At 67.6% G+C, this 56582-nt stretch carries 52 protein-coding genes, 1 tRNA gene and 1 pseudogene (2 of these 54 cut by a window edge); 31 read left to right on the top strand and 23 right to left on the bottom strand.

Translation table 11 applies throughout. The features are described 5' to 3' along the window. From glmM to ACT3CF_RS01845, 5 genes are all read left to right on the top strand, one after another. A protein-coding gene (glmM, locus tag ACT3CF_RS01865; protein WP_478420035.1) for a phosphoglucosamine mutase crosses the window boundary here: on the top strand, positions 1–462 show its end. Its footprint begins 879 nt before the window's first position; the window shows 462 of its 1341 coding nt (coding positions 880–1341); the start codon falls outside the window, past its left edge; its stop codon occupies positions 460–462. A gap of 75 nt (positions 463–537) precedes the next feature. Continuing rightward, the gene (locus ACT3CF_RS01860; protein ID WP_478420034.1) at positions 538–762 is read left to right on the top strand and encodes a DUF1272 domain-containing protein; all 225 of its coding nucleotides are present in this window, start codon (positions 538–540) and stop codon (positions 760–762) included. A 5-nt stretch (positions 763–767) separates the two neighbouring features. Next, positions 768–1964: a bifunctional hydroxymethylpyrimidine kinase/phosphomethylpyrimidine kinase gene (gene thiD / locus ACT3CF_RS01855; protein WP_478420033.1), complete on the top strand. Its 1197-nt coding sequence runs from the start codon at positions 768–770 to the stop codon at positions 1962–1964. A 35-nt stretch (positions 1965–1999) separates the two neighbouring features. Beyond that, the gene (locus ACT3CF_RS01850) at positions 2000–2629 is read left to right on the top strand and encodes a ribonuclease HII (protein ID WP_478420032.1); all 630 of its coding nucleotides are present in this window, start codon (positions 2000–2002) and stop codon (positions 2627–2629) included. A gap of 336 nt (positions 2630–2965) precedes the next feature. After that, positions 2966–4105: a DNA methyltransferase gene (locus ACT3CF_RS01845; protein WP_478420031.1), complete on the top strand. Its 1140-nt coding sequence runs from the start codon at positions 2966–2968 to the stop codon at positions 4103–4105. Positions 4106–4376: 271 nt separating this feature from the next. On the opposite strand, the gene ACT3CF_RS01840 is transcribed toward ACT3CF_RS01845, so the two are convergent. Beyond that, complete coding sequence (locus ACT3CF_RS01840) at positions 4377–6014, bottom strand: DUF6119 family protein (RefSeq protein ID WP_478420030.1); 1638 nt, start codon at positions 6012–6014, stop codon at positions 4377–4379. Positions 6015–6304: 290 nt separating this feature from the next. Here ACT3CF_RS01840 and folP point away from each other — a divergent pair, with 290 nt between their 5' ends. Next, positions 6305–7390: a dihydropteroate synthase gene (gene folP, locus ACT3CF_RS01835; protein ID WP_478420029.1), complete on the top strand. Its 1086-nt coding sequence runs from the start codon at positions 6305–6307 to the stop codon at positions 7388–7390. A gap of 90 nt (positions 7391–7480) precedes the next feature. Here folP and ACT3CF_RS01830 read toward each other — a convergent pair whose 3' ends face one another. Then, the gene (locus ACT3CF_RS01830) at positions 7481–8908 is read right to left on the bottom strand and encodes a sigma-54-dependent transcriptional regulator (RefSeq protein ID WP_478420028.1); all 1428 of its coding nucleotides are present in this window, start codon (positions 8906–8908) and stop codon (positions 7481–7483) included. Positions 8909–9073: 165 nt separating this feature from the next. On the opposite strand from ACT3CF_RS01830, the gene ACT3CF_RS01825 reads away from it, so the two are divergent. The 7 genes from ACT3CF_RS01825 (at position 9074) to ACT3CF_RS01795 (ending at position 13972) form a co-directional block, all read left to right on the top strand. Beyond that, complete coding sequence (locus ACT3CF_RS01825) at positions 9074–9211, top strand: aa3-type cytochrome c oxidase subunit IV (protein WP_478420027.1); 138 nt, start codon at positions 9074–9076, stop codon at positions 9209–9211. Between the two features lies 1 nt (position 9212). Further along, the gene (locus ACT3CF_RS01820) at positions 9213–10340 is read left to right on the top strand and encodes an NAD(P) transhydrogenase subunit alpha (protein WP_478420026.1); all 1128 of its coding nucleotides are present in this window, start codon (positions 9213–9215) and stop codon (positions 10338–10340) included. After that, positions 10337–10915, top strand: a complete 579-nt coding sequence (locus ACT3CF_RS01815; RefSeq protein ID WP_478420025.1) for a nucleoside 2-deoxyribosyltransferase — start codon at positions 10337–10339, stop codon at positions 10913–10915. Before ACT3CF_RS01820 ends, ACT3CF_RS01815 begins: the two co-directional genes overlap by 4 nt. Positions 10916–10941: 26 nt before the next feature. Beyond that, a complete protein-coding gene (locus tag ACT3CF_RS01810) occupies positions 10942–11223 on the top strand; it encodes an NAD(P) transhydrogenase subunit alpha part 2 (protein ID WP_478420024.1) in 282 nt (93 codons plus the stop codon). 1 nt (position 11224) lies between these two features. Continuing rightward, the gene (locus ACT3CF_RS01805) at positions 11225–12664 is read left to right on the top strand and encodes an NAD(P)(+) transhydrogenase (Re/Si-specific) subunit beta (protein ID WP_478420023.1); all 1440 of its coding nucleotides are present in this window, start codon (positions 11225–11227) and stop codon (positions 12662–12664) included. 179 nt (positions 12665–12843) lie between these two features. Continuing rightward, positions 12844–13809, top strand: coding sequence for a winged helix DNA-binding protein (locus tag ACT3CF_RS01800; RefSeq protein ID WP_478420022.1), 966 nt, complete (start codon positions 12844–12846; stop codon positions 13807–13809). A gap of 87 nt (positions 13810–13896) precedes the next feature. Next, positions 13897–13972: transfer RNA gene (locus ACT3CF_RS01795), tRNA-Val, on the top strand. 131 nt (positions 13973–14103) lie between these two features. Here the strand turns inward: ACT3CF_RS01795 and ACT3CF_RS01790 are convergent. Together ACT3CF_RS01790 and ACT3CF_RS01785 are read right to left on the bottom strand one after the other, a co-directional pair. Further along, complete coding sequence (locus tag ACT3CF_RS01790; protein ID WP_478420021.1) at positions 14104–14478, bottom strand: hypothetical protein; 375 nt, start codon at positions 14476–14478, stop codon at positions 14104–14106. A gap of 109 nt (positions 14479–14587) precedes the next feature. Then, positions 14588–15151 carry a helix-turn-helix domain-containing protein gene (locus tag ACT3CF_RS01785; protein ID WP_478420020.1) on the bottom strand — a complete coding sequence of 188 codons (564 nt, stop codon included), beginning with the start codon at positions 15149–15151 and terminating at the stop codon, positions 14588–14590. Between the two features lie 187 nt (positions 15152–15338). On the opposite strand from ACT3CF_RS01785, the gene ACT3CF_RS01780 reads away from it, so the two are divergent. Further along, positions 15339–15740 (top strand): DUF6456 domain-containing protein, encoded by a 402-nt coding sequence (locus ACT3CF_RS01780; protein WP_478420019.1) that lies wholly within the window; start codon positions 15339–15341, stop codon positions 15738–15740. Here ACT3CF_RS01780 and ACT3CF_RS01775 read toward each other — a convergent pair. Beyond that, the gene (locus ACT3CF_RS01775) at positions 15698–17893 is read right to left on the bottom strand and encodes a DUF2339 domain-containing protein (RefSeq protein WP_478420018.1); all 2196 of its coding nucleotides are present in this window, start codon (positions 17891–17893) and stop codon (positions 15698–15700) included. The two genes, ACT3CF_RS01780 and ACT3CF_RS01775, sit on opposite strands and share 43 nt — an antisense overlap. A gap of 443 nt (positions 17894–18336) precedes the next feature. Between ACT3CF_RS01775 and ACT3CF_RS01770 the strand changes: the two genes are divergently transcribed. Then, positions 18337–19008 carry a glutathione S-transferase family protein gene (locus ACT3CF_RS01770; protein WP_478420017.1) on the top strand — a complete coding sequence of 224 codons (672 nt, stop codon included), beginning with the start codon at positions 18337–18339 and terminating at the stop codon, positions 19006–19008. 71 nt (positions 19009–19079) lie between these two features. On the opposite strand, the gene gorA is transcribed toward ACT3CF_RS01770, so the two are convergent. Further along, a complete protein-coding gene (gene gorA / locus ACT3CF_RS01765; protein ID WP_478420016.1) occupies positions 19080–20429 on the bottom strand; it encodes a glutathione-disulfide reductase in 1350 nt (449 codons plus the stop codon). A gap of 153 nt (positions 20430–20582) precedes the next feature. Next, positions 20583–22076 (bottom strand): glucose-6-phosphate isomerase, encoded by a 1494-nt coding sequence (gene pgi / locus ACT3CF_RS01760; RefSeq protein WP_478420014.1) that lies wholly within the window; start codon positions 22074–22076, stop codon positions 20583–20585. Positions 22077–22180: 104 nt separating this feature from the next. On the opposite strand from pgi, the gene lepB reads away from it, so the two are divergent. The 3 genes from lepB (at position 22181) to era (ending at position 24731) form a co-directional block, all read left to right on the top strand. Then, positions 22181–23029, top strand: coding sequence for a signal peptidase I (gene lepB / locus ACT3CF_RS01755; protein WP_478420013.1), 849 nt, complete (start codon positions 22181–22183; stop codon positions 23027–23029). Next, the gene (gene rnc, locus ACT3CF_RS01750; protein ID WP_478421311.1) at positions 23026–23697 is read left to right on the top strand and encodes a ribonuclease III; all 672 of its coding nucleotides are present in this window, start codon (positions 23026–23028) and stop codon (positions 23695–23697) included. Before lepB ends, rnc begins: the two co-directional genes overlap by 4 nt. A 116-nt stretch (positions 23698–23813) precedes the next feature. Further along, positions 23814–24731, top strand: a complete 918-nt coding sequence (era, locus tag ACT3CF_RS01745) for a GTPase Era (RefSeq protein ID WP_478420012.1) — start codon at positions 23814–23816, stop codon at positions 24729–24731. Positions 24732–24760: 29 nt separating this feature from the next. Here era and ACT3CF_RS01740 read toward each other — a convergent pair whose 3' ends face one another. From ACT3CF_RS01740 to ACT3CF_RS01725, 4 genes and pseudogenes are all read right to left on the bottom strand, one after another. After that, positions 24761–25852, bottom strand: coding sequence for a cytochrome-c peroxidase (locus tag ACT3CF_RS01740; protein WP_478420011.1), 1092 nt, complete (start codon positions 25850–25852; stop codon positions 24761–24763). An 11-nt stretch (positions 25853–25863) separates the two neighbouring features. Next, the gene (locus ACT3CF_RS01735) at positions 25864–28434 is read right to left on the bottom strand and encodes a TonB-dependent receptor plug domain-containing protein (protein ID WP_478420010.1); all 2571 of its coding nucleotides are present in this window, start codon (positions 28432–28434) and stop codon (positions 25864–25866) included. 157 nt (positions 28435–28591) lie between these two features. After that, positions 28592–28852 (bottom strand): hypothetical protein, encoded by a 261-nt coding sequence (locus ACT3CF_RS01730; protein ID WP_478420008.1) that lies wholly within the window; start codon positions 28850–28852, stop codon positions 28592–28594. Between the two features lie 74 nt (positions 28853–28926). Beyond that, positions 28927–29535 (bottom strand): annotated as a pseudogene (locus tag ACT3CF_RS01725) (NAD(P)-dependent oxidoreductase). Positions 29536–29589: 54 nt separating this feature from the next. On the opposite strand from ACT3CF_RS01725, the gene ACT3CF_RS01720 reads away from it, so the two are divergent. Next, positions 29590–30021: a winged helix-turn-helix transcriptional regulator gene (locus ACT3CF_RS01720; RefSeq protein ID WP_478420007.1), complete on the top strand. Its 432-nt coding sequence runs from the start codon at positions 29590–29592 to the stop codon at positions 30019–30021. Between the two features lie 27 nt (positions 30022–30048). Here ACT3CF_RS01720 and ACT3CF_RS01715 read toward each other — a convergent pair whose 3' ends face one another. After that, complete coding sequence (locus tag ACT3CF_RS01715; RefSeq protein WP_478420006.1) at positions 30049–31053, bottom strand: fumarylacetoacetate hydrolase family protein; 1005 nt, start codon at positions 31051–31053, stop codon at positions 30049–30051. 85 nt (positions 31054–31138) lie between these two features. Between ACT3CF_RS01715 and ACT3CF_RS01710 the strand changes: the two genes are divergently transcribed. Then, complete coding sequence (locus ACT3CF_RS01710) at positions 31139–34114, top strand: PAS domain S-box protein (protein WP_478420005.1); 2976 nt, start codon at positions 31139–31141, stop codon at positions 34112–34114. A 187-nt stretch (positions 34115–34301) separates the two neighbouring features. Next, the gene (locus tag ACT3CF_RS01705; protein ID WP_478420003.1) at positions 34302–35591 is read left to right on the top strand and encodes an adenylosuccinate synthase; all 1290 of its coding nucleotides are present in this window, start codon (positions 34302–34304) and stop codon (positions 35589–35591) included. Positions 35592–35676: 85 nt separating this feature from the next. On the opposite strand, the gene ACT3CF_RS01700 is transcribed toward ACT3CF_RS01705, so the two are convergent. The 8 genes from ACT3CF_RS01700 to ku form a co-directional block, all read right to left on the bottom strand. Next, positions 35677–36051 (bottom strand): hypothetical protein, encoded by a 375-nt coding sequence (locus ACT3CF_RS01700; RefSeq protein ID WP_478420002.1) that lies wholly within the window; start codon positions 36049–36051, stop codon positions 35677–35679. A 243-nt stretch (positions 36052–36294) separates the two neighbouring features. Further along, positions 36295–37362, bottom strand: coding sequence for a chorismate synthase (aroC, locus tag ACT3CF_RS01695; RefSeq protein ID WP_478420001.1), 1068 nt, complete (start codon positions 37360–37362; stop codon positions 36295–36297). Further along, positions 37359–37886 (bottom strand): GNAT family N-acetyltransferase, encoded by a 528-nt coding sequence (locus ACT3CF_RS01690; protein WP_478420000.1) that lies wholly within the window; start codon positions 37884–37886, stop codon positions 37359–37361. Before ACT3CF_RS01690 ends, aroC begins: the two co-directional genes overlap by 4 nt. Next, the gene (fabI, locus tag ACT3CF_RS01685) at positions 37883–38686 is read right to left on the bottom strand and encodes an enoyl-ACP reductase FabI (protein WP_478419999.1); all 804 of its coding nucleotides are present in this window, start codon (positions 38684–38686) and stop codon (positions 37883–37885) included. Before fabI ends, ACT3CF_RS01690 begins: the two co-directional genes overlap by 4 nt. Next, complete coding sequence (locus ACT3CF_RS01680) at positions 38683–39567, bottom strand: YihY/virulence factor BrkB family protein (protein WP_478419997.1); 885 nt, start codon at positions 39565–39567, stop codon at positions 38683–38685. The genes fabI and ACT3CF_RS01680 overlap by 4 nt, the downstream gene beginning before the upstream one ends. Positions 39568–39630: 63 nt before the next feature. After that, a complete protein-coding gene (locus ACT3CF_RS01675) occupies positions 39631–40587 on the bottom strand; it encodes a DnaJ C-terminal domain-containing protein (protein ID WP_478419995.1) in 957 nt (318 codons plus the stop codon). A gap of 183 nt (positions 40588–40770) precedes the next feature. After that, positions 40771–43260, bottom strand: coding sequence for a DNA ligase D (gene ligD / locus ACT3CF_RS01670; RefSeq protein WP_478419994.1), 2490 nt, complete (start codon positions 43258–43260; stop codon positions 40771–40773). Then, positions 43253–44119 carry a non-homologous end joining protein Ku gene (gene ku, locus ACT3CF_RS01665; RefSeq protein WP_478419993.1) on the bottom strand — a complete coding sequence of 289 codons (867 nt, stop codon included), beginning with the start codon at positions 44117–44119 and terminating at the stop codon, positions 43253–43255. The genes ligD and ku overlap by 8 nt, the downstream gene beginning before the upstream one ends. Before the next feature lie 93 nt (positions 44120–44212). Between ku and pdxH the strand changes: the two genes are divergently transcribed. The 3 genes from pdxH to ACT3CF_RS01650 are packed head-to-tail and all read left to right on the top strand — an operon-like array spanning position 44213 to position 46499. Continuing rightward, positions 44213–44791 (top strand): pyridoxamine 5'-phosphate oxidase, encoded by a 579-nt coding sequence (gene pdxH, locus ACT3CF_RS01660; protein ID WP_478419992.1) that lies wholly within the window; start codon positions 44213–44215, stop codon positions 44789–44791. Next, complete coding sequence (locus ACT3CF_RS01655) at positions 44788–45705, top strand: cation diffusion facilitator family transporter (protein ID WP_478419991.1); 918 nt, start codon at positions 44788–44790, stop codon at positions 45703–45705. The genes pdxH and ACT3CF_RS01655 overlap by 4 nt, the downstream gene beginning before the upstream one ends. Continuing rightward, complete coding sequence (locus ACT3CF_RS01650) at positions 45702–46499, top strand: PhzF family phenazine biosynthesis protein (RefSeq protein ID WP_478419990.1); 798 nt, start codon at positions 45702–45704, stop codon at positions 46497–46499. Before ACT3CF_RS01655 ends, ACT3CF_RS01650 begins: the two co-directional genes overlap by 4 nt. 46 nt (positions 46500–46545) lie before the next feature. Here the strand turns inward: ACT3CF_RS01650 and mnmA are convergent, their stop codons facing one another. Continuing rightward, positions 46546–47655 carry a tRNA 2-thiouridine(34) synthase MnmA gene (gene mnmA / locus ACT3CF_RS01645; protein ID WP_478419989.1) on the bottom strand — a complete coding sequence of 370 codons (1110 nt, stop codon included), beginning with the start codon at positions 47653–47655 and terminating at the stop codon, positions 46546–46548. 214 nt (positions 47656–47869) lie between these two features. Between mnmA and ACT3CF_RS01640 the strand changes: the two genes are divergently transcribed. The 3 genes from ACT3CF_RS01640 (at position 47870) to ACT3CF_RS01630 (ending at position 48986) form a co-directional block, all read left to right on the top strand. Continuing rightward, entirely contained in the window at positions 47870–48097 is a 228-nt protein-coding gene (locus ACT3CF_RS01640; RefSeq protein WP_478419987.1) for a hypothetical protein, read from the top strand. A gap of 106 nt (positions 48098–48203) precedes the next feature. Beyond that, a complete protein-coding gene (gene sciP, locus ACT3CF_RS01635; RefSeq protein WP_478419986.1) occupies positions 48204–48503 on the top strand; it encodes a CtrA inhibitor SciP in 300 nt (99 codons plus the stop codon). Between the two features lie 228 nt (positions 48504–48731). Continuing rightward, positions 48732–48986, top strand: a complete 255-nt coding sequence (locus ACT3CF_RS01630) for a GlsB/YeaQ/YmgE family stress response membrane protein (protein WP_478419985.1) — start codon at positions 48732–48734, stop codon at positions 48984–48986. Between the two features lie 90 nt (positions 48987–49076). On the opposite strand, the gene ACT3CF_RS01625 is transcribed toward ACT3CF_RS01630, so the two are convergent. Then, positions 49077–49811, bottom strand: coding sequence for an SIMPL domain-containing protein (locus ACT3CF_RS01625; protein WP_478419983.1), 735 nt, complete (start codon positions 49809–49811; stop codon positions 49077–49079). 282 nt (positions 49812–50093) lie between these two features. On the opposite strand from ACT3CF_RS01625, the gene ACT3CF_RS01620 reads away from it, so the two are divergent. From ACT3CF_RS01620 to ACT3CF_RS01610, 3 genes are all read left to right on the top strand, one after another. Next, positions 50094–51284, top strand: coding sequence for an efflux RND transporter periplasmic adaptor subunit (locus ACT3CF_RS01620; protein ID WP_478419982.1), 1191 nt, complete (start codon positions 50094–50096; stop codon positions 51282–51284). Between the two features lie 22 nt (positions 51285–51306). Then, entirely contained in the window at positions 51307–54459 is a 3153-nt protein-coding gene (locus ACT3CF_RS01615; RefSeq protein ID WP_478419981.1) for an efflux RND transporter permease subunit, read from the top strand. 88 nt (positions 54460–54547) lie between these two features. Continuing rightward, the gene (locus ACT3CF_RS01610; RefSeq protein ID WP_478421310.1) at positions 54548–55753 is read left to right on the top strand and encodes a DUF445 domain-containing protein; all 1206 of its coding nucleotides are present in this window, start codon (positions 54548–54550) and stop codon (positions 55751–55753) included. A gap of 43 nt (positions 55754–55796) precedes the next feature. Here ACT3CF_RS01610 and ACT3CF_RS01605 read toward each other — a convergent pair whose 3' ends face one another. Beyond that, positions 55797–56474, bottom strand: a complete 678-nt coding sequence (locus ACT3CF_RS01605; RefSeq protein WP_478419980.1) for an HAD family hydrolase — start codon at positions 56472–56474, stop codon at positions 55797–55799. Positions 56475–56556: 82 nt separating this feature from the next. Between ACT3CF_RS01605 and ACT3CF_RS01600 the strand changes: the two genes are divergently transcribed. Beyond that, on the top strand, positions 56557–56582 hold the 5' end (the start) of the coding sequence (locus tag ACT3CF_RS01600; RefSeq protein ID WP_478419979.1) for an ABC transporter permease. It continues 1084 nt past the right edge of the window; 26 of the gene's 1110 nt are visible here — the first part of the coding sequence; it begins with the start codon at positions 56557–56559; the stop codon falls past the right edge of the window.

Below are 56582 nucleotides of genomic sequence, written 5' to 3'. Positions count from 1 at the left end.
CATCTCGCGGCGCAGGGGCTCGGGCTCGTCCGCACCAAGGTCGGCGACCGCTATGTCCTCGAAAAGATGCGCGCCTCGGGCTACAATGTCGGCGGCGAACAGAGCGGGCACATCATCCTGTCGGACTATGCGACCACCGGCGACGGGCTCGTCGCCTCGCTTCAGGTGCTGGCGGAAATCGTCCGCGCGGGCGCACCCGCCAGCGAGGTGCTCCACCGTTTCGAACCGCTGCCGCAGTTGCTCAAGAATGTGCGCTTCAAGGGCGGCAAGCCGCTCGAGGACGATCGCGTCCGCGACGCCATCGCCGCGGCCGAGGCCGAACTCGGCGCGCACGGCCGCCTCGTCATCCGCGCCTCGGGCACCGAACCCGTGATCCGCGTCATGGCGGAGGGCGACGATCGCGGCCAGGTCGAGGCGATCGTCGATCGCGTGTGCGACGCGGTGCGCGCCGCCGCGGCCTGATCGCGCGGCTGGAACATTGGGACCGGACCCGGCGCGGCGCGACGCCGTCCGGGCGGCCCGGGTAGGGGAGTGACGATGCTCGAAATGCGGCCCGACTGCGAACGCTGCGGCACCGATCTGCCGGCCAATGTGCACGGCGCGTTCATCTGCTCGTTCGAATGTACCTTCTGCGCCGAATGCGCCGATGCGCTCGACGAACGCTGCCCCAATTGCGGCGGCGAGCTGATGGACCGCCCCACGCGCGTCGGCCAGGCGCTGCGCGATCATCCCGCCGCCACCGCCCGGCGCCATCAGGGGTAACGGCCATGACCGCACGCATCCTCATCATCGCCGGGTCCGATTCGGGCGGCGGCGCGGGCATCCAGGCCGATCTGCGCACCGTCACGATGCTCGGCGGCCATGCGATGACCGCGATCACCGCGATCACCGCGCAGAACACGCTCGGCGTCGATGCCGTCCATCCCGTCCCCACCGACATGGTGCTGGCCCAGATCGACGCGGTCGTGCGCGACATCGGCGTCGACGCGGTCAAGATCGGCATGATCGGCTCGGCGCGCACCGCCGCCGCGGTCGCCGAACGGCTCGCCGACCTGCCCGGCGTGCCGGTGGTGTTCGACCCGGTGATGGTCGCCTCCAGCGGCGCGGTGCTCGCCGACGAGGCGACGATCGCCGCGTTCGAACGGCTGATGGCGCGCGCCACCGTCGCCACGCCCAACCTGCCCGAGCTCGAGGCGCTCGTCCGCCGCCCGCTGATCGACGCCGCGGCCCAGCGCGCCGCCGCGCGCGCGCTCGCCGACGACCATGGCTGCGCGCTGCTGGTCAAGGGCGGCCACGTCCCCGGCCCCCAGGTCGTCGACCGGCTCTTTTCGGTCGATCCCGACGATCCGCCCGAAATCGAATGGAGCGATCCGCGCATCGACACGGTGCACAGCCACGGCACCGGCTGCTCGCTCGCCTCGGCGATCGCGTGCGGGCTCGCCGCCGAATGGGATCTGCCCGAAGCCGTCGGCCGCGCGCGCCGCTTCGTCCGCATCGCGATGCGCGAGGCGCCGGGGCTCGGCCGCGGCCACGGCCCGATGGGGCATCATTCGGTGCGGCTCGATCTCAACATGAGCTTCTTCGAACCGATGCTCAACCAGGTCACCGTCCCCGCCGACGATCTCGCCGCCAGCGAGCGCTTCTACCGCGTGCTCGGGCTGCGCCAGATCGTCCGCGCGCACCCGCGCTATGCCCGGTTCGAGGCCGAAGGCGGCGCCACCTTCTCGATCGAGGCGCGCGACGAGATGCCCGGCGGCCCCGTCACCTATTTCGAATGCGGCGATCTCGACGTCACCGTCGCCTATCTCCAGCAACAGGGCGTCCGCTTCGACCAGGAGCCGACCGACCGCAAATGGGGCTGGCGCGAGGCGCGGCTGCGCGATCCGGCGGGCAACGCGCTGTGCCTCTATCAGGCGGGCGAGATGCGCCGCTTCCCGCCGTGGCGGATCGACGCCGACGCATGACCGCCCCGCCCCGTCCCCGTCCCGGTTCGCGCCCGATGTCCGGCCTTCCCGATTTCAGCTTCGAACGCCGCCACGCCGGCCCCGTGGTGGGGGTCGACGAGGCCGGGCGCGGCCCGCTCGCCGGTCCCGTCGTCGCGGCGGCGGTGCGGCTCGATCCCGATTGCCTGCCCGACGGCATCAACGATTCAAAGGCGCTCACCGCCGCCCGCCGCGCCCGCCTCGCGGCCGAGCTGCTGCGCTGCGCCCGGGTCGGCATCGGCATCGCCACGGTCGAGGAGATCGATTCGCTCAACATCCTGTGGGCGTCGATGCTCGCGATGCGCCGCGCGGTCGACGCGCTCGGCTTCGCGCCGGCGATGGTGCTCGTCGACGGCAATCGCTGCCCCGACTGGCCGCACCCCAGCGAGGCGATCGTCGGCGGCGACGCGCGCTGCCTCTCCATCGCGGCGGCGTCGATCGTCGCCAAGCATCATCGCGACACGCTGATGATCGAATATGACGCGCGCTATCCCGGCTATGGCTGGGCGAGCAACAAGGGCTATGGCGCCCGCGCGCATCAGGAGGCGCTGCGCCGCCTCGGCCCCACCCCGCTCCACCGGCGCAGCTTCGCGCCCGTCGCGCAGGCGGAGCTCGATTTCGGCCCGGCGATCCGCGCCGCCGAATAGCGCGCGCCCCGGCGCCACCGCCCCACCCGAGCACCCCGCGCCCCGGCGCCGCCGCCCTCCGGCATTTTGCGCATCGCCGGGGGTGGCGCCGCCCCGGCCAATCGGTTAACGCCCGCTCCCCGCGCAAAACCGCCGGACTGAGTCTTTTTTGCAACACCACCAGCGCTTGAGCCTGTGGATAAGCTGTTGACTCAATATCTGGTTGCGCGCCGCGCCGTTCGGCCCGTTGCGGCCGCTTTGCGCCGGGACTCGCGGATTCCCGCGCAAAACCGGCGTCTTGACGGCGGACTCGCCACCCGACGAATAGGCTGTTCTTCAACAGGGAGTTCGGTCGCGATGGGGGTGTTGGAAAAGGTTAAGGCGCGGACGCGCACGGCGATCGGACCGGCGATCGAACCGGCGGCGCTGCTGCCGCTCGACACCATCCTGATGCGCGACTGTGTCGAGGCGATGCGCTCGCTGCCCGACAAGTCGATCGACCTGATCTTCGCCGACCCGCCCTATAATCTCCAGCTCGGCGGCGACCTCTATCGCCCCGACGGGAGCCAGGTCGACGCCGTCGACGACGATTGGGACAAGTTCGACACCTTCGCCGCCTATGACGCCTTCACCCGCGCCTGGCTGGCCGAGGCGCGCCGCATCCTCAAGGACGACGGCACGATCTGGGTGATCGGCAGCTATCACAACATCTTCCGCGTCGGCACCGCGGTGCAGGATCTGGGCTTCTGGATCCTCAACGACATCATCTGGCGCAAGGCGAACCCGATGCCCAATTTCAAGGGCACGCGCTTCACCAACGCGCACGAAACGCTGATCTGGGCGTCGAAGGGCGAAAAGGCGCGCTACACCTTCAACTATCGCTCGATGAAGACGCTCAACGACGAGCTTCAGATGCGCTCGGACTGGGAGTTCCCGATCTGCGGCGGCCAGGAACGGCTCAAGAAGGACGGGGTCAAGGTTCACCCGACGCAAAAGCCCGAGGCGCTGCTCTATCGCATCCTGCTCGCCTCGACCAAAAAGGGCGACGTCGTGCTCGATCCGTTCTTCGGCACCGGCACCACCGGCGCGGTCGCGCGGCGTCTCGGCCGCCGCTGGATCGGGATCGAGCGCGAGCCCGGCTATTGCGAGGCGGCGCTCGAACGCATCGCCGACGCGCTGCCGCTCGACGAATCGGCGCTGACGACGATGCAGGCGCCCAAGGCCGCGCCGCGCGTCGCCTTCGGCCAGCTCGTCGAAAACGGCTATCTCGCCCCCGGCACCGTCCTCACCGATTCGCGCCGCCGCTTCCAGGCGATCGTCGGCGCCGACGGCTCGCTGCGCGCGGGCACCGCCACCGGCTCGATCCACAAGCTCGGCGCGACGCTTCAGGGCGCGCCCTCGTGCAACGGCTGGACCTTCTGGCACTTCGAAGCCGACGGCACCCTCCAGCCGATCGACGCCCTCCGCCAAACCTACCTCCTCGCGACCCAGCCCTGACGGGGGCGGCGGGCGAGGCGTCCTCATCGCGTCCGCCCGCCAGCGCACCTATCGGAATATAGCGCCCCCAAGAAAATCCTATCATCTCAAGCAGCTCGCGACTGCCCCTCACGCCATAATCAAACCACGGCCTTCGGCTTCAGCAAAGCAATCAGGCCGACAATGCGCGCGATCTTTACGATTTCTGTCCCTAATTCGGCAATTAGATGAGCAGTCGGATGATATTTTAAGCGCTCACGGCTAACAGATTGCTCGTTAAGATGAACAAAATCTATTGATTTTGCTTCTTCGGCTTTACCCCTTCGCCTGCACCAGCCTTTCGAATCCACGAGAACGCAAGCTTGTAACCGAGCTCGTCTTTGATATGGCGAGCAGCCTGACGGAACGCGATGAGGCTGAAGAATGGGAGCTTCGGTTCCTTCCCGTGAGTGGTGTTCGCTAGTACACCGAACACAACCTTGAAGTCCCCAGGGCTCCACTCGGCACCCTCTGCCGGGATTAACGCCGCGTAATCAGCGCGGCCGAGCTGCCCTTCGATCAATTTACGAAACTCCGCCCGAAACACACTATCTCGCTTGAACGTGACCGCTGAAACAAGTCCCTGATTGAACAAATGACTCAGCCTTGACGAAGCGGTCTTGTCTTTCACATGGACGAATCGCCTATCCCTGCCCAAAAAATCGCAAACTTCAATCGAAGAAGATGCACCACTTGGCTTGACAAGCTTTCGGTCGAGACAGAGCATTTCTTCTTTAGAAGCTGAGAGACGCTCATTGTAGCGCTCCTCATTTTCTCCTGCGTTGGCTTCAGGAAGCTCCACCTTTTCAGCCTGATCAAAAAATGCCTGTACCTCTTTGGCCAGATCATCAGCGATTCGATACCATCTCCCACCAGATAGCACATAATTAGCTTCGTCAAGCTGCGCTTCAAACACCAATGATTCATGTATCGGCCAGCTATTTCCGATAATTTGCCCCGTATCGTCACACTCTTGAATGGTGTGAGCCCTTAAACAATCCGGAGTAATATCGGTTAGTCCTCTTTTCTTGAGGCCGCTCAGATAATGCTCGATCTCAAGATCTGGAAAAATTTCTCTCAGGCCAAAACCTCTGAAGCGGACCCAGCCAAGCTTTTCGGGATCATAAATTGATGGATAAGCTAATGCGATATCATCAGCCCGCCCCAACCCGGCTGAAAGTGCGTTCGTAAGCGCCTTCGCCAATTCCTCATCTAATTTCGCAATTTGGTCGACTTCCCTAACGTGCCGAATATGATCAATCCAGCCAAACTCCTTTTTATAATCCTCTGCAAAATATAACTTAAGCGATTCCGAACATATTTTCGGAAGATCCTCTAACATAACTTTACGTCGCACCGTGAGCGCGTCCGCACCGGATACTTTTGAAGCGAACAACTTGTCTTTTGGCTCGCCATGCAGCCCGCGCACAATATCACGCTCAGGATCAATGTCAAAAATAGTATGCTCTGAACTACGGCTAGCCTGCGACCTACGGCTAACAGTATTACTGTCTGGCGTTCGGATATCAGCACTTTTGAGCTTCGTGTGATCAACTGAATTGAGAACAACTTTGAGACCAAAATCCTGCTCTATCACGGCAGGATCTAGTTTGCTGTGCCCCAATCCAAATGCGATCGCGAACCACCGATTTTCAACGTGAAGAAAAACAAGCCCATACGCGAATCGCTGATAGAGGCTTTCCCTCTCCTCGTCTTTCAGTGCGAGCAAATCAGTCCACGATGGCGGATTACCGCCAACATGCCCCGTAACGATCTTGGCTCCTTCGAAGGCTGGCCAGGGACGGAGAATCACACCTTCTCTAACTGCGTCTTCGGGCTGCTTGCCGTCTCGAAGCAGACGGACTGTGATGCTCCGTGTCTTCTCAATCATATTCGCTCCTTTCCATATTTTTGAAGCGATATTTTGATAACCTCAAGTATATATGTTCATTCACCGTGCCGTTGCGGAACAGCCAAGATGGAGAGCCTCGACCGTGGCCATCGGTCGTCTTCGGGCTTGCTCGACAGCAGCTCCGTCCTGAGAATCTGCATTGCGCTCCGCAAGATTGAGCGAAGGCAGATGCGCTGCATCATCGTCTATGGCAGATCATTTCTTGTGCGGCGGGGTTGTATTTACGGACGCCCTTCCCCCGCCGCCGCGCTTCGCCCTAGAAGGCGGGCGTGATCGATCTTCCCGCCGCTGCCCGCCTCTATCTGCGTCCCGTCCGCTTCGTCGACACGCCCGTCGGGGATGACGGTGCGGTGGCGCGGCTGGCGGGGGGGCTGCGCTGGTTTGCGGGTTACGAACTGATCGCGGCGGTCGACGGGCGGCGCGTCGTTCAGCGCACGCTGCCCGTCGCCGCGGTCGCCGACGATCCGCGGCTCGCGCCGATCGCGACGGCGATCACCGCGCCGCGCGCGCCGCTGACGCTCGGGTCGCGCGTGCTGCGCTTCGACCAGCCGCAGGTGATGGGCATCCTCAACGTCACGCCCGACAGCTTTTCCGACGGCGGCCGCCATCACGGCGATGCCGCGGCGGCGGCGCAGGCGGGGATGGACCTGGCGATCGCGGGCGCCGCGCTGCTCGACATCGGCGGCGAATCGACGCGGCCCGGCGCGGAGACGGTGTGGGAGGGCGACGAGATCGCGCGCGTCGTCCCCGTCGTCGAACGGCTCGCGGCGGCGGGTGCTGCGATTTCGGTCGATACGCGCAAGGCGGCGGTGATGGCGGCGGCGCTGGGCGCGGGCGCGCATCTCGTCAACGACGTGTCGGCGCTGCTCTATGACGATCGCGCGCTCGAAACCGTGGTGCGCGCGGGGTGCCCGGTGGTGCTGATGCACGCGGGCGATCCGCGCAACGGCGCGGCGGGCGCGGGCGGCTATGCCGATCCGCTGCTCGACGTCTATGACTGGCTGGCCGCGCGCGTCGATGCGGTGGCGGCGGCGGGGGTGCCGCGCGCGCGCATCCTCGTCGATCCGGGGATCGGCTTCGGCAAGTCGCTGGCGGACAATCTTGCGCTGATGAACGGGCTGGCGCTGTTCCACGGGCTCGGCTGTCCGGTGCTGCTCGGCGCCAGTCGCAAGCGGATGATCGGCGCGCTGTCGAACGAGGCGCCGGCCGATGCGCGGCTGGGCGGGTCGCTCGCGCTCGCGCTCAAGGGGGCGAGCCTGGGGGTTCAGCTCGTCCGCGTCCATGATGTGTTCGAAACGGTGCAGGCGCTGCGCGTGTGGCGCGGGATGCAGGACGCGGCGCTCGTCGCGCGCTGACGGCACCGGGGGCCTGGGCGCGGGTCTGGCGGGCGCCCGGGCGTTCGGGTTCGGGCGGGACGGCGGTGAACGGGCGGACGGCGCGGCGCGTCAGGCGGCGCTCTGGTCGATCCCCAGCTCGCCCAGCTTGCGGTACAGCGTTGACCGGCCGATCCCCAGCCGGCGCGCCACTTCGGTCATGCGGCCGCGATAATGGCCGATCGCCAACCGGATCACGTCGGCCTCGATCTCGTCGAGCGCGCGCAGGTTGCCGTCGGGGCGGAACAGCGTGATGCCCGCGCTGCCGCTGGCGTGCGGCGGGGCGGGCGGCTGTTCGGGGCGGCCGAGCGCGAGCTGCGCGATCTGCGGGAAGTCGGCGCGGGTCAGCCCGTCGCCGTCGCACAGCACTGCCGCGCGGAACAGCGCGTTCTGGAGCTGGCGGACATTGCCCGGCCAGTCATAGGCGGCAAGCAGCGTCAGCGCGTCGTCGGTGATGCCCAGCGGGCGCAGCCCCGGCTGCTCGGCGATCCGCGCGAGCAGGTGGCGGGCCAGTGCGGGAATGTCGGCGGCGCGTTCGCGCAGCGGCGGGATCGCGACCTGGACGACGTTCAGCCGGTAATACAGGTCCTCGCGGAACCGCCCCGCCTCGACCTCGGCGGCCAGGCTCTTGTTGGTCGCGGCGATCACGCGGACATCGACCTCGCGGGCGTGGCGCGCGCCGATCGGCTGGATCTCGCCCGTCTGGAGCAGGCGGAGCAGTTTGACCTGCGCCTCCATCGGCATTTCGCCGACTTCGTCGAGAAACAGCGTGCCGCCATCGGCTTCCTGGAAACGGCCGATCTTGCGTTCGAAAGCGCCGGTAAACGCCCCCTTTTCGTGCCCGAACAGCTCGGATTCGACCAGATTTGCGGGAATCGCCCCGCAATTGACGATCTCCATCGGGCGTTTGGCGCGCGGGCTGGCGGCGTGGATCGCCTCGGCGATCACCTCCTTGCCGACGCCGCTCTCGCCTTCGATCAGCACGGGGACGCGCGCGCGCGCCGCCTTGGCCGCGATCGCCAGCGCGGCGCGGAATTGCGGCGCGGCGCCGACAATCTCGTCAAACCCCAGATTTGCCGAGAGTTTTTCGGTCAGCGGACGCAGCTCGCCGGCGCTCTTGCCGCCCGTCGCCGCCTCCAGCGCGGCGAGCAGCCGTTCGGACGCCAGCGGCTTGACCAGGAAATCGGTCGCCCCGGCGCGCATCGCGCTCACCGCCGACGCCACCGATCCGTTCGCCGTCAACACCAGAATCGGCAATTGCGGCCGCCGCGCCCGCAATTCCCCGATCAGCTCCGCGGCATCCGAATCGGATGTCGCATAATCGAGCAACACCGCGTCGAGCGCCATGCCGTCGGGAGTGCCGAGCGTCGCGATCGCCGTCTCGCCCTCACCGGCGAACAGCGTTCGCCAGCCGCGGCGCGCGGCAATCGCCGCCACCAGCCGGCGCTGCGCAGGCTCATCGTCGATCAGCATCAGGAGGCGCTGGCCGTTCCGCGTCATCCCCGTTCCGTGTCCTCACTGTCCCGTTTCAGGTCGATTGTTACGCAACATCGGTAAAGGGCAACTTAAACGCACGCACAATGCTTGTTTGCAAGCACGGGCTTGAGAGGAATCGTTGCGCCCGATACAGTTTTTGACGAGCGGTGCGGCAAGGGACAAGAGCGCATGGCAAATACGGGAGAGCAGGGCGCGGATCTGCGCGGCCATCAGGAGACATTCAACGGGTTTACCCGTTTGATGAAATGGGGAACCCTCGTGGTTTTCCTCATTGCGGCACTGGTGGTTTTGCGGATCGCTAGCTGACGTGAAGATCGCAGTCCTCAAGGAAACCGCCCCGGGCGAGCGTCGCGTCGCCGCGACTGCCGAAACGGTGAAGAAATTCGTTGCGCTCGGCGCAACCGTCGCGGTCGAGGCCGGCGCGGGCGAATCGGCGTCGGTGGCCGACTCGGACTATGCCGCCGCCGGCGCTGCGGTGGGCTCGCGCGAATCGGTGCTTGCGGGCGCCGACATTCTGCTCGGCGTCCAGGGCCCCGATCCCGATTCGCTTGCTGGCGCGCCTGCGGACGCCTGGCTCGTCGCGGGGCTCAACCCGTTTGGCGATCGCGACCGCGTCGATCGCTATGCGGCGCTGGGGCTCGAGGCGCTGGCGATGGAGCTGATGCCGCGAATCACCCGCGCGCAGTCGATGGACATCCTGTCGTCGCAATCGAACCTGGCCGGGTACAAGGCGGTGCTCGACGCGGCGAACGAATATGGCCGCGCCTTCCCGATGATGATGACGGCTGCGGGCACGATCTCCGCCGCACGCGTCTTCGTGATGGGCGTGGGCGTCGCGGGGCTCCAGGCGATCGCCACCGCGCGCCGGCTGGGTGCCCAGGTCTCCGCCACCGACGTGCGCTCGGCGACCCGGGAACAGATCCTGTCGTTGGGCGCCAAGCCGATCTTCGTCGAAAATGTCGCGGGAATCGAAGGCGAGGGCTCGGGCGGCTACGCGACCGAGATGAGCGACGCGTACAAGGCTGCGCAGGCCGAGCTGGTCTCGTCGCACATCGCGAAGCAGGACATCGTCATCACCACCGCGCTCATTCCGGGTCGCGCCGCGCCGCGGCTGATCAGCGACGCCCAGGTGGCAACGATGCGGCCGGGCAGCGTCATCGTCGACCTCGCCGTCGAACAGGGCGGTAATGTCGAAGGATCGGTACCGGGCGAGATCGTCGAGCGGCACGGCGTCAAGATCGTCGGCCATCGCAACGTGCCCGGGCGGCTTGCCGCCGACGCCTCGGCGCTGTTCGCGCGCAACCTCTACAATTTCCTCGCAGCCTTCTGGGACAAGGAAGCCGGGCGTCCGGTGCTGCTCGAAGGGGACGAGATCGGCGAGGCGATTCGGCTGACGCGCAAGGGGCAGGTCGTGCACCCAAGGCTGGTCGCATGACGCTGCCCCGCCCCGCGATCCGGCGCGTCTATCTGGCCGGCCCCGACGTCTTTCTGGGCAATGCCCGCGCGGTGGCACGCGCCAAGATCGACGCCTGCACCGCGCGCGGCATCGTCGGCCTGTTTCCCTTCGACATCGACGGGACACCTAGCGCCGGGGGCGGCTTCGACGACGGCGTGGCGATCTGCCGCGCCAATTTCGCACTGATGCGCTCGGCCGATGCGATCCTGGCCAACTGCACGCCCTTTCGTGGCGCGCACGCCGATGTCGGTACGGCCTTCGAACTGGGCTTCTTTGCCGCGCTCGGTCGGCCGGTCTTTGCCTATTCCGCGGATTCGCGCGATGCCGCGACCCGCAGTCGCACCATGCTCGGCCTCCCCGCCGATGCGGCGGCCGATCGCTCGGGTGCCGCGATCGAGGATTTCGGCCATCCCGACAATCTGATGCTGTCGGGGGCCGCGGCGCTGACCGGTGGACACTGGACCAGCATCGACGAACCCGATCCCGCGGCCATGGCGGCCTTTCACCTGTGCCTCGATGCTATCGTCGCATGGAACGGAGCCGCTGCCGCTTAACCATTTTTGACGAACAAGGGGGCGCCATGGACTTTATCTCGATCCTGTCGATCTTCGTTCTGGCGTGCTTCGTCGGCTATTACGTCGTCTGGTCGGTCACGCCGGCGCTGCACACCCCGCTGATGGCGGTGACCAACGCCATCTCCTCGGTCATCATCGTCGGCGCGCTGATCGCCGCGATGGCCGGCGGCGCAGGCATCGCCAAATGGCTGGGGCTGATCGCGGTGGCGCTCGCATCGGTGAACATCTTCGGTGGCTTTGCCGTCACCGAGCGGATGCTCGCGATGTACAAGAAGAAGGAGCGCTGACATGCCCGAGGCTGCTCCTGTGAACGCTTGGGTCGCACTCGCCTATCTAGTCGCAGGGATCTGCTTCATCCTAGCGCTGCGCGGCCTTTCGAGCCCGGCGACCAGCCGACGCGGCAACCGGCTGGGCATGATCGGCATGGGTCTGGCGGTGATCACGACGCTGATCACCCATGACATTGCGAGCCCCGTCGAGCTCGCGATCGCAATCGTCGCGGGCGGCGCGGTCGGCTTCGTCACCGCACGTCGGATCGCGATGACGGCGATGCCGCAGCTGGTCGCCGCCTTCCACTCGCTCGTCGGCCTGGCGGCAGTGCTCGTCGCCTGTGCAGCCTTCCTCAATCCGGCCGCGTTCGGCATCGCCGACCTGGTCGTGCCGCTGATCGGTCAGCCGTTCCAGGCGATCCATCCGGTCAGTCGCGTCGAAATGGGCCTGGGCGTGGCGATCGGTGCGATCACCTTTTCGGGATCGGTCATCGCCTTCCTCAAGCTCAACGGCAATATGAGCGGCAAGCCGATCCTGCTCCCCGGGCGCCATCTGCTCAACCTTGCCGTGCTGGCCGCGATCCTGGGGCTCGTCGGCTATTTCGTGACCGACCAGTCGCCCTGGGTATTCTGGACGATCACCGCGCTCAGCTTTGCGATCGGCTTCCTGCTGATCATCCCGATCGGCGGGGCCGACATGCCCGTCGTGGTGTCGATGCTCAACAGCTATTCGGGCTGGGCCGCCGCGGCGATGGGGTTCACGCTGCACAATTCGGCGATGATCATCACCGGTGCGCTGGTCGGCAGTTCGGGTGCGATCCTCTCGTACATCATGTGCCGTGCTATGAACCGCAGCTTCCTCAGCGTGATCGCCGGGGGATTCGGCGGGGACGCTGGCGGGGGCGCCGGCGCGGCGGCGGCGATCGACCGCCCCTGGAAGCGCGGTTCGGCCGACGACGCGGCATTCCTGATGTCGCAGGCAGAACAGGTCATCATCGTTCCCGGCTATGGCATGGCGGTGGCGCAGGCGCAGCACGTGCTGCGCGAGATGGCCGACAAGCTGAAGGCGCACGGCGTTCGCGTGAAATATGCGATCCACCCCGTCGCGGGCCGGATGCCGGGACATATGAACGTCCTGCTCGCCGAGGCAAACGTGCCCTATGATGAAGTGTTCGAACTCGAGGACATCAACTCCGAGTTCGCTCAGACCGACGTCGCCTTCGTGATCGGTGCCAACGACGTGACCAATCCGGCCGCCAAGACCGACAAGTCGTCACCGATCTACGGCATGCCGGTGCTCGACGTTGAAAAGGCCAAGACCGTCCTGTTCGTGAAACGCAGCATGGGCGGCGTCGGCTATGCCGGTGTCGACAATGAAGTCTTCTATCGCGACAATACGATGATGCTGCTTGCAGACGCGAAGAAGATGGTTGAAGATATCGTCAAGGCGCTGGAATAGCGTTGTAATTTCGCAGGCCTCAGGACCGGCGTCGCATTCGCGCGTGGGCAATCGGCTCCACAATGGATGCGCTCGCCCGGCCCGGGCAGACGGGTCGCCCGATAACCTCCGGAACGGAGGAAACAGGACTCAATCGTTCGGGATGCTGCGGCATCGACCGAACCGGGGCGGGGGATCCGATGGCATCAAGCGAAAGCCTAGCGGCAACGATCTTCGATTATGATCTCACTCCCTCGGCGCTGATCCTCGCGCATCGGACGGCACGCCGGGCGTTACTGGAAGCGGCGGGGGACACAGCCGGCTTCCGCATCCTCGCGAGCGGCGCGTTCGAAGAGGTCGCGTCGCTGTTGAGCGCGGCGGCGGCGGCCGACCTCGCGGTGCTCGATTGCACCGGCGCTGCCCCGGATGCCGTCGCCGCGATGATGCACCGGGTGCTTCCGCTGACCGAAAAGGAGCATCCGGCGTGGATCGTCGCCGTCGATCGCGACCAGATCGACGCGATCGCACCGCTGCTGGGCCATCCGCGCTGCCAGATCCTTTGCGAGGAAAGTGCTGCAGACCGGCTTGCCGCGCTCACGCTGGCGCGTCGACGCGCACCCCTGCGATTCCGAGACGTCGGACGCGATCCCGATGCGCGGCAGCTGCGCGCGCTGAGCGAGGATATTGCACGAATCGCCGACGCGCTGCTGCGCCTGACCGAAGACGCGACCGCGCCGGAACCGCTACGGATGCGCGCGCCAGGCACCGGCTATCGGGGCCCCGAGGGCGATCGGCGGGACGGCACCGGACCGGCGGACGGCATCGACGCCGCAACGGTACGCGGCGTCATCCGCGCGCGGCGGCTGCGTAGCCAGTTTTTCGGCGAGGATCTGTTCGCCGATCCCGCCTGGGACATGCTGCTCGACCTGTTCGCGGCGACGCTCGAAAACCGCCGCGTTTCGGTGTCGAGCCTCTGCATCGCCGCCGCCGTTCCTCCGACGACCGCGCTGCGCTGGATCGGTACGCTGCACGATGTGGGCCTGTTCGAACGCCAGGCTGATCCCCACGATCGACGCCGCGCTTATATCGGCCTTACCGAGCGCGCGCTCGATGCCATGCGCGCCTATACCGGGGCGCTGCGCAATGCCGGGCTAGGGCTTGTATGACACACCCGAAATACCGCGAGCCGTCGGTTGGTGGACGCCCATTTTCGACGTGACAGCAAGCGCCCTTGCGACTAGCTAGCGGCGACCGGGCGGTTAGCTCAGTTGGTAGAGCATCTCGTTTACACCGAGAGGGTCGGCGGTTCGAGCCCGTCACCGCCCACCACCGCGACAGGCTGTGCCGGCACGGCGTCGCAGATCAAACCGCTGCAGATCACGCCGCAGCCCTGCGCAATTCCCCCAGCACGACGGCCGCGCCCCGGCGTCCGGGACGCGGCCATGGTCACGAAGCCGCGATCAGTTCAGTTTGAACGTCGGCGTGCCGTTGGCATAGTTCAGCACGACGAACGAGTTGTCGCACACATTGATGTTCGACCACACTGCCGAGGCGCCGTCGTCGAACGTCGCCTTGACGTCGACCTTGCATTCGGCACCCTTGTCGAAATGCACCGTCGTGCGAACGCCGTTCTTCAGCACCGCCTCGCGCTTCTGGTCGGGGTCGACCTTGTTCGCCTGCCACTTGCCCGATCCGGCGGCGCCCACTTCGATCGTCTTGATCCCCTTGCCGGTGTTGTTGGTGAGGACGAAGTCCCAGTCTTCGGCCATGGCGGGCGCGGCGAGCGCAAAGGCCGCAATCGCCGGAATGATCGTTGCGCGGACAATCTTGTTCATTGTTTCCTCCTGCGCGCCGCAGACTGCGCCCGCACCCGTTCCGGGGCAAGTGCGTAGTGGTCCCGATGGACCGCGGCCACGACGCGCAAAGCCGCGCCCCGGCAGCAGGCTACAGCGTCCGCACAAGCCGCGCCGCGGCGGCGATCCAGGGCGGGTCGGCAACGACCTGTTGCCGCGTGCCGCTGCCCAGCGGCAGCAGATGCAGCTTGCCCTGCTCGCGACCGATCAGCCGGCCGAACAGGAAACGTCCCGCCGGACGCGGCACCAGCACGTCGCGGTTGAGCGCGCTGACGAAGGCGTCGGGCACCAGGCGGATGCACCAGATCTCGTCACCCGCACGATAATCGCCGACGCTTCCCGTCACCGTGACCGCCACGGTGCCCGGCGTCACGCGCGGCGGCACCAGTTCGGCGGACCGGCGCGGTGCATGCGCACCCAAGGGGTCGAGCGTCGCCGCAACCGCAATTTCGGGTCGATCGGGCATTTTCACCAGATCTGCTGCATCGACTCCAAGTGCATCGGCGATACGGTTGAGCCAAACGACCGAAACCGTGCGCGTTCCTGTTTCCAACCGGCCAATCGTCTGCGCAGTCGTCGGCGGACTGCACCGCTGCGCAACTTCTTCCAGCGTCAGCCCCTTGGCCCTGCGTACTTCGCGAATGGCCGTGATCATAACGCGGCTCCTAACCGGATGGGTTTTTTAACTTTCCTACATGCCGGCGCCCGTGGCAAGAGCGACGTGTCGAGAACAAATGGAGAACTCTATGCGCGTCCCTCCTCATGCGCACCGTTCGACCGGCAACAACGCCGCGAGCCCTTCGAAAGCCGCGCGGCCGCGTCGCAATGTGCACGAGTCTCCGTTGCGCTGGCTGCATGCGCATGGCCATCTGGCTCCCGGCCAGTTCGCGGCGGGCGAGCGGCTGCGCGCCGACTATGAACGCGCCGCACTCGCGCCGCGCGTGACGATGCGCTGGGACGGAACGCCGCCGCAGCGGGGGCGCCGCGGCGCGCCTGATCCCGCAGAGGCAACGCATGCCCAGATCGCCGCACGCGACCGGCTGCACGCTGCGCTCGATGCCGCCGGCCCCGGGCTGAGCGACATTTTGTGGCGGGTGGTCTGCGCCGGCGAAAGCCTCGTCAGCGCCGAGCGCGGGCTCGGCTGGCCCAGCCGCGCCGGCAAGCTGGTGCTCGGCATGGCGCTCGACCGGGTCGCCCGCCACTATGCCCTCGATGCGCCTCCCGCCGCCAGGAAGCGGTTATAGGCCCAGCCGATCGCGATCAACGCCAACCCGAGCCCGAGGAAAGACAGGATCCGAAGCACGCCGTCGAGCGCCGCCGCGTCGATGAGGAAGACCTTGAGCGTCGCTGCCGTCAACAGGACTAGCCCCATCGTCCGCAGGTCGCGTGCGCCCGCCCGGATGCCGCGCGCCAGCCAGACGATCGCGATGGCAAGCAGGATCGCCGAATAGCCGCCATTTTCCAGCGTGCTGATCGGCCCCGTCATCTGGCTGCCGCGTGCCGCCTGACGCACCGTCGCCACGCCCGCGGCGAGCGTCACGGCGGCCGCGGCAATCCGAACCGGCCGGCCGCCGCGAAGGCTCCAAAGCCACGCGGCGGCAGCCGCGAAGTGAAACGTGGCGAGGTTGAACAGCGGGATCGCGCCGACGCGCTGCGCGACCCAGAAGGGCGCAGCAACACCCAGATCGAACCACAGCAGCCGGGCAACGCCCAGCCCCAGGAGCGCCCGGCCTAGCGGCACCGCACGCGCGCGCCGCAATGCCACCCAACCGGCGCCGAGCAGCACCTGCGTGAACAACGCGCGTTCCGCAAAGCCCCAGGCGACGAACCGCTCGGGGGTGGTGATCGCCAGCACCTGCTTGCCAAGCACATAGAGGATGGCCAGCGTCACCACGCCGGCCATCGGGCCCAGCACGCCCATCGTGCGGCCGCGCCGATATCGATCGCCAAGCACCACCAGTGCCACGATCGTCGGTGCCGCAAGGCTACGCAGCATGGTGCTCGCAGGCGGCAGCAACGGCGCGACCAGCATCGTGCCCTCGATCGACCGCATCATCGCGGCAAACAGGGCGGCAAGCGGCACCACGCCCGCGAGCAGGGCGACGCCATAGGCCAGCACGGGAAGCGGTGCGAGTGCGCGCTCGTCACGATAACGCGCCCAACCCGCCAGCGCCGCCATCGCAAGCGCGATCGGCACCGACAGCCAGGCGTCGGGCAGCAACTGGCCGCTCCCCAGCCCGATTGCCAACGCCGTCGCCAGCGCTGCCGTCTGGGCCAGGCTCGCGCGGTCGCTCGCCCGCGTCACCCACGCAATTCGGGCACAGGCGATCGCCGCGATCAGGTCGAGCGCCGCCCAGCCGGGCTGCCCCAGCCGTTCGAACGCAAGGGCCTGCGCGACGACGAGCGGACCGATCGCGCCGCCGATCGCAACGAACGCCCAACGCGGATCGCGGCGGGCAAGCCATTGCCCTGCGCCGCCGAACAACAGCGCAGCCAACGGCGTTGCAGTCAGCGTCATTCCCGGCCGGCCCCCGATCAGCGCCACGCCCTCGATCACGACGACGAGCGCCAAGGCTCCTTGCACCGCCGGCAGGTAGAGCGGCACCCGCCAGGCAAGCAGCAGCGTCGCCGCAGCAAGAACGAGATAGAAACTCCACGGCGTCATGCCGAAATCGAGCTGCGGCGCCAGCAGCGTCAGCTGGATCAATCCGATGACCAATGGCGCGATCCGGATCGCGCCGCGCGTGACCCCGGCCGCCGGCAACGCCGCACTCGCACCCGCCGCCAGCAGCATCGTGAACAGCCCCAGCGCGGTCAGATCGCTCGCACGGCCGGTCAGCACCGCCAGCAGAAAGCTCGTCCAGCCAAAGCCGGCAACACTCGCCGCCAGCGCCAGCCAGCCCCAGCCGCGATGGATCGCCAGCCCGAACAGCGCGGTGACGAACAGCGCCAGATAGACCGTCAGTGCGCCGATTCCCGCCGCATCGAACCCCGCCACCAGCGGCGCGAGGAAACCTCCGACCAGCGCCATGATCGCCGTCGGCGGCCCATGACGAAGCGAAAGCGCCAGCGCCGCCGTCGTTACCGCCAGCACACCGGCGAAGCCGCCAAGCGGCGAAACCAGATGATACAGTGCTGCCGCGAGGTAGAGTGTGCCGTAAAGGCTGGCGACCCCCGCCCCCGCCAGCACCTGGCCTATGCGCGCGTCGTCGCGGGTCGCCGGGGCACGACGGGCGATCTCGCTGCCACCCACCAGCGCAATGCCGAACAGCGCCGCGATCAACGTCCGCGCCGCGGGGCCCAGCCATCCCGCCTCGATCGAATATCGCACCAGGAAAAATCCGGCGAGCACCAGCGCAACGCCGCCGATCCAGACCGGCAAGCGGCCGCCGATCATCACCTCGATCCCCGGCCGTGTAACAGTCGGCGGTTCTGCCGTCGGCGCTGGCGGCGCTTCGACCGGCACTGCAAGCGCCGGCTGGGCAGCAACCGGTTGCGGGGAAAGATCTACTGCGGGGGCGAGCGGCTGCGCAGCGACAGGATGGGCGACGTCCTCCCGGGCAATCTCCGCCGCGCGGTCGCCGGGCGAGGCGGACACCTCCCGCCGGTCACGCACAATTGCCTTGATCTCGGTCAGTTCCACCTCGACTTGCGCAAGTTTCTGCTCCACAATGGAGAGGCGCCGAAGGACCAGAAAAATGGCCACGGCGACGGCGATGCCGAAAGGAAAGACCAGGATCATAGGTCTGGCTTCTTGGCATATCGGGGCGACGCTGTCGCGACTGGCATGATGCCGGCCGCGCATTTGAACGCTGATTTCTCGTGGGGGAGAGGAAGCCGATGATCGTTTATGGATCCAGTCTGTCGCCTTATGTTCGCAAGGTTCTGGTCGTGGCCGCGGAGAAGGGACTCGACGTCGAACTGAAACCCGCCGGGATGGGACGCGGCGGCCCTGCGTTTCGCGAAGCCAGCCCCTTCGGAAAGATGCCGGCGCTGCGCGATGGCGATTTCACCCTCGCCGATTCGAGTGCCATCGTGACCTATCTCGACGCGCAATATCCCGACCCGCAATTGATTCCCGAGTCCCCGCGCGAGCGCGCCCGCACCATCTGGTTCGACGAACTGGCCGACACGCTGATGATGGCCGCAGGCGCCGCAATCTTCGGCAACCGCTTCGTCCGGCCCCGCGTGCTCAATCAGCCGTGCGACCATGCCGCGGCCGATGCAGCGGAGCAGGAGGATCTGCCGCCGATCTTCGACTATCTCGAAACGCAGATTCCCGACGGCGCGTTCCTGGTGGCGGAGCGGCTGACGTTGGCGGATATCGCCGTCGCCAGCCCGATCGCGACGCTCGGCTGCATCGGCGTCGGCCCCGATCCGATCCGGCACCCGCGGACGCGCGAATGGGCGGACGCAATCCTCGCCCGTCCCAGCTTCGCCAACATCGTCGCCAACGACCGCGCGCTCGTCGCGACGATGGGCGGCCCGGTCACCGCCCAGGCCGCCGAATAGCGCTCGGCCGCCGCGGGCCCGGCCCGACGGGCCCGCGGCGGCCGAGCCGCTGTCCAAATTCCCGGAGCAGGTTACTTCAGCAGGACGAGTTCCTCGGCCATGGTCGGGTGGAGCGCCACCGTCTCGTCGAACTGCGCCTTGGTCAGCCCGGCCTTCACTGCGATGGCGGCCGCCTGCAGAATCTCGGGCGAATCGGGCCCGATCAGGTGCAGCCCGACCACCTGCCCGGTCGCGGCGTTGCACACCATCTTGTACAACGACCGCTCGTTCCGGCCCGCGAGCACATTTTTCATTGCCCGGAAATCGGACGTATAGACCTTCACCGACCCCAGCCGGTTGCGCGCCTCGGCCTCGGTCATCCCCACCGCACCGATGGGCGGATGGCTGAACACGGCGCTCGGGACATTGTCGTAATCGACGCGGTGCGGCTTGCCGCCGAACAGCGTGTCGGCAAAGGCTTGCCCTTCGCGGATCGCCACGGGCGTCAGCTGGATGCGGTTGGTGACGTCGCCGACGGCGTAGATGCTCTCGATACTGGTGCGATTGTCGGCGTCGACCTTCACGGCACCCTTGTCGTCGAGCGCAACCCCCGCCTCAGCCAGGCCGAGCCCCTCGGTATTCGGAACGCGGCCGGTAGCGAACAGCACACAGTCGGCTTCGATCGGCGCGGCGCCGCCGTCGAGCTGGACGAGCAGCATCCCGTCGTCACGCCGGTCGATCCGCTCGAAGCGCTTCCCCATGCGGAAATCGATGCCCTTGGCGATCGAGATCTGAAGCAGCCGGTCGCGGATCGTCGCGTCGTAGCCGCGCAGGATCACGTCGCTGCGGTTGACCAGCGTCACCGCGCTGCCGAACTCGTTGAAGATCCCGGCGAACTCGTTCGCAATATAGCCACCGCCCGCGATGACGACCCGCTTGGGCAGCGCGTCGAGGTGGAAGACCTCGTTCGACGTGATGCCGTGCTCGGCCCCCGGGAATTCGGGCACCTGCGGCCGGGCCCCGCTCGCGATCAGAATCGTTCCCGCCGTCACGCGACGCCCGCTCGCCAGCGTCACTTCGTGCGCCCCGGTCACCATTGCGCGTTCGAGCAGGATGTCGGCGCCCGCGTTGTTCAGCCCCTGGGTATAGAGCCCGTTGAGCCGATCGACATCGGCCAGCACATTGTCGCGCAGCACCTGCCAGTCGAACCGGCAGTCGGGAACGTCCCAGCCGAAACGGCGCGCGTCGTGCAGGTCCTCGGCGAACTGCGCGCCATAGACGAGCAGCTTCTTCGGCACGCATCCCCGGATGACACAGGTGCCGCCGACGCGATATTCCTCGGCCACCGCAACCTTGGCGCCATAGGAAGCGGCCATGCGCGCCGCGCGCGTCCCGCCCGATCCCGCGCCGATCACGAACAGGTCGTAGTCATAGGCCGCCATTCGAACTGGTTCCTTTCCCGTTGTGGAGCCGAGGCACGCCGTTGCCCCAGGCCTCACGGCCGCTCGCCGCGTGGCCGCAAATAGGTACCGCGCCGGAGCTGCGCAAACCACCGTGGCGGCACGCTCCCCCGGCGCCGGCGTTTGCCGCCCCGGTCAGCCAAAGGCGCGGCGGATCAGGTCGTTCGTCGACGGGTCGAAATCGAGCCCGCCCTTGTCGGCAGCCTTTGCCATTTCCTTGCCCAGCTCGACCCCGAACTGGTCGAAGGGGTTGATTCCCAGCAACACCGCATTGGCAAAGGTCCGGTGCTCATAAAAGGCCAGCAGCGCGCCGAGCGTCCGCGCATCGAGCGCGTCGAGGAGCAGCGTCGACGACGGCCGGTCGCCCGGATAGGCCCGCGCCGCATCGTCGTGCCCGCGCCCGGCCATCAGCGCCGCGCCCTGCGCGAACATGTTGAGCAACAACTGCCGATGGTGCGCCTCGGCCAGCCCGTCGCCCGGCTCGATCACGCCGACGAACTCGACCGGCACCAGCCGCGTGCCCTGGTGGAGCAGCTGGAACACCGCGTGCTGCGCGTCGGTGCCGACGCCACCCCAGGTGATCGGCGCGGTCGGCCAGTCGACGGGGTCGCCCGCAACGGTCACGCGCTTGCCGTTCGATTCCATCTCGAGCTGCTGGAGATAGGACGGGAGCAGCCGCAGCCGCTCGTCATAGGCAAAGGTCGCCCGCGTCTCGCACCCGTGCTTCTGGCCATAATACAGGTCGGCAAAGGCGGCGAGCACTGGGGCGTTGCGCTCGGGCGGCGCCAGGCGGAAATGGCGGTCCATCTCGGCCGCGCCTTCGAGCAGTTCCTCGAACGCGTCCCAGCCGAGCGCCAGCGCCGCGGGAAAACCGATCGACGACCAGAGCGAGTATCGGCCGCCGACGCTCTCGGCAAAGGGCAGCACCCGCGTCTCGTCGACGCCCCACTCGATCGCCCGGTCGGGCGCCGCGGTCAGCGCCACAACGCGGCCATAGGGATCCTCGACACCATTCTGCTGCATCCACGACAGCGCACTTTCGGCGTTGAGCATCGTCTCGGTCGTCGTGAAGGTCTTTGAGGCGATCACGATCAGCGTCGCCTGCGGGTCGAAGCGGTCGAGCGCCGCCTCCAGCGCCGATCCGTCGACATTGGACACGATCGCGACGTCATACCGATCATCGTCGCGGCCCAGCGCATCGACGAGCAGGTCAGGCCCGAGCGCAGATCCGCCGATTCCGATGTGAAGCACATGCCGCACCGGACCCAGCGCCTCGGCCTCGATCGCGTCGATCAGCGCGCGCATTCGCGCATGCAGCCCGCGCGCCCGTGCAACGCTCTCGGGGGCACCCTCGCCGCGCTCGGCGCTGTGTTCGGCGGCGCGTCCCTCGGTCACGTTGACCGCCTCGCCCGCGAACAGCGCATCGCGGCGCGGGGCCAGCCCCATCTGGTCGGCAAGCTGCGAAAACGCCGCCACCGCATCGGCCGTGAGGTGCGTCTTCGACCAGTCGAAATGGATCCCCGCGACATCGAGCGACAGCGCGGCAAGGCGATCGGCGTCGCCCGCGAACAGCGCATCAAGGCGGTTCGACGGCAGGGCGTGAATCGCCGACCAGTCGGGCTTGGACATGTTCATCTCCTGTTGGGTTGGCCTTCCCTATCGTCCCGCCCGGCGCCGCGCCAAACGGATTCATCGGCTTGACGCCACAGTTCGGCCCAAGCAGAGCTACGAGCATGGAAAACGCGTCTCCCGCAAATCCGCAGACGGATACCCCCGCCCCCGGCGGTGCCGAACCCGCCCGGCCCCGGTCGGAATGGCGCGATCTGCTCAGCTTCGTCGTAAAGCTCGTGCTGATCGTGGTGTTCGTGCGCAGCTTCATCTTTTCGCCGTTCAACATTCCCAGCGAATCGATGATGCCGCGGCTGCTGGTCGGGGATTATCTGTTCATCACCAAATGGGACTATGGCTATTCGCGCCATTCGCTCCCGTTCAGCGCGCCGCTGATCCCGGGGCGGGTGTTCGGCAGCACCCCCGCGCGGGGCGACGTCGTGGTGTTCAAGGCGCCGCCGGGCGACCGCGAGGACTGGATCAAGCGCGTCATCGGCCTGCCCGGTGACACGATCCAGATGGTGCACGGCCAGCTGATCCTCAACGGCAAGCCCGTGCCCAAGCAGCGGATCGGCAATTTCACGCTGCCGCTCACGCCCAGCTTTACCGATTGCCCGCCGAATTTCGAAACCGCCGATGCGCAGGGCCATGCCGCATGCAGCATTCCGCAGTTCCGCGAGACGCTGCCCAACGGCAAGTCGTACAACGTGCTCGACCTCGGCACCTTCCCGCAGGACGATACCGGCGTCTACACCGTGCCCGCCGGCCACCTCTTCCTGATGGGCGACAATCGCGACAATTCGACCGACAGCCGCTTCAGCCATGCGCGCGGAGGCATCGAATTCGTCCCGCTCGAAAATCTTGAGGGCAAGGCGCGGATCGGCTTCTGGTCGACCGACGGCACCGCCAGCTGGTTCCTGCCCTGGACCTGGTTCTCGGCGACGCGCTGGCAGCGGATCGGAGAAGGTTTCTGAGCTACCCCGATCTGAACGGCTGGGTCGTCGCCACCTTCGGCCGCGCCCCCGCCACGCCGGCCCGCTACGAACGCGCACTGACGCACGGCAGCCAGGCGGCGGCCAATTACGAGCGACTCGAATTCCTCGGCGATCGCGTGCTCGGGCTTTGCATGGCCGAATGGCTGTTCGAACGTTACCCGGACGAACCCGAAGGCGCGTTGTCGCGGCGGCTCAACGCGCTCGTCACGGGCCATGTCTGCGCCGACGTGGCGCGCGGCCTCAATGTCGTGCCGCACCTGCGCCTCGGCAAGCAGGCACGCGAGGACGGCGCGGCCGACAGCGACAATGTGCTGGGCGACGTGATGGAGGCGCTGATCGGCGCCTATTATCTCGATTTCGGGATCGGGGCGGCGCGCGACTTCATCCGCAAGGCGTGGGGGCCGCGGATCGACCTCCAGGCCAAGGCGCCCAAGCACCCCAAATCGGCGCTTCAGGAATGGGCCGCCGCGCACAATCGCCGCCCGCCCGAATACAGCGTCGTCGAACGTTCGGGGCCGAACCACGCGCCTCGCTTCACCGTCCGGGTGACGATCGGCAAGCTCGCCGAGGCGACGGGCGAAGGCACCAACAAGCAGGAAGCCGAAACCGCCGCCGCCGCGGCGCTGCTCGCCCGGCTGCAACCCTGACGCTTCGCCGCGCCGCGCGAAACGGCTAGACTGACCGCGTCCGCGACTCGCGCCGGCGGGCGCCGGTCGCTGTCGCCCGCCCAATCGATCCCATCTTGCAGAAAGAGTTCCGACCCTTGACCGATTCCCTGCCCGCTCCCCGCGCCGAACGCTGCGGCCTCGTTGCCATCGTCGGTGCACCCAATGCGGGCAAGTCCACGCTCGTCAACGCACTGGTCGGCCAGAAGGTCGCGATCGTCAGCCCCAAGGCGCAGACGACGCGCACACGGCTGATGGGCATCGCGATCGAGGACGAGACGCAGCTTCTGCTGGTCGACACCCCCGGCATCTTCCAGCCGTCGCGCCGGCTCGATCGCGCGATGGTCGCAGCGGCCTGGGAGGGCGCAGAGGGGGCCGACGTGATCGCGCTCGTCGTCGACGGCAAGGCAGGCATCGGCCCCAAGGTCCAGGCGATCCTCGAAAGCCTTGCCCAGCGCCGCGAACCGAAGCTGCTCATCCTCAACAAGGTCGACGTCGCCGACAAGCCGCGCCTGCTCGGCCATGCAGCCCGGCTGAACGAGTTGCTCGCCTTTGACGACACCTATTTCGTCTCGGCCCAGACGGGCGACGGCGTGGCCGAACTCAAGTCGGCGCTCGCCGCGCGGATGCCGGCCGGCCCCTGGCACTATCCCGAGGATCAGGTGTCCGACGCCACCGACCGGATGCTGGCAGCCGAGGTCACGCGCGAGCAACTGTATCTCCAGCTCCACGCCGAATTGCCCTATGCCTCGGCGATCGAGACCGAGAAATACAGCGAACGCGACGACGGATCCGTGGAAATCCACCAGCAGATCCTCGTGGCACGCGAAACGCAGCGCGCGATCGTGCTCGGCAAGGGCGGGCAGCGGATCAAGGAGATCGGCGCCCGCGCCCGCGCCGAACTGTCGCGCCTGATGGGCGTTCCGGTCCACCTCTATCTCCACGTCAAGGTCAAGCCCGACTGGGAGGAGGACCGCGCCCTCTATCGCGAAATCGGACTCGGCTGGGTCGACTGACCCAGCCGAGCGGAGCGGGAGCGGCGCCGTCAGAGCGCCTGCAGGAACGCCACCAGCGCGGCACGCTCGTCGCGGGTCAGCGACAGGGGCGCCAGCAGCGGATTGGGTGTCGGCGGCGGCGCGTCCGACGCACGCGCCCGGGTCGCACGATCGCGCCCACCGCCGCTGTCGTACAGCGCGACCACGCCTTCCAGCGTCGGGATCAGCCCGTTATGCATATAGGGGCCGGTCGTCCGCACCCCCAGCAACGACGGCGTGCGGAACCGCCCGACGTCCGCGGCGGCGTGCGTCACCGCATAACGGCCCAGGTCCTCACGCGCCCGGCCATAGAAGCTCAGGCCCAGATTGTGGAACTTCTGGTCGCTCAGCAACGGCCCGCTGTGACAGTTGGCGCAGCCTGCCTTGGTGCGGAACAGGTGCAGGCCCCACAACTGCTGGTCGTCGAGTGCCCGGGCGTCCCCCCCGACAAAGCGCGCATAACGCGACGGCGGCGGGCGTAACCCGCGCTCGAACGCCGCCAGCGCCGCGACGATATCGTCGGTCGTGACCCGCCGCCGCCCGTTCACGGCGGCGAACTCGCGACGGTAATCGGTGTCGCGATTGATCCGCCGGGCGACGCTTCCCAGGTCGGCCGCCATCTCGATCGGACTTGTCAGCGGCCCCAGCGCCTGCGCCTCCAGCGTCGCTGCCCGCCCGTCCCAGAAGAACTGGTGTTGCCACGCAACGGTATAGAGCCCGGGCGTATTGCGCGTCCCCCGCTGGCGATCATGGCCGAACGCCGTACGGACCCCATCGCCAAAGCCCAGTTCGCGCGCATGGCACGAGGCGCAGGCGATCTGTCCCGAACGCGAAAGCCGCGGATCGTCGAACAGCCGGGCGCCGATCCGCGCGAGTGCGGTTGTTCTGGCATCGGGCGCCGGCAGCGTCGGCAACGGCGCAAACTCGGCGAAATCAGCGCCAGGACGCAGCGTCGGCCGCGGCCATTCGGCCGGTGCGCCGGCATAGGCACGGCGCAGTTCTCCCGGATCGGGTCGCCCGTCTCCCTGCATCGTCATCGCCGTGCCGAACAAAATCGTCGCGACCATCAGCGCGATCCGCCCCAGCGGGGCCGCTCCTGTCATCCACGCCATCGTCAGAACTTCAGGCTCAGGCCGGTCCAGACCGCACGCCCGAGCTGATAGGGCTGGCTGGTCAGCACCGAATTGCGGGCGGGCACGGTGTCGAGCAGGTTGCTGATGCGCAATTCGCCCCCCAGCGTTCCCCAGCGCGTCCGCACGATCTCGGCCGTGAGGTTGAGGTTGACATCGATCGCGTCAGGATAGCGCACCCAGTCGTAGACGGCATAGCGGGTGCCGTCGATCCGGGTGGTGTTGCCGGTGTCCTCGATCCGCCGGAAGCCGTTGCGATAGCGCAGGTTGACGTTCGTCGTGACCCGGTCCGCCAGCCACAACGCGGTCCAGCTCGCATTGACGAGCAGCGGCGCAGCAAAATCCTCGCGCTGGTTGAGCGCCTCGACTTCCTCGAGCAGCCGCAGCGCGCCCTGATACACGACCTGGGTGCCGTCGGTCAGGTCGGTGACGTCGACCATATAGTCGTCGTTGCGCGTGCGCGTTTTGGACCAGTTGAGGTTCAGTGCGACGCTGTGCTTGCCGAAGCTGCGCACCCATTCGGCCGACAGCCCACGGTAACGGCTCTCCCCCTCATTCGCGAGGCGGAAGCGCTGGAACGTCACGGTCTTGCCGTTCGCGAGCAACTTGGTGGCCGTCCCCGCGGCGACGCGCGTGAACTCGTCCTTGCCGTCGCGATAAATGCCGCGCAGCGACAGGCGCCCGCCCAGCACGCGCCCGTTGAGCGCAGCGCTCAATTCGTCGGAATAGGGCGTGCGCGTCGATCCGCCGATGTCGAGTGCAGGGCGCGAAGCCAGCGAAAGCTGCCAATTGTCGTCATAAACGCTCTTGCCGCCCACCAGCCGCGGCGTCCGCGTCTCGCTGAGCGAGTCGGGATATTGATCGCGCAGCGCATAGGCGAGCATCGACCGTCCGAAATAGCGGTTGGCGCCCAGCGTGACCGACCAGCCGTCCCACGGCAGCGCCGCCACGACCGAAAGGCGCGGCGCGACATTGTCGTTGCCCAGATAGGTCTCGCGGTCATAGCGCAACCCCGCGCGCACCGTGAACGGCCCCTTGTCCAGCTGCGCCTCCGCCCAGGCGGCATAGCTGTCCAGCGCGACCTTGGCGCGGTACGCCGAATAGATCTGCCGCTCGGCCAACGCATATTGACCCGACACGCACGTCAGGCTGTCGCCGTTCGCGCACTGGATGTTTGCCCCCAGCTTGCCGCCCTTATACGCATAGTTGGTGTCGGGCCGCTCGCGCATCGCGTCGACATGCTGGAAGTCGACGCCCCCCGACAGGCGCAGCGCGCCCAGTTCAGTCGCGACCCGCGCCTTGAGCTGCGCCGTTTCCTGCCGCTGGTTGAGCCGCCCAAAGCCGCCGCGCGTGCAACTGGTGCTCGCGCAGACCGCCCCGTTGGGAACGCTGCTGGGAATCGAATAGTTGGTGTCCGGCGCCTCGCGGTCATTGTCCGACAGGGTGTAGCTGCCGGTCAGCGACCATTCGATCCGGCCGCGCTGTTCCAATGCCAGGCTGGTGCTCAACCCGCCGCCATGACTGGTGATCTGGTTGTCGATCCCGGCGCCCGATGCCGCCTCGCTGCGATAGGGACTATAACTCGCCTGCCCCGTCAGCCGCAGTTCGCTGCCCAGATCGGCGGTCAGCTTGGCGAGATAATTGTCGCTCCGGCTCGACTGGCCGAACGGCTTGCCGCCATAATTGGCATTACGGAAATAGGTTACGTCGGCGCGCGAGCGGTTATAGCCGAACAGCATCTGCACGGCCTGCGAGACCGGTACGTCGAGCGTCATGCCATAACGCCATTTGTCGAAGCTCGGCCGGGCGGGGAGCTTGTCGCCCAGCGCTTTGCGGCTCGCGTCGGACACCTTGAAATGCGTCAGCGCGTCGCCGCTATAGCTTGCCGTCGCGCTCGCGCCCCAGCGCCCGGCGGGCGCGCGCGTCTCGATGTCGAGCGTTCCGCCCGTAAAGCGGCCATATTCGGCCGACACGTTCGAATCGCGCAGCGTGATCGCACCGATCAGGTTGGCATCGAGCCACAGCCCCTGCGCGGTCGCTCCCGTCACCTCGTTGAAATGGAGGGGATTGTCCTGCGTCACGTCCAGCCGTGATGCGACATCGACGCCGTCGACCGTGAACAGATTTTCGTAGAATCGCCCGCCCGCGATTGCGATTCGCGACGGTGTCAGATCCTGCAATGCCTCGCGCGTGGCCTGTCCTTCACGCCGCGTGAACTGGACTCCCGGAAGCGCCTTGAGCAACTGATTGACGTCTCCAGATCCCGGCGTCGCCGCCTCGATCTGCCGCCGCTCGATCCGGCTGGTACCCGCGTCGAGCACGCTTCCGACACGATATGCCTCGGGTGCCCGGTCACCTTCCGCCACGACCTCGGGCAACTGCTGAACCGTCGCCTCGCGCTGGGCGTCGGCATCGCTCGCTTTGGCTTGGGCGCCCGCCGCCTGACCGGTGGATGCGGCGGCACCCTGTGCCTGAGCCGTCGCAGCCGTTTCGCCGACCAGCTGTCCCGCCACCAGCGCGAGCATGGCTGCGCCCCAGCGAACCTCCTGATGCATTTTGTGCGACCCCTTTTGGTTTATCCCCGCCGCGCGGACTAACCAAGGAACCGATTAAATGCAAATGATTCGCATTACTGGAATGCGAGATCGGTCGCGAACCGTCCGCAACCCAGCTTTTTGACTACAAAAAGAATAGCTTGCCGCTGTTACGCCCTCAGTCGAAATGCTCGGTCAGCTCAACCACTTCAAAGGCAAAGCCGTGCCAGCCGCGCCGCCGTGCCGCCTCGTCGGTCGCGGCGCGCTTGCCGGTCGCCTCCCTGAGTGATTTGCTATGGCCCCAGAATACCTCGGTCCGCCCACCGCCCAGATCGGCGACGATGCGCCAGTAATGGGTGAACGGCGCCGCGGTCGGCCCGATCGTCTTGACATAGCCGTCGGCCATCGTGGCCGTCAGGTAGCGACGCTTCTTCGCCATGCCGCCGGCTTTTAGCGCGATCCGTGCGACGCGCCAGCACCGGCCGCGAACCGCGGCGCTACCCGTCGCCCTCGTCAATAGGCCGCGGTGAAACGCGCGCGGCTATGATGATGCTGTTCAAGCGCGTCGACCATGGCGATCGCGTAATCGGCAAAGCTGATCTTGCTGTCTCCCGCGGCATCCACCACGAGTTGATCGTCGCCCAGGCGATAGTGACCGAGCCGAGGGCCTTCGAAGATCAGCGCGGCGGGAGAAAAGAAGGTTCAGTCGATCGCCGTCTCGCCGCGCAACGCGTCGAGGAACGCGATGCCCTCGCGCGCAATCGTCTGCCACTCGGCAGGAAAGTCGGGGCTGTCGATCAACCGCTTGCCCGGGGCGACTTCCAGGCTCGCCGCCCCGCCGGTGACGAGCAGCCGCGGCACGCCCGCCTCGCGCAGCGCCGCAAGCAACGTCGGGGCCTGCACGTCGAAATGGAGCGCACTGATGACCGCCTCGCTCCCGCGCAGCAGCGCTACCAACGCTGCGGGATCGTGCGCATCCCCGGCAACCGCGGTTACGCCCGCTGCCGCCGGGATCCGTTCGGGATGGCGCGCGATCGCGGTCACCGAATGGCCGCGCCGCGCAAGTTCGCGCGTGATCTCCGAACCGGCCCGCCCGCTCGCGCCCAGCACCGCAACCTTCATTCCCATTCTCCAACCAGTTTCTAATGGAGACCTAGTTGGCTATAGAAACCACCCATGCAAGACGGCACTTTGCGCTCACCTAGTTACCCCGGCGATACCGACTGGCGACGCGGCAATGCTTTTGCCGGCGATTGTCCGACGCGCCAACTGCTCGATCGCGTCGGGGACAAATGGAGCGTACTCATCCTGCTGCTGTTGGGCGAGGCGCCCTTGCGGTTCAACCAGCTCAAGCGGCGGATCGACGGCATTTCGCAAAAAATGCTCAGCCAGACGCTGCGCACGCTCGAACGCGACGGGCTGGTGACGCGTGCGGTCGAGGCCAGCGTGCCGGTGACGGTCACCTATACGATCACCGCGCTGGGCGACGAGTTGCTCGCTGCGCTCCGGCTGATGATCGACTGGGCAGAAACCCGCATGGGCGACGTGGCGGCGGCACAGCAACGCTATGACGCGCGCGCCGCCGCGACGGGCGACGCGAGCCCCTAGCGCCCGCGTCGCCCCGGCGCTGCCCGGTCAGGCGCCGACGGTCTGTTCGATCACGCCGAAGATCGGGTGATGGCGGTCGTCCTCAGCCCAGATTCGAACCGTGTCGCCCGCCTTCAGGAACGGCGTCTCGGCCGCGCCGCGCAGGATCGTCTCGACGGTGCGGACCTCGGCGAGGCAGCAATAGCCCTTGCCGCCCTCGGCGATCGGACGCCCCGGCCCGCCCTCGGCGTCGCGGTTCGAAACGGTGCCCGAACCAACGATCGTGCCCGCCCCCAGCGCGCGCGTCCGGGCAGCATGCGCAATCAGCGTGCCGAAATCGAAGGTCATGTCGATCCCTGCATCGACACGGCCAAAGGGCTTGCCGTTCACGTCAACCATCAGCTTGCGGTGAAGCTTGCCGTCCTGCCACCAGTCCCCCAACGCGTCGGGCGTCACGAACACCGGCGAGAAGGCGCTTGCCGGCTTCGACTGGAAAAAGCCGAATCCCTTGGCGAGTTCGCCCGGGATCAGGTTGCGCAGGCTTACATCGTTGGTCAGCCCGACGAGCCGCACCGCCGCCAGCGCCTCGTCGCGGCTCGCGCCCGGCGCGACGTCGCCGGTCACGACGACGACTTCGGCCTCCAGATCGCAACCCCATGCCTCATCGGCGAGCGGAATCGGATCGCGCGCGCCCAGGAAACCGTCAGATCCGCCCTGGTACATCAGCGGATCGTGCCAGAAGCTGTCGGGCAGTTCGGCGCCGCGCGCCTGCCGGACCAGCGCGACATGGTTCACATAGGCGGAGCCGTCCGCCCATTGATAGGCGCGCGGCAGCGGCGCCGCCGCCAGCCGTTCGTGAAACCGCTCGCGCGGGATCGCCTCATGTTCCAGGTCGGTCGCCAGATTGCGCAGCGCCGGCGCGGCCTGCTCCCAATCGTCGAGCGCGGCCTGCAAGGTGGGGGCGATCGCCGTCGCATCGGCATACCAGGCAAGGTCGTTCGAAACGACGATCAGCTTGCCGTCACGTCCATGCTTCAGACTGGCGAGTTTCATGGTCTTCTCTCCTTTTCCCCCTGAATAGCCGGACTGCACCACAAGTCGAGTTGACTTCGATCCAATCGCCTCGCATCGCAACGACATGACCTCGGCGCTTCGATTTCTGGATCATGGCGGCGAGATGGCCGGGCGCATCCGAACCCATCCTTGGGCGGCCACGCCGTTCGGCGAGATCGAAACCTGGCCCGACCGGCTCCGCTTCGTCCTCGACATGGCGCTCGCCTCCAGCTTTCCCACGGCGATCTATTGGGGGCCGGAGCTTCGGCTGCTGTACAACGACGCCTGGGCGCCCATTCCGGCGGAACGCCACCCCTGGGCGCTCGGCCGGCCGGGCGCAGAGGTATGGGCGGACATCTGGGACGTGGTCGGTCCACAGATCGAAGCCGTGCTCGCCAGCGGTCGCGGCTTCGCCACCTATGACCAGCATCTGCGCATGGTGCGTGACGGCGCACCGTGCGACACTTGGTGGAACTACAGCTTTACCGCGATCCGCGGCGACGACGGCCAGTTGCTCGGCGTGCTCAACCAGGGCAACGAGACGACGCGTGTCGTGCTGGCCGAACGCGCCCGCCGTCGCGAGGTCGAACGGCTGCGCGAACTGTTCGACCAGTCGCCCGCTGCGGTGGCGCTCGTGACCGGGCCGCGTCATGTCTTCGAATTCGCCAACCCCGCCTATCAGCAGCTGATCGGCGGGCGCGAAATCCTAGGCCGCGCCGTGGCCGACGCCCTGCCCGAAGTGATCGAGCAGGGCTATGGCACGCTGCTCGACCGCGTCTTCCGGACCGGCGAGACCTATCGCGCCGACAATACGCCCGTGCTGCTCCAGCGCAGCGCCGACGAACCGCGCGAACAGCGCATCCTCGATTTCGTCTATCAGCCGGTGCGCGGTGCCGACGGCCGCGTCTCGGGGATCTTCGTCAGTGCCAACGACGTCACGCAGCGCGCCCGCGCCGAAGAGGCGGCGCGCGCCAGCGCCGAAGAACTGCGCGAGGCGACCGAAACCCAGGCATTCCTGTACACGCTCGCCGAACATCTGCGCCAGCTCGACAGCCAGGACGCGATCCTGCGCGAAACCGCGGCGGCGCTCGCCCGGCATCTCGGAGCCGATCGCGTCGGCTTCTATCGCGTGGACGGCGACGTGCTGCGGCTGGGCGCCTGCACCACCGATGGTCGCCTGCCTGCGCTGGGCGGCACGCTGCCGATCACGACGCTCACTGACGCCGTCGTCGACCGTTATCGCGGCGGCCGGACTCTGATCGTCACCGATGCTGCGCGCGATCCGCAACTTGCGGGCACGCAATTCTCGGCGCTGACACCCGCCGCGATCGGCGTGCCGCTGCTGCGTGGCGGCGAATGGGTCGCCACGCTCTACGTCAACCACGCCGATCCGCGCGCATGGCAGGAGGACGAGGTTGCCTTCGTCGAAGGCGTGGCGGAAATCGCCTGGGACGCCGTCGAACGCGCGACCGCGCTCGGCGCGCTGCGCGAGAGCGAGGAGAAATTCCGCGCCATCGCCAATTCGATCGACCAGATGGTCTGGTCGACCCGCCCCGACGGTCATCACGACTATTTCAACCGGCGTTGGAGCGAGTTCACCGGTCTTCCCCCCGGCGCAAGCGAGGGAGGACGCTGGATCGATTCGATCCATCCCGACGACCGGGCGCGGACCGATACCCGCTGGCAGGCATGTCTGCGCACGGGCGAGACCTATCATATCGAATACCGGCTGCGGCACCGCTCGGGCATCTATCGCTGGGTGCTCGCGCGGGCCAAGCCGATGCGCGATCCGGGCGGGCAGATCAGCCGCTGGTTCGGCACCTGCACCGACATCCAGGAGATCGTCGATGCACGCGAGGTGCTCGCACGATCGCGCGAGGAGCTGGAGGCAGCGGTGCGCGAACGAACCGAACGGCTGATGGCAGCCGAGGAACAGCTTCGCCAGGCGCAGAAGATGGAGGCCGTCGGCCAGCTCACCGGCGGCATCGCCCATGATTTCAACAACATGCTCGCCGTTGTCATCGGCGGGCTCGACCTGCTCGAACGCCGGTTGCGCCAGGGGCGCACCGATGTCGGGCGCTATCTCGATGCCGCCCGCGACGGGGCGACGCGTGCCGCCGCGCTCACCCAGCGCCTGCTCGCCTTTTCGCGCCGCCAGCCGCTCGCACCGCGGCGCATCGACGCCAACGCGATGATCGGCGGCATGATCGACCTGCTCGTCCGCACGCTCGGCGAGGGCGTCGTGGTCGAAACCAAGCCCGGGCTCGGCCTTCGCGCCGCACTTGCCGATCCGAACCAGCTCGAAAACGCGCTGCTCAACCTGTGCGTCAACGCCCGCGACGCGATGCCAGAGGGCGGGCTGCTCACGCTCGCCACGCGCAACGCCACGCTTACCGCCGCGCAGGTCGCGGGCTGGGGGATCGATCCGGGCGACTATGTCGAGATCGCCGTCGCCGACACCGGCACGGGGATGCCGCCCGATGTCGCCGCGCGCGCCTTCGACCCCTTCTTCACCACCAAGGGCGTGGGCAAGGGCACCGGGCTAGGGCTCAGCCAGGTCTATGGCTTCGTCACCCAGTCGGGAGGCAGCGTGCGGATCGAATCGGCACCCGGCGCGGGCACGACGGTGCGGCTGTTCCTGCCCGCACAGCCCGGCGTCGCCGCCCAGCCCGGGCCGCCGCCCGAACGCCCGCCCTTCGCGGGCGCCCGTCCGGGCGAAGTCGTGCTGGTCGTCGAGGATGAGGAGCGCGTCCGCACCTTTTCGACCGAGGCGCTGCGCGAACTCGGTTATCAGGTGATCGAAGCCGCAAGCCCGACCGAAGCACTCCGGATCCTCGATATGGGCCGCCCCGTCTCGCTGCTGTTCAGCGACGTGGTCATGCCCGAAATGAACGGCCATGCGCTGGCGCATGAGGCGCGCAGGCGGCTGCCCGCGCTCCGCGTGCTGCTGACCAGCGGCTATGCGCCCGAAAGCGTCGAGGCCGACCGTGCCGACATCCTGCCCAAGCCGTTCGACGTCGACCAGCTGGCCCGCCGCGTCCGTGCCGTACTCGATGCCTGAGCTGCGGCCGGGCGCCGCTTTCTGGCCGTGTTGATCGGTCGCCACGGTGGACGCGGGCGCCACAGACGATTAGGGCCTGCCGCGGACCAACCCGTTCGGCCTGGGCTTCTCCAAGCCGCGCCCGCCTGCGTCGCGGGGCGCGGTTCGGGCAAGCCCAGCGCGGACGCCAATGCAAGGATCGCGAACTTTGGCCAATGTTGCGGTGATCGGCGCCCAATGGGGCGATGAAGGCAAGGGCAAGATCGTCGACTGGCTCGCCGAGCGTGCCGATGTCGTCGTGCGTTTTCAGGGCGGCCACAATGCCGGCCACACGCTGGTGGTGGGCGAGAAGGTGTACAAGCTGTCGCTCCTCCCCTCGGGGATCGTGCGCGGCACGCCCAGCGTCATCGGCAATGGCGTCGTGCTCGATCCCTGGGCGCTGCGCGACGAAGTGGCGCGGCTGCGCGAACAGGGCGTCGAGGTGACACCCGACACGCTCAAGGTTGCCGACACCTGCCCGCTGATCCTGCCCTTCCACCGCGACCTCGACGCGCTGCGCGAGGATGCGAGCGGCACCGGCAAGATCGGGACCACCCGCCGCGGCATCGGTCCGGCCTATGAGGACAAGGTCGGCCGCCGCGCGATCCGCGTGTGCGATCTGGCCCATCTCGACGATCTGGGGCCACAGCTCGACCGGCTGGCGGCACATCACGACGCGCTGCGCGCCGGCTTCGGCCAGCCGCCGATCGATCGCGCCGCACTGATTGAGGAGCTGCGCGAGATCGCCGGCTTCGTGCTGCCGTTCGCCCAGCCGGTGTGGAAGATGCTGAACGAAGCGCGCGCGCGCGGTCGCCGCATCCTGTTCGAGGGCGCACAGGGCGTGCTGCTTGACATCGACCATGGCACCTATCCGTTCGTCACCTCGTCGAACACGATCGCCGGCACCGCAGCGGGCGGTTCGGGCATGGGACCGGGCGCGGTCGGCTATGTGCTGGGAATCGCCAAGGCCTATACGACGCGCGTCGGTTCGGGCCCCTTCCCCACCGAACAGGACAATGACGTCGGCGAACGGCTCGGCACGCGCGGGCGCGAATTCGGCACGGTGACGGGGCGCAAGCGCCGCTGCGGCTGGCTCGATGCGGTGCTGCTGCGCCAGTCGGTGGCGGTGTCGGGCATCACCGGCATCGCGCTCACCAAGCTCGACGTCCTCGACGGGTTCGACGAGATCAAGGTCTGCACCGGCTATCGCCTGCGCGGTGAAACGCTCGACTATTATCCCGCCAACGCCGCCGATCAGGCCGCGGTCGAGCCGGTCTATGAAACGATCGCCGGCTGGCACGAATCGACGGCCGGAGCGCGCAGCTGGGCCGACCTCCCGGCACAGGCGGTCAAGTATATCCGGCGCGTCGAAGAACTGATCCAGTGCCCCGTGGCGCTGGTTTCGACCAGCCCCGAACGCGAGGACACCATTCTCGTGCGCGATCCGTTCGCCGACTGAGGCGAGGCAAGCCCTCAGCCGAATCGTGAAGAAGGGCCCGGCGGCAACCCGCCGGGCCCTTCCCGCATCCGGTACGCTGCGCGCGTTAGCGCTGCGGCGTCGGCGTGCCGCTCGGCTGCGGCGCAGTGCTGCCGCCCGGCGTCGTGGTCGTGCTGCTGTCGGGCGTGGTCGTCCCGCCCGGCGTGGTCGGCGTCGTACCCGGCGCGGTCGGATCGCTCGGGCTGGTCGGCGCGGTCGTCGTGCTGCTGTCAGGCGTGGTCGTGGTCGAACCCGTCGTGTCGCCCATGGTGGACGAGGTGTTGCTCTCGCTCTGCGCGTCACCACGCTTGTGGTGCTTGCGCGACTGATCCTGCGCCGAATGCTCGCTGCCGGCGTTCAGGCCGGCGGCTGGCGCCGTATGGGCAATCGCCGCGACAGGCATCAGCAGTGCGCCGGCGGCAAGAATGGAAATGGTACGCATCGATTACTCCCACAGTTCCTGTTGGACTGGACCCGATCAACGAGGGGAGGGCCGAGGATTTCCATGGCCGATCAACGGCCTGCCCCGCATCGGGCTCAGCTTGGGGACCAGCCGTTCGCGATGGGCGATGGAAGCGGCCGGCCGCGGGCGCTACCCGCATCGATGCGCGGGCAGCGGCAATCGCGAACCAAAACGCGCCGGGGGACCGAACGCCGCACCGGCCCGCTTCGGTTCATCGTGCGTTCAGCCGCACTGGGCGCGGTGAAGCAGCATCTGGTCGGCGAGTACGAGCGCGACCATCGCCTCCACCACCGGAACGCCGCGGATGCCGACGCAAGGATCGTGGCGGCCCTTGGTGACGATCTCGGCCGCATCGCCTTCACGCGTCACCGTCTCGACCGGGATCAGGATCGAGCTGGTGGGCTTGAACGCGACTCGCACGCGCACAGGCTGCCCGGTCGAGATTCCACCCGCGATGCCCCCGGCATGATTGGCCAGGAAATGCACGCCGTCGACGCCGGGGCGCATCGCATCGGCATTCTGCTCCCCGGTCGCGGCGGCGGCAGCAAAGCCGTCGCCGATCTCGACGCCCTTGACGGCGTTGATCGACATGCATGCGGCGGCCAGCTCGCTGTCGAGCTTGGCATAGAGCGGTGCGCCCCAGCCGGGCGGAACGCCCACGGCTTCGCACGTCACCACCGCGCCCAGCGACGATCCGCGCTTGCGCGCGCCGTCGACGATCTCCTCCCATCGCGCCGCCGCGATCGGATCGGGGCAGAAAAACGGATTCTGGTCGATTGCCGCGGCGTCGAAATGCGCCGGGTCGATCGCGTCCCCGCCCAGCTCCTCGACCCAGGCGCGGACCAAAACCTGCGGGATCACGCGTCGCGCGATCGCACCTGCCGCCACGCGTGCCGCGGTCTCGCGCGCGGACGACCGCCCGCCGCCGCGATAGTCGCGGAACCCGTATTTCTGATCATAGGCATAATCGGCATGGCCGGGGCGATAGGCGCGCGCGACCTCCGAATAATCCTTCGACCGCTGGTCGACATTCTCGATCAGCAGGCTGATCGGCGTGCCCGTCGTCCGCCCCTCGAACACGCCCGACAGGATCCGCACACGGTCGGGCTCCTGGCGCTGCGTCGTGAAGCGCGACTGGCCCGGCCGGCGACGGTCGAGGAACGGCTGGATATCTGCTTCCTCAAGCGCGATCCCCGGCGGGCAACCGTCGACCACCGCACCCAGCGCGGGGCCATGGCTCTCGCCCCAGGTGGTGAAGCGAAAGACGCGTCCGAAGGTATTGAAGCTCACAGGACCCCGCTCAGTTGCGCAAACGCCCCCGCATGCGTGGCGGGGCCGCGCACGCCGCACGGCATCGCGCCTCCCTGCAGCGGTAACGCCATCAGGTGATCGCCGGCATAAGGCGATTCAAAGCCGCGCGCCCATTCGGCGGAAAAGCCGAACCGCTCGTAAAAGCCCGGGTCGCCCAGCACGAAGCACAGCATCGCTCCCGCTCGCTCGAGCATGTCGAGGCCCGCGCGGACGAGCGCCTCGGCGACGCCCTGCCGGCGATAGGCAGACGCCACGGCGAGCGGCGCCAGCGCGACCGCGGCGATGGCGCGTGAATCGATCTCGGCCGTCATCCGGCTGAACACGACCACGCCCGCCAGCGCACCGGTCTCCTCGTCGTCCGCCACCAGCGTCAGGACCATGTCGCCGTCGATGCACAGCTGCTGGACGAGTTGCGCCTCCTCGCGTGCGGGAAATACCGCGCGCAGGAGCGCATCAATCGCGGCGACGTCGCCGCCGGTCGCGCCGCGGATCGCGATCGTCACGCGAGTGCGATGTCCGGCGCGTCCTCGGCCTTCATGCCGATGACGTTGTAACCGGCGTCGACATGGTGGATCTCGCCCGTCACGCCCGACGCCAGGTCGGACAGCAGATAGACGCCCGCGCCGCCGACATCCTCGATCGTGACGTTGCGGCGAAGCGGCGAATTGAGTTCGTTCCACTTCATGATGTAGCGGAAGTCGCCGATCCCCGACGCCGCCAGCGTCTTGATCGGGCCGGCCGAGATCGCGTTGACGCGAATCTTCTCCGGTCCCATGTCCATCGCCAGATATTTGACGCTGGTCTCCAGCGCCGACTTGGCGATGCCCATCACGTTGTAGTGCGGCACCACCTTTTCCGCACCGTAATAGCTCAGCGTCAGCAGCGCGCCGCCCTCGGGCATCAGCGCGCGCGCGCGCTTCGCCACCGCGGTGAAGCTGTAGACCGAGATGTTCATCGTGTTGAGGAAGTTCTCGAGGCTCGTGTCGTAATAGCGGCCGCGCAACTCGTTCTTGTCCGAAAAGCCGATCGCGTGAACGACGAAATCGATCGTCGGCCATTTTTCCGCCAGCGACGCGAAGGCCTGGTCGAGCGCAGCCATGTCGGACACGTCGCAATCGATCAGCGTGTCGGAACCGAGCTGTTCGGCCAGCGGCCGCACGCGCTTGGCAAGCGCCTCGCCCTGATAGGTGAACGCCAGTTCGGCGCCCTGCTCGTGCAGCCTCTGCGCGATCCCCCAGGCGAGCGAGCGGTCGTTCGCCAGCCCCATGATCAGCCCGCGCTTGCCCTGCATCAATCCGGTCACGTCTCGTTTTCCTCCGTTTCGTGGAGCCCCTCTAGCCGGTTCGAGGGCGTTTCCGCTAGGGCGGCGTTGAGTTCGGCGCCGATCACCATCCCAAGCCCTACAAGGAAAAAGAAGATCAGCGTGATCATCACACCCGCCAGGCTGCCATAGGTCAGGTCATAGCTGCCCAGCGTGCCCAGAATCGAGGGCAGCATCGCGGTAACGCCGAGCCACCACAGCGTGGTGAACGCCGCCCCGGGCCATTTTGGGCACGCTCCCTTGCGATAACCCGCGGGGGTCAGCGCGTAAAAAAGGATATAGAGCGCGCAATAGAGCGCGACCGGCGGCGCAAGCCGCGACCAGCCGACGATCCGCTTCGCCTCGAGCGCCCACGGCAGCAGATGGACCAGGAACTGCTCGACGCCGATCAGGAACACCTGTGCGCTGAATGCCGCTAGCGCGAGCACCACCGCCCCCAAAATCATCGCGATCGACCCCAGCCGATAGCGCCAGAAGGGCACGTTCGAACGGACATGATAGGCCGAGCGCAGGATCGATCGCAGCGTTTCGATAAACCCCGTCGTCGTCCACAGCCCCACGATCGCGCCGAACCATAACAGGCTGCCGGTCCGCGCATGCAGCACGTCGAGCGCAGGCTGGCGCAGTACCTCGGCGACGCCCGGCGGCACAGTGCGCAGAAACGCGTCCAGCGTCCGCACGCCCTCGCCGCCGCGGCCCAGCAACTGCGCGACCGCCGCCGCCACGATCACGAACGGAAAGATCGTGACGAGCGACAGGTAGGCGAGGTTGCCGGCATAGGTGAAACCGTCGTTGAACGTTCCCACGACGACGCGGCGCACCACCACGAACACGCGCGGCCCCGCGCCCAGACGGGCGAACACCGCCCCGACCCGCGCACTGAAGCCGCGTCGCGCCTTCGTGGTTTCCCCTGTTTTCACAAGGGGTCAGACGCCCATGCGACCACGCGGGTTCCCCTGGCCGCTCCACCCTTGCGCAAAGCGGATCAGCGCGTCGTCGTTGACCGGCAGGTCGACCATCAGCGTGACGAGCAGGTCGCCGCGCCCGCCGCCGCCCTTGTGATGGAACCCGCGCCCCTTGAGCCGCAGCACCTTGCCCGAGGTCGAGCCCTTGGGCACCTTCAGCATCACTGTGCCGTCGGGTGTCGGCACGCGCACCTCGGCGCCGAGCACCGCTTCGGACAGCGTCACCGGCAGGTCGAGCCGGATATTGTCCCCGTCGCGGGTGTAGAAGCGGTGCGGCTGCACCTCGATCGTCACGATCGCGTCGCCGGGGCCGCCCGGTCCTTCCTCGCCGCGCCCGGCCAGCCGCATCTGCGTGCCCGTCTCGACGCCGGCCGGCAGCTTCAGGTCGATCGTCTTGCCGTCGCGCAGCGTGATGCGCTGCGGCGCCAGCCGCGCGGCATCCTCGAACGCGACCGCCAGCCGATAGGCGACGTTCGCCCCCTTGGCCGCCTGTTTCCGTCCGAACGCGCCGCCGAAGCCGCCGAAACCGCCGCTGAAGCCGCTGTTGCGCCGTCCCGCGGCGCCGCCGCCGAAGATCCCCTCGAAAATATCGCCCAGATCGGCTGCCTCTCCGCCGAAGTCGAACTGGCCGCCACCGGGGCGAAATCCCGCCTGCGCGCCGCCGCCTGCGCCGCCAAAGCCGAACGGCGCGGTCGGATTGCCGTCACCGTCAATCTCGCCGCGGTCGAACCGCGCGCGCTTGTCCTTGTCGGTCAGCAGGTCATAGGCCTGCGTGACCTGCGCAAAACGTTCCGCCGCCTTGGGATTGTCATGGTTGCGGTCCGGATGAAGCTCCTTCGCCAGCTTGCGATAGGCCTTCTTGATCTCGGCCTCGGTCGCAGTCCGCGCCACGCCCAGGGTTGCATAAGGATCGGCCACGAAATTCCCCGTTCAATTTACGCCCAATGCGCCTGACCATCATGGCAGGCGGATACGCCTGGAACATTGTTGCAACCCCGGCCTTGCGCAAGGGCATGGCAGACGCGCCGCACGCCACGTTACGCGCGCGCAGCGGGCATGGCAAAAGCAATGGTGGCGCTGCCCGGCAGTGGCGCGCGGGGGCTAAAGTTCGGGCAGCACCTGCTCGGCTTCGCCCCAGCCGTCGAGCGCGCGCGCCGCGGCGCGCTCGATCAGCCGTGCTGCATCGGCGATGCTGAACATACGCGCACTGTCGATCGTGCGCAGCTCGCTCCAGCTCACCGGCGCCGCCACCGGCGCCCCTTCGCGCGCGCGGGCGACATAGGGCAGCACCGCCGTCGCCCCCCGCTGGTTACGCAGATAATCGATGAAGATCCGGCCCGTCCGGCTCGCCTTTTTGACGTTGGCGGTAAAGCGTTCGGGTTCGGCCGTCGCCAGTGCGCGCGCAAAGCGCTCGGCAAAGCTGCGCACCGCGGGCCAGTCGGCGCGCGGGATCAGCGGCACCACCACATGCACGCCCTTGCCGCCCGACAGCATCGGCCAACTCGTCAGCCCGATCTCGGCCAACTGTTCTTTCAAATGTTCGGCCGCCTTGCGTACGGTGTCGAAATCGAGCCCCTCGTCTGGGTCGAGGTCGAACACCATCCGGTCGGGATGTTCCAGATCGTCGGCGCGCGAACCCCAGCCATGGAACTCGATCGTTCCCATCTGCACACAGGCCAGCACCCCCTCGACGTCGGTGACATAGAGATATGGCTGCACGCGCCCGTCCTTCTCGCGCACGTCGACATGGTGGACCTGCGCGCCGAAGCTGCCGGCATCGTGCTTCTGGAAGAAGCACTGCTTGGCGCGTCCCTGCGGGCAACGCACCAGGCTGATCGGGCGGTTGGCGAGCCAGCGCAGCGCCAGCGGCGCGACCGCGGCATAGTAATCGGCCAGTGCGCCCTTCGTGATCCCTGCCTCGGGATAGAGCACGCGGTCGCGATGCGTGATCCGTACGGACGATGCCGCCGAGCCCGGCTGCGCCGCATCGCCGCCGTCTTCTGTGTCGACCGGCTGTTCGGCGATGACTTCGGCCGCGGGCTTGTCGGCGCGCAGCCCCAGAAAGCTCGCATGGCGTACCACGCCCTCCGCGGTGAACTCGGCAAAGGCAATTTCGGCCACCAGTTCGGGCTTCACCCAATGGGCACCGCGTGCTTCCGGGCGGGGAACCTTCGCGGCGGGCCGCTCGGCGGCGAGTTGGTCGAGGCGTTCACGCACCGAAAGCAGCGTCTCCGTATTAAAGCCGGTGCCGACCTTGCCGGCATAGACGAGTCCCTCCGGCCGGTTCAGCCCGAGCAACAGCGACTTGAACCCGCGCCCCCGTGCACTGGAGGCGGTCCAGCCCAGGATCACGAATTCCTGCCGGCGCGTGCACTTGGCCTTGAGCCAGGCCTTGCTGCGTGTGCCGCGATAGGGCGCGTCGGTGCGCTTCGAAACCACGCCCTCAAAGCCTTCGCGGCACATGCTCTCGAATAGCTTCTCGCCCTGACCGATAACGTGTTCGGAGAAGCGGAGGCGGTCATCCGCGCCGACCAGCAGCGCGCGCAACCTTTCCTTCCGGTCGATCTGCGTGAGGGCGGTCAGGTCCGCGCCGCCCTCCGCGAGCAGATCGAAAGCGAAGCAGAGCAACCCCTCGCCCCCGGCGGAGATCGCCTCCTGCAGCGTCGAGAAATCGGGCTTGCCGTCCTTCATCGCAACGATCTCGCCGTCGATCAGCGCTCCGGGCGGCAGCCCGGCTGCGGCCTCGGCGATCCCGGGAAACTTCGCGGTCCAGTCGAGCCCGGAGCGCGTATAGATTTTGGGTCCGCCGCCGCCGGTCGCGATCAGCGCGCGATAGCCGTCATATTTGATCTCGTGGAGCCACTGGTTGCCGGTGGGGACGGTATTGACCAGCGTGGCGAGCTGGGGGGATTGGAAGGGCGGCAGCTTTGATGTGCCCGCTTTCTTTCCGCTTTTCTTGGACGCCGCGACCGCTTTCCCTGGCTTGGCGGCGGGCTTGGAGACCTTGTGGGGCTTCTTCCCCTCCGCGATCTCCAGCATCGTGCGCCCCGTGGTGACGCTGGTGAGCCCGGTTTCCACCAGTTCGTCCGTGCCACCGGCATGGCCGTCGTTGATCTTGCGGAGCAGCCAGTTCTCGGCCTTCTCCTTGCCGCGCGGCTTCAGCCGGATCAGCAGCCATTCGCCCTGCATCCGCTCGCCGTGGAGCACGAAATGGAGATGGCCCTTCTCCAGATCCTTGGTGCTCTTCCCCGCAATCGGCTCCCAGGTGCCGCTGTCCCACAGCATCACCGTGCCGCCGCCATATTCGCCCTTGGGGATGGTCCCCTCGAAATCGGCATAGGAGAGCGGATGGTCCTCGGTGCGCACCGCCAGGCGTTTCTCGTCGGGATCGAGGCTGGGCCCGCGCGTCACCGCCCAGCTCTTGAGCACGCCGTCCACTTCCAGCCGGAAGTCCCAGTGGAGCCGGGTCGCGTCGTGCTTCTGGACGATGAAGCGATTGCCGCCGGACTTCGCTACCGTGCCGGCGGGCTCCGCCGTCTTGGCGAAGTCGCGCTTGGCGTTGTAGCGCGCGAGGCTGTCGGGCTCAGGCACGCTTCTTCGCTGCCGGCTTCTTCGGCGCGGCCTTCTTCGCCGGCGCCTTTGCCTTCGCCGCCGGCTTGGCATCGCCGGTATTCAGCGACTTCTTCAGCGCCGCCATCAGGTCGACCACATTCGACCCGCGGCTCTCCGGCTTGTCCGGATCCTCCAGGATCTTGGCGCCCTTGGCCTTTTTCTTCTTCTCGATCAGCTCGCGCAACGCATCGACATAGCGGTCGTGAAAGCCCTTGGGGTCGAACTTGCCCGCCTTCTTCTCGATCAGCGTCTGGGCGAGGTCGAGCAGCTCGGGGTCGGGCTCGCTGTCCGGGATCTCGCGGAAATAGCCCTGCGCCTTCTGCACCTCGTCGGCATAGCGCAGCGTCTCGAGGATCATGCCGCGCCCGCACGGCTTCAGGCTCACCACATATTCGCGGCCGCGCATCGCGAGCTGCCCAAGCCCCACCTTGCGCGCCCGCCGCAGCGCCTCGCGCAGCACGATGAACGCCTCCTCCGCCAAGTCGTCGGCGGGTACGACGAAATAGGGTCGTTCGTAGTAAAGCACGTCGATCTCGTCGGCGTCGACGAACTGGGTCAGCTCCAGCGTCTTGCGCGATTCGAGCTTCACCGCGTCGATCTCGTCCTGCTCGAGCAGGACATACTCGCCCTTCTCGATCTCGTAACCCTTGACAATCTCGTCGGGGTCGACCGCGCCGACTCCGGGCGCCACCTTTTCAAACTTGATCCGCTGGCCGCTCGGTTCGTGGATCTGGTGGAAGGCGATCTGCGCGCCCGAGCGCGTGGCGGTATATATCTCGACGGGGATCGAGACGAGCGCGAGACGGATCTGCCCCTGCCAATAGGCGCGTGCCGCCATCCGGATACCTCCTCGTTGCGAGGCCGAGTCAATTCGCCAAGGAACGAGTCGTTCCTCGACACCATCCCGGTGTCGGCGTAGAGGTTGCGCGCGATGACCACCGATCCCTTCGAGCTGTTCGACCGCTGGTTTGCCGAGGCCGAGGCCAGCGAAATCAACGATGCCAACGCGATGACGGTGGCAACCGTCGATGCCGATGGCACGCCTTCGGCCCGCATCGTGCTGCTCAAGGAGCATGATCGCGACGGCTTCGTCTTCTATACCAACCGCACCAGCCGCAAGGGCGCGGCACTCGCCGCGCATCCGCGCGCCGCACTGCTTTTCCACTGGAAGTCGCTGCGCCGCCAGATCCGGATCGAAGGCACCGTCGCCCCCGTCGGCGATGCCGAAAGCGATGCGTATTTCGCGACGCGTCCGCGCGATTCGCAGCTGGGCGCCTGGGCCTCGCTCCAGTCACAGACGCTGCCCGAGCGCGCCGCGTTCGAAACGCGCTTCGCCGCCTATCAGGCCGAATATGAAGGGCGCGACGTGCCGCGCCCGCCGCACTGGGGCGGGTATCGCGTCACGCCCGAACGCATCGAGTTCTGGACCGATCGCCAGTTCCGCCTGCACGATCGCCACATCTTCGCCCGTACCGGCTCAGGCTGGGCCGAAAGCCTGCTCTACCCGTGAGCAACGTCGCGCGTCGCGCCGCGCTCGCCAGCGTGTCGGCCGCCATCCTGCTCGGCGCGCTCAAGGGCTATGCGGCATGGCGCACCGGGTCGGTGGCGGTGCTTGCGTCGCTTGCCGACAGCGTGCTCGACCTGTTCGCCTCGCTCGTCACGCTGGGCGGCGTCCATTGGGCGGCGCAGCCCGCCGACGACGACCATCGCTTCGGCCACGGCAAGGCCGAGGCACTCGCGGCGCTGTTTCAGGTGGGGGTGATCGCTGTCTCCGCCTTCGCGATCCTGCTGCGCGCGGTCCAGCGGATGGTCGAAGGACAGGCGAGCAGCGGCGCCGAATATGGCATCGGCGTCTCGGTGGTCGCGATTGTCGTCACGCTCGCGCTCACGCGCTATCAGCGCTCGGTGGTCCGCCGCACCGGATCGATCGCGATCGCGACCGACAAGGTGCATTACGAATCGGATCTGTTCCTCAACGCCGCCGTCATCGTCGCGTTGGCGTGCGAACAATATGCCGGGTTCCGCGGCGCCGATGCGGTGTTCGGCATCGGCATTGCGCTCTGGCTCTTCTACGGCGCGTGGCGCGGCTCGGTCGACGCGATCGACCAGCTGATGGACCGCGAATGGCCGCTCGAAAAGCGCCAGCGCTTTCTCGAGGTGGCGGCCCAGCATCCCGAGCTGATCGGGCTGCACGACCTGCGCACGCGAACCAGCGGTACGCGCGATTTCGTCCAGTTTCACATCTGGATGGCGCCCGACATGACGATCGCGACCGCGCACGACGTCGTCGAACGGCTCGAGGCGGCGCTGACCGAGGCGTTTCCGGGGACCGAGGTGCTGATCCATATCGATCCCGAGGGCCATGTCGACGAACCCGGCAACCCCTTGACCGAGACCGATCTGCTCAAGGATACCCGCGCATGAAGCTGCCCTTCGCCCAGATAGACGCCTTTGCCGACCGAGCGTTCGCAGGCAATCCGGCGGCGGTGATCCCGCTCGAGACTTGGCTCGACGATGCCGTGCTTCAGGCGATCGCGGCCGAAAACAACCTTTCCGAGACCGCCTTCTACCTGCCCGATGCGACCGGCGAGGCCGATTTCGAGCTGCGCTGGTTCACCCCCGCGACCGAGGTCGCGCTGTGCGGCCATGCGACGCTGGCGAGCGGGCACCATGTGCTGGCTGCCGATCCGGCGCGCGAATCGGTGCACTTTCGCACGCGCCGCGCGGGCGTGCTCAGCGTGACGCGGGCTGCGGCCGGCTATGTGCTCGCCCTGCCCGCCTGGGCACCCGCGCCGCGCTCGCTACCCGCGATCGTAGCCGCGCTCGGCGTGTCGGCGGTAGAGACGCTGTGGCATCCGCATCGCTATGCGCTGGTCGTCGTCGCGGACGAGGCGAGCGTGCTCGCGCTCACGCCCGATTTCCAGGCGCTCACGGCACAGGGTGACGTGCTCACGATCGTCACCGCGCCCGGCGGCGCCAGCGGTGCCGACATCGTCAGCCGCGTCTTCGCCCCCGGCGCCGGCATCGACGAGGATCCAGTCACCGGCTCGGCGCATGCGGTGATGGTCCCCTATTGGGCGCACCGGCTCGGCCGCGCCGATTTCACCGCGTTCCAGGCCAGCCGACGCGGAGGCCGCCTCACCTGCCGCCATGCGGGCGACCGGGTCGTGCTCGGCGGCGCATGCGTGACGGTGATCGAGGGGAGCTTCCACCTCTGATGCACTCGCTCCCGGCGCGGCGGCACCGCAGCCGCCTCGGCGCCGGTCAGGCCGCGACGAGCTCTGCGCGCTCGGTCTCGCGGATCCAGCCGCCGCCCAACACCCGGTCGCCGGCATAAAGCACCGCCGCCTGTCCCGGGGCGACGCCATATTCGGGGGCGTCGAACACGACCCGGTCTCCCTCAAGCCGCGCGGGCACGGGCTTGGCGAGCGACCGCACCTTGGCGGTCATCGGCCCTTGGTAATCGCCGCCGATCCAGTTGATTCCCCCGATCCGCGCTGCCGCCACCGCCAGCGCGCGGCGCGGTCCCACCACCACCTGCCGCGTCTCTGCATCGAGCCGCAGCACATAATAGGGTTCGGGCGCGCCGCCGATCTCCAGCCCGCGACGCTGGCCGACGGTAAAGTGGATCAGCCCACGATGCTCGCCCAGCTTGGTGCCGTGCTCGTCGACAATGTCGCCGGCGGTGTCGGCATTAGGACGCAGTTTCTTCACCAGGCGAGCATAGTCGCCGTCGGGAACGAAACAGATGTCCTGGCTGTCGGGCTTGCCCGCGACGGCCAGCCCCAGCTCGGCCGCCAGCGCGCGGACCTGCGGCTTGGGCATGCCGCCCAGCGGGAAGCGCAGGAAGTCGAGCTGCTCAGCCGTGGTCGCGAACAGGAAATAGCTCTGATCGCGCGCCGGATCGGCGGCCCGGTGCAGTTCGGCCCCGCCCGGCCCCCCGATGCGTCGAACATAATGGCCCGTCGCCAGGCAATCCGCCCCCAATTCGCGCGCCAGCTTCAGCAATTCGGTGAATTTCGGCCCCATGTTGCACTTCACGCAAGGAATGGGGGTGCGCCCGGCCAGATATTCATCTGCGAAATCGTCGATCACCGTCTCGCGAAAGCTCGTTTCGTGATCGAACACATAATGCGCGATCCCCAGCCGGTCGCACACCGCGCGCGCGTCGCGAATGTCGCGGCCCGCGCAGCACGAGCCCTCCCGGCCCACCGCCTCGCCATGGTCATAGAGCTGGAGCGTCACGCCGATCGTCTCGGCACCGCTCGCCGCGGCAAGCGCGGCGACGACCGAGGAGTCGACGCCGCCCGACATGGCGACGACGATGCGCCGCCCCGAAAGCGGCTCGGCAAGCTGGAAATCTGCTGGAATCACGCGCGCCCACATAGGCGTTTGGCCGGCCGCGATCCAGAGGGAGCAACGAACGCCGCGCACCGGCCACGATACAGGTACCGGCACCGGGCCCGCACGCTGCGAGCCGCCGGGAAGCGCCGATTCCCCGCATTTTTTCGGATCGGCCTTTTACGCCCCCTTCATTCCCTGCCGCTAAAGCACGCAGTCCCGGTCGCGGGAAAAAGGTGTCGAAGACGTGGATTTGAGTTTCGCCAGGATCGAACGCGGAGTGGCGGTCACCGCCATGCCTACCGAACTGGCGGTCCTGCTGGTGGGGGTGGCCGCACGCCAGGCGGCAAGCCCCACCGCCTGTGCCCAGGCCCGGCTGGCGTTGCGCGCGCCCGCCGAGACGCTGTTGGCACCGGCGCACGGCGCGTTTCACCGCGCGTCGGCGGCGGCTCTAACACATTCGAAACAGGAATGAATCGTGCGTTTACCGAGGCGTTTTAGCCGATCTTCAAGCCCTGGCGACTAAGGTGTGTATCGAAGCGTGAGTGAAGGGGCCCGCCCCGCCCCGGTGAGGTTAGTAGATGATTGAGAACCAGAAGATCCGCCCCGAAAAGGTGATCGGTCCGCTTGGCGAGCCGCTGACGCTCGACACGCTGCCGCCGCCCAATACGACGCGCTGGGTCGTGCGACGCAAGGCCGAGGTCGTCGCCGCCGTCAACGGCGGTCTGCTGACCATCGACGAGGTGTGCGACCGCTATGGCCTCACGGTCGAGGAGTTCGCAAGCTGGCAGCGCGCGATCGATCGATCGGGTATGCCCGGGCTGCGAGTCACGCGCATCCAGCACTATCGCTCGCTCTACGAACGCCAGCAGAAATACTGAACCCCATTCGCGCCGCGCCACCGCCGCGGCGTACCCCCATGCCGTGGACCGCGAACATCCCCGGCTCTCCCACGGCCCGCCTCCCCCTCCCCGGGGGCGGGCCGTCTCGTTTGCAGATCCGCAAAAAGTTCCCGCGACAATCCCGTCCTGATTCCGGGAACAAACCCAAGTCGAGAGCGATTTCTCCTGCATCGCCCGGCCCGCCGGGCAAGCAAAGGAGGGACTGTCATGGGTCTGATCATTTGGCTCGTCATCGGCGGCGTCGTCGGCTGGCTGGCAAGCATCATCATGCGCACCGATGCGCAACAGGGCATTTTCCTGAACATTGTCGTCGGCATCGTCGGCGCCTTCATCGGCGGCCTGCTGTTCGGCGGTTCGATCAATGACGGGGCGATCACGGTGACGACTTTCCTCGTCTCGCTGCTCGGTGCCGTGGTCCTGTTGGCGATCGTCAATCTGGTCCGCCGCGGCGCGGTTCGCTGACGCCGGCGTCCCGTCGGCGCGACGCTCCGCGTAAAAAAGGGCTGCCCCGCTGGGGCAGCCCTTTTTCGTCTGTGCCGAGGCGCCCGCCCGTCAGCGCAGCAGGAAACGCACCGTGACATTGGCAGTCAGCGTCAGTTCGCCCGTCGCGACCGGGGTCGACGCATCGGCCTTTGCGGCCTCCATCCGCATCATCGGCATCGGCATCACCGGCGCCGCGCCCTGCTCGCTGATCGACAGAATCCGCGCGACCGACATGCCGGCGGCCCGCGCGTAAAGCTCGGCGCGCGCGCGCGCCCGGCTCACCGCGTCGGCTCGGGCGGCGTCGCGCGCCGCTTCGGGATCGACCAGCGTCATCTGCGGCCCGTTGATGTCGTTGGCGCCCGCATGGACGAGCGAATCGAGGATCGCCCCGGTCCGCATCAGGTCGCGGAAACGCACGCGCACCTGGTTCGCGGCGGCATAGCCCGTCAGCACCGGGGGCTGGTTCTGGTCGTAACGATAGCGCGGGTTGAGCGCGATCCGCGCGGTCTGAATATCGCGTTCGGCGACACCCGCCTTGCGCAGCGCCGCGATTACCGACGCCATGCGTGCGGCATTGTCACGCATCGCCGCCTCTGCGGTCGCCGCCTCGGTCGTCACCCCGGCCTCGATCACCGCCAGTTCGGGCGCGCGCGTGGTGCTGCCCTCGGCCGCGATTTCCAGCACAGTTCCCTCGACTGCGGCCGGTGCGGGCATTGCGCCCGTCTGAGCCGCAGCCGGTGCCGCAACGGCCAGCGCGGGCACCGCCGCCGCGATCATCAGCGCGCAACCTGATTTGAACGACATGGCGACTTTCCCTCTGTTGATGGACATGCCCCAGCTCTAGCCGCGCGGGCGCAACCGGCGATGAACGGCCGCGTCGGTCACCGTTCAGCATCGCCGGCCGACACCTGTCCGTTCGGGAACCGTAACGTCGCGATGGCTTGCGCGAAATATCCTTTCACGGCAAAGCGCCTGCGGGGAAGCAAACGGCCCTTGTGGCCGGTGATTTATTCGGATAACACAGCAAGCCTATGGCACGCCCTTTCGGGGGCGTTTTTGGTTGCGCACGGATCACGAGGGTTGGGGATGTTGGCACGTCAGGATCAGCTCGAATTCACCGGCGACGCGGATCGCGTGGCGAAGCGGCGGCGGCGGCTCCTGGCCGGGATCGGCATCGGCGCCGTCGTCATCATCGGCGCGGTCGTCTTCTACCTGATGAGCAGCAGTAGCAAGGTCACCCCTGTCGCGCCTGCCAAGGGCGCGGCCAAGGGCGTTTCCGACACCCAGATTCCCACCGTCACCGTCGCGGTCCCCGGCGTTCGCCAGATCTCGACGATCATCTCGGGCACCGGCACGCTCGCCGCCAAGCGCGAGATGCCGGTCGGCGTCGCGGGCGAAGGCGGCATGGTGACGCGCGTGCTCGTCGAACCCGGCACCTGGGTCGAGGCGGGGCAGGTGCTCGCCACCGTTGACCGCTCAGTGCAGAGCGAAACCGCCGAATCGCTCGCCGCGCAGATCCGCGTGGCGGAGGCGGATGCCAAGCTCGCCCAAGCCAATCTCGAACGCGCACAGCAGCTGGTCGCCGGCGGCTTCATTTCCAAGGCCGATATCGATCAGAAGACCGCGACGCGTGACCAGGCGCTTGCCCGCGTCCGCGTCGCCCGCGCCCAGCTCGCCGAAACCCAGGCGCGCAACCGCCGGCTCGACATCCGCGCGCCCGCTGCCGGCCTCGTGCTCACGCGCGGCGTCGAACCGGGCCAGATCGTCAGCTCGGGCTCGGGCGTGCTCTTCCGCATGGCGATGGGCGGGCAGATGGAGCTGCGCGCGCAGCTTGCCGAGGCCGATCTTCAGCGCGTCCGGCCCGGCGACGGCGCCGACGTGACGCCGACGGGAACGACCAAGACCTTCCACGGCACGGTGTGGCAGGTGTCGCCCGTGATCGATCCCCAGTCGCGTCAGGGCATTGCGCGCGTCGAACTCGGCTACAACCCGGCGCTGCGCCCCGGCGGCTTCGCCAGCGTGCGCGTGACAGCGGGCGCGCTGCAGGCGGTGGTGCTGCCCCAGTCGGCGGTGCAGAGCGACCCGCAGGGCAATTTCGTGTACACGATCAATGCGAAGAACGAGGCCGTCCGCACGCCGATCAAGACCGGCGACGTGTCGGAATCGGGCATCCTCATCACCTCCGGCCTCAAGGGCAACGAGCGCGTGGTGCTGACCGCCGGCGCCTTCCTGTCGCCCGGACAGAAGGTGATCCCGAACCTCCAGAAGACCCGCTGATTCGCGCGAAGGGAACGACCGCATGAGCTTCCGGAACATCTCGGCCTGGGCGATCCGGAATCCGGTGCCGCCCATCGTGCTTTTCCTGTTCCTGACCATCGCCGGGCTCGTCAGCTTCTGGCGGATGGACGTGAACAACGACCCCGACATCGACTTCCCGATCGTGTGGATCTCGATCAGCCAGCCGGGCGCCGCGCCCAGCGAGCTCGAGACGCAGGTGACGCAGAAGGTCGAGTCCGCGGTGCGCAGCCTCCAGGGCATCGACGAGATCAACTCGACGGTGACCGAGGGCAATTCGCAAACGGTCGTCCAGCTCGCGATCGGCACGCCGATCGACCGCGCGGTCGAGGATGTCCGCAGCGCGATCACCCAGATTCGCGGTAACCTGCCCGACGGCATCCTCGAGCCGCAGGTCGGCCGAGTGAACACCAGCGACAACGACATCGCCAGCTTCACCGCGATCGGCACCGACATGACCGTCGAGCAGCTGAGCTGGTATGTCGACAATACCGTGTCGAAGGAACTGCTGTCGGTTCCGGGCATGTCTGCGGTCAACCGCAACGGCGGCGTTAGCCGCGAAATCCGCGTGATCCTCGATCCCGCCAAGGTCCAGGCGATGGGCCTCACCGCGAGCCAGATCAACCAGCAGCTGCGCCAGGTGAACCTCAACGCCGCGGGCGGGCGCGCCGAAATCTCGGGCATCGAACAGACGGTGCGCGTGATCGGCAACGCCAAGGACGCCTATACGCTCGGCCAGACCCAGATCACCACCGGCAACGGCCGCACCGTGCGGCTGGCGGACATCGCCACCGTCAAGGATGCCTATGCCGAACAGCGCAGCCTGGCCAAGTTCAACGGCCAGCAGGTGATCTCGTTCGACATCCAGCGCGCCAAGGGCGGGTCCGATGTCGAGATTTTCCACCAGGCCGAAAAGAAGCTCAAGGCGCTCGAAAAGACCAACCCCAAGGTCCGCTTCGAGCTGCTCGACAACCACAGCAAATATGCCGAACAGCAGTTCCATTCGGCGATCGAGGCGATGATCGAGGGCGCGGTGCTCGCTGTCGTCGTCGTCTTCCTGTTCCTGCGCGACATGCGCGCGACGCTGATCTCGGCGCTGGCGATCCCGCTGTCGGCGATCCCCAGCTTCTGGTTCATGGAAATGATGAACTTCACGCTCAACCAGATGACGCTGCTCGCGCTCAGTCTGGTCGCGGGCGTGCTCGTCGACGACGCGATCGTGGAGATCGAGAACATCGTTCGCCACATGCGCATGGGCAAATCGGCGTATCAGGCGGCGATCGACGCCGCCGACGAAATCGGCGTCGCGGTGCTCGCCACCACCATGTCGATCGTCGCGGTGTTCCTGCCGGTCGGCCTGATGCCGGGCATTTCGGGCCAGTTCTTCAAGAATTTCGGCCTCACCGTTGTTGCTTCGGTGCTGATGTCACTTGCGGTCGCGCGCCTCATCACACCGATGATCGCGGCCTATTTCCTCAAGGCGCACGGCCATGCCACGCATGGCGAGGGCATGCTGATGAACCTTTACATGAAGGTTCTGCGCTGGACGCTGCTCCATCGCTGGTCGGCGGTGCTCGCCTTCACCGTCGCGATGGGCCTCACCTTCTTCATGTTCGCCACCTCGCCGATGACGTTCCAGCCGGCGCAGGACCAGGATTCGGTCGTCGCCACGATCGAGATGGCGCCCGGCACGCGGCTCGCCGATACCGAACGCGTGGTCGATCAGGTCGCACGCATCCTCTCGGCCGAACCGATCGTCACGAACGTCTATGCGCGCAGCAACGTCGGCAGCGGCCGCGTCGTGGCGCAGCTCAACAAGGACCGCAACGAACGCAGCACCCAGTTCGAAAAGCGGATGGCGCCCCGGCTGCTCGCCATCCCCGATGCGCGCGTCGGCTTCCGCTCGCAGTTCGGCTGGGGGTCGAGCGGGCGTGACCTGACGATCACGCTCGGCGGCGAGGATCCCAAGGTGCTCGCCGACACCGCCGCCGAACTGGTGCGCCAGATGGCGACGCTCAAGTCGGTGGTCGCGCCACGGATCAGCGGCGACCTGCAACGGCCCGAAATCGTCATCAGGCCGCGGCTCGACCTTGCCGCCGATCTGGGCGTCACCACCGCGGCTCTCAGCAACGCGATCCGTATCGCGACGCTCGGCGACATCGACCAGAACAGCGCCAAGTTCTCGCTGTCGGACCGCCAGATCCCGATCCGCGTGGCGATCAACGAGGATGCCCGCGCGCGGCTGTCGACGATCCAGAACATGCCCGTTCCCACCCAGACGGGCGCCTCGGTGCCGCTCTCGGTGGTCGCCGACATCGGCTTCGGCGCCGGCCCGACCAAGGTCGAACGCCTCAACCTTCAGCGTCGTCTGGTCGTCGGTGCCGACCTCGCCACCGATCCCGCGACGGGCAAGCCCTATGTCTCGGGCGACGTGATGAAGCAGATCCACGACCTGCCGGTGATGAAGAACCTGCCGCTCGGCGTGTCCGAGATGTCGGTTGGCCAGGCCAAGTGGCAGGCCGAGATGCTCCAGAACTTCTTCATCGCGCTCGCCGCGGGCGTGTTCCTGGTGTTCGCGGTGCTGGTGCTGCTCTACCGCCGCTTCATGTCGCCGCTGGTCAACATGGGCTCGCTACTGCTGGCGCCGCTCGGCGGGCTTATCGCGCTCAAGGCGACGGGCAACCCGCTGTCGCTGCCGGTGTTCATCGGTATCCTGATGCTGTTCGGCATTGTCGCCAAGAACTCGATCCTGCTGATCGATTTCGCGCTCGAGGAAATGTACAAGGGCGTGCCCAAGTTCAGCGCCATCCTCGATGCCGGGCACAAGCGCGCCCAGCCGATCGTGATGACCACCGTCGCGATGGTCGCGGGCATGGTCCCCACCGCGCTCTCGCTGTCGGGCGACTCGTCGTGGCGCGCCCCCATGGGCATTGTCGTGATCGGCGGGCTGGCGCTTTCGACGCTGCTCACGCTGCTGATCGTTCCGGCGATCTTTAGCCTGGCGGTCGGGCTCGAACAATGGCTCGGGCCGCGGCTCGCGCGCCGGCTGCTCACCTACAAGCCGGGGGACGATCAGCACACGCTGCCGGCCCCGGGCGATGCGCCGGGCAAGCTGGGTGACGGCCATGGCGGCCCCGGCGTGCTGCCGGCGGAGTGAACTTCCCGCCATTTCGGTTATTGGAGGGCGCGTGACCACAACACGCGCCCTTCATGCATCGGACGCCGTCCCGCCTGGCCTGCGGCGGATGCGGCGCGTCGCTACCGGAATGCTCGTCGCGATGGCGGCGACCTTCCTCGCCGCCCGCGCGATCGGGCCGGTCCATCCCGCGATCGGCTTCATCCGCGCCTTTGCCGAGGCGGCGATGGTCGGCGGCCTTGCCGACTGGTTCGCCGTCACCGCGCTGTTCCGCCATCCGCTCCACCTGCCGATCCCGCACACCGCGATCATCCCGCGCAACAAGGATCGCATCGCCGAGACGCTGGCGCTGTTTCTGCGCAACAACTTCCTGGTGCCGGCGGTCGTCGCGCGGCGGATGCAGCGTCTCAACCTCGCCGCCGCCGCCGGGCGCTGGCTCGCCAGCCCGCACCGAAGCGAGGGGCGGATCGGTCGCGGCGCGTCGCGGCTGCTCGCCGACATGCTCGAATCGCTCGATCCCGAACGGCTGGGCGGCATGGCCAAGGGCGCACTCGCCGCACGGCTGCGCGCGATCGAGGTCGCGCCGCTGATGGGGCAGGCACTCCAGGCCGCGATCGCGCAGGACCGCCATCTGCCTCTGCTCGACGCGATGGTCCGCTGGGCCTCGCACACGCTCGAATCGAACGACCATCTGATCCGCGAGGTCGTCCATTCGCGCGCCGGCTCGATCCTGCGCTGGACCGGGCTCGACGAGACGCTGGCGAGCAAGATCATCGAGGGATTGCAGAAACTGCTCGCCGAAATGGCCGAGGATCCCGTACATCCGCTGCGGCTGCGCGCCGAAGAGGCGCTGGCGGGCTTTGCCCAGCGGCTCCAGGAGGATGCGGCGCTGCGCGAACGGGTCGAGGCGTTCAAGGTCGAGATGCTCGGCAACCCCGCGTTCCAGCGCTGGGTCGACGGGCTGTGGGAATCGAGCCGCGCCGCGATGATCCGCCTCGCGCGCGAACCCGGCCGCGCAATGGGCGGCAAGCTGGGTGAGGCGATGCGCCAGTTCGGCGAGACGCTTCAGCACGATCCGCGGCTCGCGCACACGATCAACCGCTTCGCCCGCCGCGCCGCGGTCGGCGCCGCGTCGGACTATGGCGACGGCATCGTCCGGCTGGTGTCCGACACGATCCGCGGCTGGGACGCGCACACGATCACCGGCCGCCTCGAAAACGCGGTCGGGCGCGACCTGCAATATATCCGCATCAACGGCACGCTCGTCGGCGGCCTCGTCGGCACCGCGATCCACGCCGCAGACCTACTGCTTTAAGGCAGGCGCCGGGCGCCCATGCCCGCGCGGGCCTGCGGTCAGCCTATGCGTTGCGCCAGTCGAGCAGCGGCCAGCCCCGCCGCCGCGCCAGCGCCGCCAGCGGCCCGTGCGCGTTCACCGCGAATGCCTCGTCGGCCCATTCGAGCAGCGGCGCATCCGAAACATGGTCCGAATAGGCGCGCACATGCACGTCGCCGCGCGCCAGCCCCTGCGCCGCCAGCCATTTTTCGACCATGCGGAGCTTTGCGGGGCCGTAACAGTTATCCCCGTCGATCAGGGGAAGGACATGACCAGCATCGTTGCGCCGCGCCTGCGTGGCGATCACATCGTCGAAGCCCAGCCGCCTGGCGATCCCGGCGGCGTAATAACCGTGCGAGGCGGTCGCCATCACCAGCCGATAGCCCGCGGCACGATCGGCGGCGATGCGTTCGCGCGCGCCCTCCAGCACGCCGTGCTCGGCCTCGTGCGCGGCAAAGCTCTCCGCCACACGCTCGATCTCTGCCGGGGAGAGCGCGCCGCCCAGCAACAGTCGCTGCGCGGCCTGCTTAAGCTGGCCGCGGCTGCGCAGCCGCAACGCATATCCGCCCGCAACCAGGCCCACCAGCGGCATCAGTGCGAGTCGCCACGGCGCCCGCCGACGCGCGGCATGCACCAGGAAGCGCGTCCAGGTGGGCGTCGCGGTGATCGTCTTGTCCATGTCATAGATGGCGAGGTGCTGCATTGCGCCATCTAGGACGGTTGCACGGCGGCGCAACAGCGCAGTACCTTGCCGCGCGCGCACAAATGCCCGAAAGGTGGCGATGATGAGGGGCAGCGCAAATTTCGAACG

This window comes from Sphingomonas chlorellae (assembly GCF_056485145.1).
The sequence above is the reverse complement of the archived record's forward strand: the minus strand, read 5'-3'. Positions and strand labels throughout refer to the sequence as shown.

What these genes read in the sequence shown, in the direction of transcription:
- ACT3CF_RS01860 (WP_478420034.1), top strand. Translation starts at nt 538, where the DNA reads ATGCTCGAAATGCGGCCCGACTGCGAACGCTGCGGCACCGATCTGCCG.
- thiD (WP_478420033.1), top strand. Translation starts at nt 768, where the DNA reads ATGACCGCACGCATCCTCATCATCGCCGGGTCCGATTCGGGCGGCGGC.
- ACT3CF_RS01850 (WP_478420032.1), top strand. Translation starts at nt 2,000, where the DNA reads ATGTCCGGCCTTCCCGATTTCAGCTTCGAACGCCGCCACGCCGGCCCC.
- ACT3CF_RS01845 (WP_478420031.1), top strand. Translation starts at nt 2,966, where the DNA reads ATGGGGGTGTTGGAAAAGGTTAAGGCGCGGACGCGCACGGCGATCGGA.
- ACT3CF_RS01840 (WP_478420030.1), bottom strand. Translation starts at nt 6,014, where the DNA reads ATGATTGAGAAGACACGGAGCATCACAGTCCGTCTGCTTCGAGACGGC.
- ACT3CF_RS01830 (WP_478420028.1), bottom strand. Translation starts at nt 8,908, where the DNA reads ATGACGCGGAACGGCCAGCGCCTCCTGATGCTGATCGACGATGAGCCT.
- ACT3CF_RS01825 (WP_478420027.1), top strand. Translation starts at nt 9,074, where the DNA reads ATGGCAAATACGGGAGAGCAGGGCGCGGATCTGCGCGGCCATCAGGAG.
- ACT3CF_RS01815 (WP_478420025.1), top strand. Translation starts at nt 10,337, where the DNA reads ATGACGCTGCCCCGCCCCGCGATCCGGCGCGTCTATCTGGCCGGCCCC.
- ACT3CF_RS01810 (WP_478420024.1), top strand. Translation starts at nt 10,942, where the DNA reads ATGGACTTTATCTCGATCCTGTCGATCTTCGTTCTGGCGTGCTTCGTC.
- ACT3CF_RS01805 (WP_478420023.1), top strand. Translation starts at nt 11,225, where the DNA reads ATGCCCGAGGCTGCTCCTGTGAACGCTTGGGTCGCACTCGCCTATCTA.
- ACT3CF_RS01800 (WP_478420022.1), top strand. Translation starts at nt 12,844, where the DNA reads ATGGCATCAAGCGAAAGCCTAGCGGCAACGATCTTCGATTATGATCTC.
- ACT3CF_RS01790 (WP_478420021.1), bottom strand. Translation starts at nt 14,478, where the DNA reads ATGAACAAGATTGTCCGCGCAACGATCATTCCGGCGATTGCGGCCTTT.
- ACT3CF_RS01785 (WP_478420020.1), bottom strand. Translation starts at nt 15,151, where the DNA reads ATGATCACGGCCATTCGCGAAGTACGCAGGGCCAAGGGGCTGACGCTG.
- ACT3CF_RS01775 (WP_478420018.1), bottom strand. Translation starts at nt 17,893, where the DNA reads ATGATCGGCGGCCGCTTGCCGGTCTGGATCGGCGGCGTTGCGCTGGTG.
- ACT3CF_RS01770 (WP_478420017.1), top strand. Translation starts at nt 18,337, where the DNA reads ATGATCGTTTATGGATCCAGTCTGTCGCCTTATGTTCGCAAGGTTCTG.
- gorA (WP_478420016.1), bottom strand. Translation starts at nt 20,429, where the DNA reads ATGGCGGCCTATGACTACGACCTGTTCGTGATCGGCGCGGGATCGGGC.
- pgi (WP_478420014.1), bottom strand. Translation starts at nt 22,076, where the DNA reads ATGTCCAAGCCCGACTGGTCGGCGATTCACGCCCTGCCGTCGAACCGC.
- lepB (WP_478420013.1), top strand. Translation starts at nt 22,181, where the DNA reads ATGGAAAACGCGTCTCCCGCAAATCCGCAGACGGATACCCCCGCCCCC.
- ACT3CF_RS01740 (WP_478420011.1), bottom strand. Translation starts at nt 25,852, where the DNA reads ATGACAGGAGCGGCCCCGCTGGGGCGGATCGCGCTGATGGTCGCGACG.
- ACT3CF_RS01735 (WP_478420010.1), bottom strand. Translation starts at nt 28,434, where the DNA reads ATGCATCAGGAGGTTCGCTGGGGCGCAGCCATGCTCGCGCTGGTGGCG.
- ACT3CF_RS01730 (WP_478420008.1), bottom strand. Translation starts at nt 28,852, where the DNA reads ATGGCGAAGAAGCGTCGCTACCTGACGGCCACGATGGCCGACGGCTAT.
- ACT3CF_RS01720 (WP_478420007.1), top strand. Translation starts at nt 29,590, where the DNA reads ATGCAAGACGGCACTTTGCGCTCACCTAGTTACCCCGGCGATACCGAC.
- ACT3CF_RS01715 (WP_478420006.1), bottom strand. Translation starts at nt 31,053, where the DNA reads ATGAAACTCGCCAGTCTGAAGCATGGACGTGACGGCAAGCTGATCGTC.
- ACT3CF_RS01710 (WP_478420005.1), top strand. Translation starts at nt 31,139, where the DNA reads ATGACCTCGGCGCTTCGATTTCTGGATCATGGCGGCGAGATGGCCGGG.
- ACT3CF_RS01700 (WP_478420002.1), bottom strand. Translation starts at nt 36,051, where the DNA reads ATGCGTACCATTTCCATTCTTGCCGCCGGCGCACTGCTGATGCCTGTC.
- ku (WP_478419993.1), bottom strand. Translation starts at nt 44,119, where the DNA reads ATGGCGGCACGCGCCTATTGGCAGGGGCAGATCCGTCTCGCGCTCGTC.
- pdxH (WP_478419992.1), top strand. Translation starts at nt 44,213, where the DNA reads ATGACCACCGATCCCTTCGAGCTGTTCGACCGCTGGTTTGCCGAGGCC.
- ACT3CF_RS01650 (WP_478419990.1), top strand. Translation starts at nt 45,702, where the DNA reads ATGAAGCTGCCCTTCGCCCAGATAGACGCCTTTGCCGACCGAGCGTTC.
- sciP (WP_478419986.1), top strand. Translation starts at nt 48,204, where the DNA reads ATGATTGAGAACCAGAAGATCCGCCCCGAAAAGGTGATCGGTCCGCTT.
- ACT3CF_RS01630 (WP_478419985.1), top strand. Translation starts at nt 48,732, where the DNA reads ATGGGTCTGATCATTTGGCTCGTCATCGGCGGCGTCGTCGGCTGGCTG.
- ACT3CF_RS01625 (WP_478419983.1), bottom strand. Translation starts at nt 49,811, where the DNA reads ATGTCGTTCAAATCAGGTTGCGCGCTGATGATCGCGGCGGCGGTGCCC.
- ACT3CF_RS01620 (WP_478419982.1), top strand. Translation starts at nt 50,094, where the DNA reads ATGTTGGCACGTCAGGATCAGCTCGAATTCACCGGCGACGCGGATCGC.
- ACT3CF_RS01615 (WP_478419981.1), top strand. Translation starts at nt 51,307, where the DNA reads ATGAGCTTCCGGAACATCTCGGCCTGGGCGATCCGGAATCCGGTGCCG.
- ACT3CF_RS01610 (WP_478421310.1), top strand. Translation starts at nt 54,548, where the DNA reads ATGCGGCGCGTCGCTACCGGAATGCTCGTCGCGATGGCGGCGACCTTC.
- ACT3CF_RS01605 (WP_478419980.1), bottom strand. Translation starts at nt 56,474, where the DNA reads ATGCAGCACCTCGCCATCTATGACATGGACAAGACGATCACCGCGACG.